The organism is Mycoplasma sp. 1012 (assembly GCF_054343455.1).
The window spans coordinates 1-45983 of the sequence record NZ_JBTGVG010000005.1; the positions used below are offsets into that span (position 1 = coordinate 1).

33 protein-coding genes are annotated in these 45983 nt (G+C 25.7%); 23 read left to right on the top strand and 10 right to left on the bottom strand.

The genetic code is table 4. From position 1 onward, the window contains the following. The coding region (locus ACXX89_RS01155) for a restriction endonuclease subunit S (protein ID WP_458557352.1) at positions 1-613 on the top strand (613 nt) is incomplete at its 5' end. Next, on the top strand, positions 613-3831 hold the full coding sequence (locus ACXX89_RS01160) for a DEAD/DEAH box helicase family protein (protein WP_458557353.1): 3219 nt from the start codon (positions 613-615) through the stop codon (positions 3829-3831). The genes ACXX89_RS01155 and ACXX89_RS01160, both read left to right, overlap by 1 nt. A 44-nt stretch (positions 3832-3875) precedes the next feature. Here the strand turns inward: ACXX89_RS01160 and ACXX89_RS01165 are convergent, their stop codons facing one another. After that, on the bottom strand, positions 3876-4799 hold the full coding sequence (locus ACXX89_RS01165) for a site-specific integrase (protein WP_458557354.1): 924 nt from the start codon (positions 4797-4799) through the stop codon (positions 3876-3878). A gap of 116 nt (positions 4800-4915) precedes the next feature. After that, positions 4916-6034, bottom strand: a complete 1119-nt coding sequence (locus ACXX89_RS01170; RefSeq protein ID WP_458557376.1) for a restriction endonuclease subunit S — start codon at positions 6032-6034, stop codon at positions 4916-4918. 253 nt (positions 6035-6287) lie between these two features. Between ACXX89_RS01170 and ACXX89_RS01175 the strand changes: the two genes are divergently transcribed. The 15 genes from ACXX89_RS01175 to ACXX89_RS01245 all read left to right on the top strand — a co-directional run bounded on the left by ACXX89_RS01175 (position 6288) and on the right by ACXX89_RS01245 (position 31685). After that, the gene (locus tag ACXX89_RS01175; protein ID WP_458557355.1) at positions 6288-9818 is read left to right on the top strand and encodes a hypothetical protein; all 3531 of its coding nucleotides are present in this window, start codon (positions 6288-6290) and stop codon (positions 9816-9818) included. An 82-nt stretch (positions 9819-9900) separates the two neighbouring features. Continuing rightward, a complete protein-coding gene (locus tag ACXX89_RS01180) occupies positions 9901-11091 on the top strand; it encodes a hypothetical protein (protein ID WP_458557356.1) in 1191 nt (396 codons plus the stop codon). 325 nt (positions 11092-11416) lie between these two features. Then, on the top strand, positions 11417-12841 hold the full coding sequence (gene pyk / locus ACXX89_RS01185) for a pyruvate kinase (RefSeq protein WP_436358388.1): 1425 nt from the start codon (positions 11417-11419) through the stop codon (positions 12839-12841). A 169-nt stretch (positions 12842-13010) separates the two neighbouring features. Continuing rightward, a complete protein-coding gene (locus ACXX89_RS01190) occupies positions 13011-15548 on the top strand; it encodes a putative immunoglobulin-blocking virulence protein (protein ID WP_458557357.1) in 2538 nt (845 codons plus the stop codon). Positions 15549-15562: 14 nt separating this feature from the next. Continuing rightward, positions 15563-17854: an Ig-specific serine endopeptidase MIP gene (gene mip / locus ACXX89_RS01195; RefSeq protein WP_458557358.1), complete on the top strand. Its 2292-nt coding sequence runs from the start codon at positions 15563-15565 to the stop codon at positions 17852-17854. Next, the gene (locus ACXX89_RS01200) at positions 17814-19295 is read left to right on the top strand and encodes an MSC_0624 family F1-like ATPase-associated membrane protein (RefSeq protein ID WP_458557359.1); all 1482 of its coding nucleotides are present in this window, start codon (positions 17814-17816) and stop codon (positions 19293-19295) included. The genes mip (ACXX89_RS01195) and ACXX89_RS01200 overlap by 41 nt, the downstream gene beginning before the upstream one ends. Next, positions 19295-19828, top strand: coding sequence for an MSC_0623 family F1-like ATPase-associated protein (locus ACXX89_RS01205; protein WP_436358384.1), 534 nt, complete (start codon positions 19295-19297; stop codon positions 19826-19828). The genes ACXX89_RS01200 and ACXX89_RS01205 overlap by 1 nt, the downstream gene beginning before the upstream one ends. A gap of 1 nt (position 19829) precedes the next feature. Next, positions 19830-20756, top strand: coding sequence for an MSC_0622 family F1-like ATPase gamma subunit (locus ACXX89_RS01210; RefSeq protein ID WP_436358383.1), 927 nt, complete (start codon positions 19830-19832; stop codon positions 20754-20756). Continuing rightward, positions 20746-21216 carry an MSC_0621 family F1-like ATPase epsilon subunit gene (locus tag ACXX89_RS01215; RefSeq protein ID WP_436358382.1) on the top strand — a complete coding sequence of 157 codons (471 nt, stop codon included), beginning with the start codon at positions 20746-20748 and terminating at the stop codon, positions 21214-21216. The genes ACXX89_RS01210 and ACXX89_RS01215 overlap by 11 nt, the downstream gene beginning before the upstream one ends. After that, on the top strand, positions 21203-23383 hold the full coding sequence (locus tag ACXX89_RS01220; protein ID WP_436358381.1) for an MSC_0620 family F1-like ATPase-associated subunit: 2181 nt from the start codon (positions 21203-21205) through the stop codon (positions 23381-23383). Before ACXX89_RS01215 ends, ACXX89_RS01220 begins: the two co-directional genes overlap by 14 nt. A 1-nt stretch (position 23384) precedes the next feature. After that, the gene (locus ACXX89_RS01225; RefSeq protein WP_436358380.1) at positions 23385-24917 is read left to right on the top strand and encodes an MSC_0619 family F1-like ATPase alpha subunit; all 1533 of its coding nucleotides are present in this window, start codon (positions 23385-23387) and stop codon (positions 24915-24917) included. A gap of 2 nt (positions 24918-24919) precedes the next feature. Further along, positions 24920-26302 (top strand): MSC_0618 family F1-like ATPase beta subunit, encoded by a 1383-nt coding sequence (locus tag ACXX89_RS01230; RefSeq protein WP_458557360.1) that lies wholly within the window; start codon positions 24920-24922, stop codon positions 26300-26302. A gap of 23 nt (positions 26303-26325) precedes the next feature. Next, positions 26326-28800 carry a putative immunoglobulin-blocking virulence protein gene (locus ACXX89_RS01235; RefSeq protein WP_458557361.1) on the top strand — a complete coding sequence of 825 codons (2475 nt, stop codon included), beginning with the start codon at positions 26326-26328 and terminating at the stop codon, positions 28798-28800. A gap of 12 nt (positions 28801-28812) precedes the next feature. Beyond that, positions 28813-31137, top strand: a complete 2325-nt coding sequence (mip, locus tag ACXX89_RS01240) for an Ig-specific serine endopeptidase MIP (RefSeq protein ID WP_458557362.1) — start codon at positions 28813-28815, stop codon at positions 31135-31137. 53 nt (positions 31138-31190) lie between these two features. After that, positions 31191-31685 (top strand): hypothetical protein, encoded by a 495-nt coding sequence (locus tag ACXX89_RS01245; RefSeq protein ID WP_458557363.1) that lies wholly within the window; start codon positions 31191-31193, stop codon positions 31683-31685. A 69-nt stretch (positions 31686-31754) separates the two neighbouring features. On the opposite strand, the gene ACXX89_RS01250 is transcribed toward ACXX89_RS01245, so the two are convergent. The 8 genes from ACXX89_RS01250 to ACXX89_RS01285 are packed head-to-tail and all read right to left on the bottom strand — an operon-like array spanning position 31755 to position 38098. Beyond that, a complete protein-coding gene (locus tag ACXX89_RS01250; RefSeq protein WP_458557364.1) occupies positions 31755-32132 on the bottom strand; it encodes a hypothetical protein in 378 nt (125 codons plus the stop codon). A gap of 8 nt (positions 32133-32140) precedes the next feature. Then, entirely contained in the window at positions 32141-33535 is a 1395-nt protein-coding gene (gene atpD, locus ACXX89_RS01255; protein ID WP_458557365.1) for a F0F1 ATP synthase subunit beta, read from the bottom strand. 19 nt (positions 33536-33554) lie between these two features. Then, the gene (gene atpG / locus ACXX89_RS01260) at positions 33555-34409 is read right to left on the bottom strand and encodes an ATP synthase F1 subunit gamma (protein WP_436358373.1); all 855 of its coding nucleotides are present in this window, start codon (positions 34407-34409) and stop codon (positions 33555-33557) included. Positions 34410-34412: 3 nt separating this feature from the next. Further along, positions 34413-35975, bottom strand: coding sequence for a F0F1 ATP synthase subunit alpha (gene atpA, locus ACXX89_RS01265; protein WP_436358372.1), 1563 nt, complete (start codon positions 35973-35975; stop codon positions 34413-34415). Between the two features lies 1 nt (position 35976). Continuing rightward, on the bottom strand, positions 35977-36534 hold the full coding sequence (locus tag ACXX89_RS01270) for a F0F1 ATP synthase subunit delta (RefSeq protein WP_458557366.1): 558 nt from the start codon (positions 36532-36534) through the stop codon (positions 35977-35979). A 2-nt stretch (positions 36535-36536) separates the two neighbouring features. After that, the gene (gene atpF, locus ACXX89_RS01275) at positions 36537-37097 is read right to left on the bottom strand and encodes a F0F1 ATP synthase subunit B (RefSeq protein WP_458557367.1); all 561 of its coding nucleotides are present in this window, start codon (positions 37095-37097) and stop codon (positions 36537-36539) included. Positions 37098-37103: 6 nt separating this feature from the next. Beyond that, complete coding sequence (gene atpE, locus ACXX89_RS01280; RefSeq protein WP_458557368.1) at positions 37104-37388, bottom strand: ATP synthase F0 subunit C; 285 nt, start codon at positions 37386-37388, stop codon at positions 37104-37106. A 23-nt stretch (positions 37389-37411) separates the two neighbouring features. Next, a complete protein-coding gene (locus tag ACXX89_RS01285) occupies positions 37412-38098 on the bottom strand; it encodes a F0F1 ATP synthase subunit A (protein ID WP_458557369.1) in 687 nt (228 codons plus the stop codon). 706 nt (positions 38099-38804) lie between these two features. On the opposite strand from ACXX89_RS01285, the gene mraZ reads away from it, so the two are divergent. From mraZ to ACXX89_RS01315, 6 genes are all read left to right on the top strand, one after another. Then, positions 38805-39245, top strand: a complete 441-nt coding sequence (mraZ, locus tag ACXX89_RS01290; protein WP_458557370.1) for a division/cell wall cluster transcriptional repressor MraZ — start codon at positions 38805-38807, stop codon at positions 39243-39245. Continuing rightward, positions 39245-40147, top strand: a complete 903-nt coding sequence (gene rsmH / locus ACXX89_RS01295) for a 16S rRNA (cytosine(1402)-N(4))-methyltransferase RsmH (protein ID WP_458557371.1) — start codon at positions 39245-39247, stop codon at positions 40145-40147. Before mraZ ends, rsmH begins: the two co-directional genes overlap by 1 nt. Positions 40148-40150: 3 nt before the next feature. Further along, a complete protein-coding gene (locus ACXX89_RS01300; protein ID WP_458557372.1) occupies positions 40151-41377 on the top strand; it encodes a hypothetical protein in 1227 nt (408 codons plus the stop codon). Beyond that, on the top strand, positions 41370-42539 hold the full coding sequence (locus ACXX89_RS01305; RefSeq protein WP_458557373.1) for a cell division protein FtsZ: 1170 nt from the start codon (positions 41370-41372) through the stop codon (positions 42537-42539). Before ACXX89_RS01300 ends, ACXX89_RS01305 begins: the two co-directional genes overlap by 8 nt. Positions 42540-42653: 114 nt before the next feature. Next, positions 42654-43733 carry a nicotinate-nucleotide adenylyltransferase gene (locus ACXX89_RS01310; RefSeq protein WP_458557374.1) on the top strand — a complete coding sequence of 360 codons (1080 nt, stop codon included), beginning with the start codon at positions 42654-42656 and terminating at the stop codon, positions 43731-43733. After that, complete coding sequence (locus tag ACXX89_RS01315) at positions 43708-44388, top strand: phosphorylase family protein (RefSeq protein WP_458557375.1); 681 nt, start codon at positions 43708-43710, stop codon at positions 44386-44388. The genes ACXX89_RS01310 and ACXX89_RS01315 overlap by 26 nt, the downstream gene beginning before the upstream one ends. Positions 44389-45983: the final 1595 nt, after the last annotated feature.

Here is a 45983-nt window from a genome sequence, read left to right on the forward strand (position 1 = left end):
AAACATTCCAAGTATAAGATTCAAAGAATTTACTCACGCTTGAGAACAGGACATTTTGGAGAATTTATATACTTTTGGAAAGACAGGAGGAACTCCTTTAACTACAAATAAAAAATTTTATAATGGTAAAATTCCTTTTTTAACTATTAAAGATATAACAAATTCTGAAAAATATTTAACTGAAACAGAAAAACATATTTCTGAAGATGGTATTAATAACTCAAGTGCATGATTAGTTCCTAAAGATTCTTTAAACTTATCAATTTATGCGTCTATAGGTAAAATCACTATAAATAAAGTAAATTTAGCAACTAGTCAAGCAATTTTTAGTATTATTTTAAAAGAAAAAGATTTATTAGATTTTTACTTCTATAATTTAACTTATAAAAATTTCAAAAAACATTGAAATAAAGTTTTATCTACCGGAACACAGCCTAATTTAAGTTCAGAAATTGTTAATTCAGAAATAATTTTTAAATCAAAAGAAAATAAAGAAAATATTTTAGTAGGTAAACTTTTTACTTTAATAGACTCTCTCCTTTCACTTCACAAGCGTAAGTTAACAGCATTAGAAAAAATAAAAGAAAAACTCTTAGAAAGGATGTTTGTTTAATGGAACACAAAGAATTAGAATTTGAAAAATCTTTATTAATTAAGTTAAAAAACTATGGTTGAAAAAATCAAAGTATTGAAAATTCACAGATAAGCGATACACTTGATGGAATTAGTGAAAAAGAATTAGAACAAAACTGAAGAAATATTCTTTTTGAACTTAATAAAGCAACTCTTAATAATGTGCCTTTAGATGATGAAGAATTTGAAGAAATTAAAGCAAAAATCTTTAATTCAGCAAATAAAGTTGTTGAAATTCATAGTTTACTTCAAGGTGAGTCAATCCCTTTTCAAAGAACAAATCCAAATTTAAGTGCAGAAGATAAAAAAGGTTTGATTTATTTAAAAATATTTAGTAATACAGAAATAAAAGCAGGAAATACTATTTATCAAACAGCAAGACAAGTTTCTGTTTCTGCTCAAAGAGAAAGAAGAATTGATGTTTTACTATTAATAAATGGTTTACCACTATTTTGTTTAGAGTTAAAAACAGCAAATATTGGTATTGAAGATGCTAAAAAGCAATTAATTCAATACGGGAAAAATGGGGTATTTTCCACAGGATTACTTAAATTTGTACAAGTGCTTGTAGCACTAACTCCAAATAATATGGAATATACTTCAATTGTTGATGATTTTAGCAATTTCAACATTAAAGACTTTAGATATTGAAAAAATAAAGATAATCAAATAGTTAATGATATTGATAAAATAATTAACTTATTTTTCAAAATCCCAGAAGCACATAACTTAATTTCTAACGGAACAATAATTAAAGACAATAAATTATTAATCACTAGAAGTTATCAATTTTATGCTATTAAAGCAATTCTTGATAAGATCAATGAAATTAAATACAAAAACGAAAATAAATGTGGATTTATTTGACATACAACAGGTTCTGGTAAAACTTTAACAAGTTTTCAAACAGCAAGTCTACTTTTAAAAAGAGAAATGGTTTCTACTGTTGTTTTTGTAGTTGATAGAATCGATTTAAATGAACAGAGTTTTACAGAGTTTAGTGAATTTTCAAAAACAAATAAAGATAAAATCAAAATTATAAATACTTATGGAATTAAAGATCTAGAAGAAAAATTAAAAGAAACAGCAAGAAACAGCGGTTTATTTAAAACAATTTTTATTACTTCTATTCAAAAACTATCTCAATTAAGAAAAAATTACTTCAAGCCAGAAGAAAAAATTGCTTTAATTTTTGATGAAGCACATAGAAGTAGCTATGGTCAAATGATGAATAAGATTCAAAGTCAATTTGAAAATGCTATTTTCATTGGATTTACAGGAACTCCAATTCACTGAGTTAATCAAAAAAATGAATTAACTACCGAACAAGTATTTGGACCATTACTTCATAAATACACCATTATTAATGGTTTAGAAGATGGAAATGTTTTAAGATTTAGTAATAATTATATAAATTTTGAAAATATGCTTTTAGAATATTTTTATAAAATTCAATGTAATCATTATGGTGAAGAAATTGAAGTTGATAGTACAAAAATAAAATATAAACTTTCTACTTGGGCAAATCAAGGAAGATTCAACTCAAGTGATTTAGAAATTTATAATTTATTAAATCAAAAAAATAATTTAAGTATTCCAGAAGATATTATTAAAATTGAAAGATGATTAAAAAACAACGATTACTACGATAATGATAATTTTAAAAAAGTAGTAGTTAAAGATATTTTGGAACACTGAATTAGTACAAGTAATAACAGAAGATATAGTGCGATTTTAGCTACTAAAAAAATCGATGACGCTATCAAATATTTTAAATTATTCCAAGAAGCTAAAAAATCAGTTCCGGAATTAGCAAACTTTAATGTAACTGCTTTATTTGACAAAAATATCGATGCTGTTTCAGAAGAAGAAGCAAAAAACTTTTCTAAACTAGAAGAAATTAAAAATATTTATGATACTTTTGAACAAGATTTTAAAGATAATCCAAAAGTAACCACTGCTAATCTTGATGAAAACTTCAAAAGTGTAATTTCTAAAATTTTTAAAGAAAGACAAATTATAGAAGGAAATAAATATCCAACAGTAATTCTTGATTTATTGATTGTTGTAAATCAAATGCTAACAGGATATGATTCCAAGTATATTAACACCGTTTTTTTCGATAAAATACAGGAAAATGAACATTTAATTCAATCAATGTCTAGAACAAATAGACTAGAAAATGCAAATGATAAACCATTTGGTTCTATCTATTTTTACAGAGAACCTGGAACCATGAAATCTAATCTTCAAAGAGCGCTTGAGATTTATTCAGGAGTTAATAATGTTGATATTGAAGCAGATTCAAGTAAAATACTAATAAGTAATGCTCAAAAATATTATCAAGAAATTGAAGTTATCTTTAATAACTGAAATTATCCAAACTTTGAAGAAGTGCCAAAATATGATCCTAAATCTGAAAACCACATTCTTAAGGAACAACAAAAAAGATTTGTTGGTAATTTTACTAAACTAGAAAAAACACTTACTTCTTTATCACTTTTAAGAAAAGAACCTTATAAAGAACTTTCAAATGTCTTTAATGAAGAAGATATTAATAAACTTAAATTAAGATTTAAGGAAATCGATTTAAATGCTCTTAGAGACAATAAAGAAAAAGACGAAATAGATGAAACAATAAGTGATTTTGATTTAGATTGAATGTCAGAAAGAACTTTAAACACTCAGATGATTGACATTCATTTCTTTGAAGTTCACTTTACATATAAAGGGAAAGTTGCAGAATTAAAAGCACCTATAAACGAGTGAAGTGAAAAAGAATTTCATCAAAAACTGGCACAAGTTGATGCAGATACAAGAAAACTTCTTCTGCAAATTGATGCAGATATTAGTGATGGTAAAACTATAATTGAAGAAATTTACTCACAATTTGGTGGTTTAAAACAATATTTAAATTTCTTAAAAAATAAAGAACTTAATGATGATAAATCTAAATTTAAAGCAACCTATCTTATTGATCAAGATGAAAACATTAGCAAAGTCTTTGATGAACTTTGAGATTTAGAAGAAAGTCGTTGAAAAGAAAATGGAAGAATCGATACTATAGAAAAGTATCTAAAAATCATAAAAGATGAACAGTCTTTAAAAGAATACATTCTTTCTAAAAATAAAGACTGTAAATTGTATATAATCTACAAACAATTTAAAGAAGATCTCAAAAACAAAAAAATAAATTAAAACACCCAAAAAAATGGGTGTTTTTTGCGTGGGTGAACTTATGTTTAAATTAAGCTAGATATTGATCTCATTACTAAGTCAATATCTTTATTTTCTAATTCATTAATTATGTGTAAATATATTCTTTCAGTTGTATTCATACTTGCATGCCCTAATCTTCTTGCTACGGAAGCGATAGATACTCCAGCATACAATAAAATTGATGCATGGGTATGTCTTAAGGCATGAACTGTAATTGGAGGCACATTAGCTTTTTTGCACCTTCTTATTAAAATATCATTTATTGTTGAGTTATAAATTTTTTCTTTAAATATAAAAATTGGTTTATCTGGATCTAAATCTTTAATAATTCCAGCAAATTGTGAAGTAGTCATTCAATCAAGTTGTACTTTTCTAATTGAAGACTTATTTTTGGTTGGTAAAAAGCCACCATGTTCTTTGTAATTTCAAGTTTTAGAAACATTTAATGTTTGTTTAACAAAATCAAAATCTTTAGGCGTAACCGCAATAGCTTCAGAAAATCTTAAACCTGTTTTAGCGATTAATAATATTAATCAATCCATGTTTAATTTAGAGTCTAATTTAAGTGTTTTTAAAAGCAATTGCAATTGAAATTGATTTAAATATTTTTGTCTTTTTTCTCTAGGTGCTTTTCCTTTAATAACTACTTTTCTAGTTGGATCTGTTTCTAAATAACCATCATCCAATGCATCAAGTAAGCAACTTTTAAGATGATGATGGAAATCCATTGTTGTTTGTTTTTCATGAGTTAAAGCATATTCGTTTAATAATTTTTGATATTCATATCTATCTAATTCATTTAACTTTAAATTTGGAACTAACTTTATGATTCAATCTAATGTTAACTCATATTTTTTAAAACTCACTTTTCTAATTGAATCCTTTTTATATACATATATTCAATTTTGAAAGTATTTATAAAGTAAAATATCTGATTTTTTCTTCATTTTTCCCCTTTTTCACCCACGCCTGAAAGAAAATTAGTATTTTACTTTATAAAATTATTTTACTTTTGCTTTTTATAAAAATAAAAAATTAGCTTAAAATAAAAATTTTTTCATTTCTAAAACTTACGCTTGTGAAGTGAAAGGACAGAATCGATGGTTTCTAACAAATTTGCTATTTTTGTTTGCTCACTTAAAGAAGGAAAAACAATAATTTGTCTATTTAATTCCTTAATATCTAAAGAATTCATCATAATTCCTGATTTTGAAGAATTTTTTAAAGCTTTTAACATTATAGAATTATTATTTATTGCATATTTCCAGTATTCTAAATCATATTTTGTTTTTGGTCTAAAAACACTAAATATATTTGAAATTATTCCGTTTCCTACTGTATTTTCAACAAATCTACCAAAAGGATATTTTGAATTAGTATGACCTTCAAAAGCAATATCACCTTTTCTAAAAACATTGTAATTAGAAATAGTTTGTAAATTATCAATTTTAATATCTGTTTTATAAGTGCTTGACGCAACGGAAATAAAATGACTTAAACCAAACTTTAAATTATTTTTTTCTGAAGATTTTTCGTATAAATTCTCAAAAACTTCCTGTTCTCAAGCGTGAGTCACTTTTTCAAATTTTAAAGGGAAAATTATAGAATTTTGAGATGGAAACATCTTATCCAGTAATGATTGTATAATGTTTTCTAATAAAATAAACTTACGCTTGTGAAGTGAAAGGATCATTTCCAAAGAACTAAATAAATTAGCTATTTTCGTTTGTTCTTTTAATTGATTTGGAAATTCAATAACAATGTTTTTTAAACTGTTTTTACTTATGTTAAATCTTGAAATTCCTTGAGCAAGAGTTAATGATTTATTTCTAAAATTTTTACTTCTAAAAAAATAAGCAAGAAATTCAAAAGAAAATCGATTTTTTTCATTCAATCTAAAACCGGTACAAAAACTGTTTAAATAGGTTTTTTCTGTATTTTCATTCAAAACTGATGACATAGCTACTTCTTCTGGTATTTCAGATGAAATAGTAAAAAATATATCACCTTTTTGTACTAAATTTTGCTTGTCATCTTTTTTTATTTTCTTTAATTCAGATAAATCTACAAACGTATTATTAAATATATTTAAATAATCAATATATTTATAATCACCAATCCCAAAATCTTCTTTAGTTTTTCCATTTAATCCTGAATAAAAGAATCCTAAATTTCCTAATAAGTCCTGTTCTCAAGTGTTAGGATAATTAAGAAATTTGCTGTCATTTTAAGCATTTTAAAAAAATAAGTTAATTTTAAAAAATAATTACATATATTTTTGTAGTTTTGAATAGTTAATATAGAAAAATTTTCAAACAATAATTTTTAATATTTAATTAGTTATCTTAATAAAAATTAATGATCCAAATAAAATTGTTTTATAATAATAAAGTAAGAATTAAAAATTTAAATTTTAAGTATTTAGAAAGGTGTTTATGAAAAATAAAAAGATACAAAAAATTTTAATAATATTAGGTGGTGCTGCTACAGTAGTAACAGCAACTTCATTAGGACTTATTTTTGGTTTAAAAAAATCAAATAACTTATCAAATATACAGAAAAATACAGAAAATGTAACTATTTCATTACTAGAATTAAATGAAACAAATGCTAAAATTCAAGCAACAATAAATTCTAATGATTCTAAATTTGTTAATAAAGAAAAATTTAAAATCATTTTTAATGATATAGATTTTGTTGCTTCAAATTTAGAAAAAAAAGATAATAAAACTATTATAACTTTTGAACTTTGAAATTTAAGTTCTCAAACTTTATATAAATTTTATAATATCAAATTCAATGATGAAATACTTGAAACTGTTAATAGAGATTTTAATTTTACAACTAAAAAAGCAGCAGAACAGAAAATTTATGAAGTAGAAACTTTAGAAGCAACTAACATTTCAAACAATAGTTTAGATATTTCTTTTAATTTAAATAATAATGAAAATATTGAACTTTCTCTTTTTAATGTTGAAGTAAGTGATTATAATAAATCAATTTTAGTTACTTTTAATTCCCAAACAAATTCCTATAATTTTCATTTAGATAATTTAAATCCAAATACTGTATATACTATTAATAAAATTAAATATAATAATAAAGATTTAAACATTAAGTCAACTAATAGAAGCTTTAGAACTACAACAAATGAATTAATGCTAGAAAGTGTTAAATTAGTTTCGAAAAGTAAAAATTTTGCAGTTCTTGAGTTAACTTTAAATAAAGAGTTAACTAATGAAGAATTAAGTCATTTATCTGCAAAATTTTTAGTAAATTCCACAACAACAATAGCAACATCAAATTTCAAACATTTAGCAAATAATCATTTATTATTAACTCTTGAAAATCTAAATCCACAAACAAATTATAAATTAAATGAACTTATTTTAAATAATGAAAATGCCATTTTAAATGAAGAAAATAAAATAAGTTTTAATACATCAAAAGATGTTAGTGAAGATACTTTTACAGTAAGTAATGTAATATTTAAAAATATAACTGAAACATCAGCAACTATTAGAATTGAATTTAGTGAACATGAGTTAGTAGATTCTAATCATCATGAATTTGACTTAGAATTTATTAATGGAAATTCAACTAAATCAAATGATTATAATCTAGATAATAATTTTGTGGAAATTAATGTAGACAATTTAGATTTTCATACAACATATACACTTTCTAATGTTATGTTAAATGGGCATGCATTAACTTTACCTTCTAGAAATAATGAATATAACTTTACAACGAAAGAGTGAACAAGACCTGTAATTTTAAATAATCTTGATTATAAAATTGAAGATAAAATTAATGAAAATCTTTCAGATATACTTTCATTAAATTTTGGAATAACTGATATGTTTCCACTTAAAAGACAACAATATTTTTTTGTTGCAACTTTAAGAGATCAAGAAACAAACGAAGATACAAAACTTTATTTTACATCTACATTTAAAGACAATAGTAAAACTCAATTAACTCTTGATAATGTTAGAATTCCATTAAGTGAAGATCCAGAATCTGATGGTGATTCATTATATTATGAATTACGTCCTAATAAAAATTATTTATTAAAGTCTTTTCAATTAGTAAAAGAAGTTGAAAGTGATAACTATGGTACTGTAGATTTTACTTTAAAAGAAGGAAAAGAATTTACAATTGATACACACATTAATAGGATTAAATATCAAAATGTTAATTTAAATAGTAGTAATAATAATTTAAATATATCATTAGATTTAACAGAGCAAAGCAATGAAAATGTTCAAGCAACAATAGAAAGTGATTATGGTGGTTTATGAGTTTTACCTTTAACTAAAACTAATAATAATTATGCTGGAACATTAAATTTAGCTCAAATGCCAAGCGGACATTTTAAAGTTTCTAAAGTTACTTTAAATAATAAACCTATTTTTATTTCTGCTGCCAATAAAGGTACAAATGAAGTGCAAGTAGAAATTGAAAAAAATAAAAATAATATAATTAATTCTATAAATTATTTATTTGATAAACATAGCTATGAACATAAAATCAGTTTATCTTTAAATACTGATAATAAAGAAAATTCCTTTATTTTTAAACAAAATCCTATTGTTGTGGTAGAAAAAAATGGTTCAACAAATAGTTATATAAATTTACAAAGTCAATGAAATAAGCAAACAAATCAATTAGATGTTTTTAGCTCTAATTTAGATTTTGGAGCATCATATAAAATATTAGGAATAGGAAATATTCACATTAATCAAGTTGATAACAACTCTTTTAGAACAATTGAAACAAAATTAAATAAAAATCAATTAACTAGTGATCAATTAAATAGTTTTTTCGATCAAATTCGAAATCTAGAGTTAAAAAAACATTGATGAGCTTCTGGTATTAAAGCAGAATTATTAAAAGAAAAAAATTTATTTAAATTCTTTGATTTATCAAATCTTTCTATCAATAAATTCGATGATAATATCACTTTTGAGTTTGATGAAAATAGTTTTAGTAACCAAGATGAATTAAATGGAACTTTAACCTTAACTTTTAAATTAGTAAGTGGTACAGAACAGTCAAAATCCAAAACATTAAATATAAGTAATTTATATTCACAAACTTGAATTAATAAAAATAAAACTAATACAAACTTATTTGATTCTTTAGTATCAATTTCAAAAGAAGGTTCAAGAAAATCAACCAAAGAATTTGATGAAGCATTTAGCGATCCTAAATATAATAATAGAGATGATTTAGATTCTTCATTTGGTAAACCTTCAATTATTATTGAACTAAATGACCAAAAATTAGCTGAATTTTTAGATATTGATAAAGTACTTACAAGTTATGATACAAATAAATTTAAAGTATATTTTGTAAAGTATAAAGATGATGAAGATGTTTATCAACCACACAAAACTACTGGTTATGCACCACTTGGGATGATGCAATATAAGTTAATGTTTTGATTTAATCAACATTCACCAGAAGATAAATATACAAATCAAGTAACCCCATTATGAGTTTCTGGTTATAATCAATATACAAATAAAAATTCTAAAGATTTATTTGCTTATTTATCATTGCAATCACAATTATTTTCTTCAAGTGAATATAAAAATATGAATGCAAGATATGGAATAAAATCCACAACACAAGAAACTGCTGATCAAATGCTAGAAGAAATTAATCAAAAAAGCAGTTCCAAAGAAAAATTACTTTATTTAGAGCAAAAAACTAATTTAATTAGATTTTTAAATGATAGCTATAATATTTTAAAAGATACTTATAATCCTCTTGTAACAAGAGATTATTTTGAATATGAAATTGTAAATGTGAAGAAAATATCTTATGGTCTTAATAATTTTTTAGATATAGCACTAGGTATCAAACCAATTTATTTAGGTGCAAACTCTAATAATGAAATTAAAAATGAAGTAATTAATAAAAATACAATTCATATTAAACTTTTAAATAATAATTAATTCTAAATATAAATATTATTTTTATCAGAAGTTTATGCTTCTGATTTTTAATAAACAAATTTAAAAGTAATATAATTAAATTATGAATGAAACAAATAGAAAAGTATTTTTAACTTTCTACCAACAAGTTCAAAGGTTAAAAAAAGAAAAGAAAATGCAAATTGAAGATGAAACGGCAGCTGAAGAGTATTTAAAAAGTAATAATTATATTCAATTTATAACACCTTATAAAATTGCTTTTGCAAAGAAAACAGAAGATTTTAATTTAAATGAATGAAAAGAAAATTTATCTATAAATAAAATTAGTAAAAACAATATTTTTAAACAATTATTTATTAATTCAAAAATGAAAAAACATATATATTATGAAGATTTTTCATTTAATTTATTAAAAGAAATTAATGAAAATAATAAAAAAATTTCTATTTTATTATTTAAAAAAATTCTTGAAATAGAAGGAAAATTGAAAAGTCAAATTAGCAATTATATAGCAATGTGTATGAAGATATATAAAGATGAAAAAAAATTAAAAGTTGACGAAAATTGAAAAATATTTTTGCAAAATTATAAGCCAAAAGAAAATTTTGAATTTATTATAAGTGAAAACGAAAGAAAAAAAATTTATTTTAAATATCACACTAAAACAAATAAATTTTTATATTTTATTGATGGTAAAAATGAAATATTTGAACTTAATTATAAATGTTTAAATAATAATATATGTATAAACAATATATTACATAAATTAAATCTACAAAAAAAAGAAAAGAAAAATTTATTATATAAACTACAACAAAAAGCATTTGAAATAAAGGAATTTAAATTTTTAATGGAAAAAATAAAAAAATATAAAGATTGCAATTATATTTGAAGAGATATAGAAAAATTTGAATTAGGAACTTTAATTTCTTTATTTAAAATAGTAAGCGAATTTGGAAAAAATAATAATTTTATAAATTTAATTTTTCCTAAAAATTGATCAATGGCAAAAATAACTGCATTTTTTAATTTTTTGCAAAAATTAAGAAACCATATTGCTCACCAAAAAAATTTACAATATTTTTATTTATTAGAACTAGAAGATGAATTTTTAAAAAATTTTAAAAAAATAAATAAAATCATTTTTTATTCTGATTTAAAATATTTACTTAAAATAAAAAATTTATTCGGTTTACCATATAGATTTGATATTTTTATTACCAAAAATGGTCTTCAAACTACTTTTAATAGTTTATTTGATAAAAAAATAAAACAAATTTTAAATTTTTTGTAAAAATATGTTACAATTATTATGTATTGGAAAAAGCCGCCAAGGTGCGGGTATTTAGAGATATTTAAAAATTCTCTATCTAAGCGAAGAAACCGCTTTAAAAAGCGGTTTTTTTGCACTTTTTTCATTAAAACAGACTTAAATTAAAAAAATATAAAAAATCAAAAAACAGAAATTTTTCAATTCTTTTTTAACTTTTTTAATTTAAATGATCATTTTTCTTTAATTTCTATTGAAATTTACAACGAATAAAAAAGTTTATTTTTTATAAAAATAATAAAAAAATAGTAAAATGTAGAAGATGTTTTAATTTAATCAAGGGAGAAAAATGAGTATTACAGATAAAAGATCAAAATTGATCGCTACAATCGGTCCTTCTACTCAGGACTATAAATTATTAAAAAAACTTGTTGAAAATGGAGTTACTACAATTAGAGCAAACTTTTCACATGGTGATTTTGAAGAACAAAATGCAAAATTTGAAAATGCTAAAAAAATAACTAAAGAGTTAAACATTCCAGTTTCTATTTTACTTGATACAAAAGGTCCAGAAATTAGAGTTGGAAAAATGAAAGATGGAGCTCAAGTTATTGAGGCGAATTCAGAAGTAACAATTTTAACAAATGCAAATGATTTTAAAAACTTTGAAGGAACTGCAAAACAATTTTCTGTTTCATATGAAATGGATAAAGATTTAAAAGCAGGTGACAGAGTTCTATTTGATGATGGTAAACTGCAATCAGTTGTTAAAACTGTTAAACCAGGAAGAGTTGTTGTTAAAATGGTTAACACTCACAAATTAAAATCAAATAAAAGAATTAATTTACCAGGTGTTGAATTTTCATTACCATTCTTAGCTGAAAAAGATATAAATGATGTTAAATTTGGTATTGAAAAAGGTGTAAACTACATAGCAGCATCTTTTGTTAACTCAGCAGCAAACGTACAAGAATTGAGAAAATTATTAAATGATAATGGTGGTTCTCACATTCAAATTATTTCAAAAATTGAATCACACGTAGGTATTGAAAGAATTGATGAAATCATTGCTGAATCAGATGGAATTATGATTGCTAGAGGAGATTTAGGTTTAGAAATTCCTTATCAAGATGTTCCATATCACGAAAAAAATATTATTAGAAAATGTAGATTAGCTGGTAAACCAGTTATTGTTGCTACACAAATGTTAGATTCAATGGAAAATTCACCACAACCTACAAGAGCAGAAGTAACAGACGTTTATTGAGCAACTGAACTTGGAGCTGATGCTACTATGTTATCAGGGGAATCAGCACAAGGTAACTACCCATTAGAATCAGTTCAAGTTATGTCAACTATTAATAAAAGAGCTGAAAAAGAATTTTATAATAAATTATTCTATAGAGTTCAATTAGCTACTATTGCTAAAGCTTCTTCAGGTAAAAGAGCAGAAATTGCTCATAAACTTGCACATTTAACAGCAGAAAAAGACATTAGATATGCAATTGTTTTATCAAGAACAGGGGAACTATTAAAAATGGTTGCTAAATTTAGACCAAATACAGCAATTATTGGTATTTTAGATAATGAAAAAATGATTGGTGGATTTGGAGTTACTTCTTCAGTGTTTACATCATTAGATTCAATTAAATTATTTAAAGAAATCAAAAATAACCCATCTAAAGCAAAAGAAGCTTTAAAACCATATGGTGCAAATAAAGGAGATAAATTCGTAATTGTTGAAAACGACAAGATTACTGAATTTACATATTAATAATACAAAATCTTTCTTTTTATAGGAAAGATTTTTGTTTTTCGAAAAGATTTAAAAAGTTATAAAAAAAGGAATTTTTGTTTATTTTTATCTTTTTTAACAAAAAAAAAAAAATAGGAGTATAATCAAAATATAAAATTAAAACATTTTTCATATTTAGGGGGTAAAAATGAGAAATTTTTTAAAACAAAGCAAAGTTAAAAAAACAATTGCTATTTTAACCACTTCTATTACAATACCTGTTACAGGAGCGGGTATCTATTTTGCAGCAACTACTGATTCTGCAAATTCAACCGAAAGATCTAAATTATTAAAAGACAACATTATTTCTATTAATACAGGAACCAATTTAGATTTTAAAGATGGTTTATTTTCTCATAGAGATAACAACCAAAAAGTCAAACAAATAAAAAAACCGGAGAAAAAACCAGAAATAACTATTAGTGAAAATCCAAAAGAACCAGAAGAACCTTTAAAACCACCCGCAAGCGAAAAACCGGAAGAAAAAATTTTGGTTTCACCACCAAAACAAACTCCACCTCCACCCCCAGAAAAAGAACCTGAACCAGAACCTGAACCAATAACCCCAGATGATCCTGAACCGGAAAATCCAAAGATAATTGATATCAACGTTGATAATAAGGTTACTCCTGAAACACCAAAAGAGGAACCACAAAAACCGCCTGCAATTGTTCCTGAAGAACCAAAACAGCCAGAACAACCTGTAGAACCCCCAAAACCCGAACCTGTTCAACCGGTAGTAATTGAAGAACCAGTTGTGCAACCAAAACCAGTGGAAAAACCCGTAGAAACACCACAACCGGAGCCAGTTCAACCAAAACCACAGGATAAAAATATTGAAATTCTTCATTTTGAGAATACTGATATTGTTGCTCACGTTACGAGACCAAGAGAAAGAATTCTTCATTCTGATGATGTTGCTAAAAAAATTACTAATAGAGTTCCTTATGTTGCTAATATAACCCCCAAAATTAATTCAATAGAAGTTACAGATGAAATAAGAGCAGCAAATACTAAAAGTGCAATTAAAGCATTAACAAGAACTTTTAATCAAGAAGAAAGAGATTCACTTAGAACTCCAAACTCTGATATGTTTAGCATTTCAAGGTATATAGAGTTAAATGAAGACTATTATAAAGTGCTTTTTGATAAGTTTTCAAGATTAATTGAAAATGGTGATAAAGTTAGGGAGTTTTTAACAGATGAAGGAAAACAAAAATACCCAGAATTAAAAGCTTTAAAAGATAAAAACGAAAGATATGCAAGAATAATTTCTTACATTGATCCAAACAAATTCACCAAAACATCACAAGCAGTAGAAACAATGCTTGGAAAAGGATATGTTATTGAACCAGAAAATAGAAATGTTTATATCGATGCAAATGGTGAAATAAATTCATACTCTTTTGAACCTTTAATAAATGGAGTGGTTGCAACAAGAAAAAGAGATAATTCAGAGAAAAGAGTATTTGGTTATTCTAGTCAATGAAGTAGATCTCCAGAAGATGTACAAAAAGGAGTTTATCCAGGATGAACTAAAAGAGATGTTACATCAGACTATCGATTCACAAGTTATAACGTTTCAAGAAGTGATGGTTTTACAATTAGTGAACTCACCAGAGATGAACCTATTCAAGGAAAAAGAAATAAAGGTTTAGTAGTAGAAATCGATGCATCCAACAACAAAGGTTATGCTAAAACTCTTGGATTTATAAGACAAGCAAAAGAAAACGGTTTAGAAATAACATCTTATAAAATTAAAAATATCGGAACAAAAGATGCAAACCAAAGATTTTATGATATTTTTAAAGCATTGCCAGATAACTTGCCACAACTTGAGTTATATTTTGAAACAAATAACACATCAGCACTTATTGCTTTAGAAAATAAAAAAATTGATGAATTATCTTTATACACAACTAAAAATGTGCATTCAGATTCATGAAGTATTAATCCTTTAGCTTTAAGAAATGTTGCTTTTGTTAATACTTTAGATTATAATGTAAGTAGAGAATATGGTTATGGAGTAAAAGTATTTTCTAGAATCGTATTTGATACACTATCTTTTGAAGAATCTGATTTAGGAAGTAATCCAACAGTTTATAAAGACTTAACAAGAATTAATGATGGTTTAAGAATGGCATATTTTGTAAGAAATAATGAAGGGATTTTCCAAGGAAGTTTTGGTCCAGGATTTGATGCTGATCACAATGAAGGTGGTAACAGTTATCCTCTTGGTTTAGATTTTAGTAGAGAACCATCAATTAAATCATTGCGTGGAATGCGCTTCTATGATATTCACAACTCTTCTAATGGAGTTAGAAAACTCAAAAGAATTAAGTTTTTTAACAATAGTGATACTTTTGAAATTGATGCTGATGAATTGAATAATGCACAATGAGCTGACATTTTAGATCAAACATTACCACAAATGCCAAGAAGCAAAATTGGTTTTTCTAACGGAAGTCAGACATCTAAAATCAAAATTGTTTCTAAAAATGGAGTAAATTCATTAACACCAGAAGGAGTAAGAAACCTTAATACTCTTTTAGATTGAAGCGATGGAAACTTTAATAGCAATACAACAATTTATGTTGGAGAACATGACACAATGCTTTATAAACAAATGCAAAATATCGGAAAAAGAGTAGCATATTCAAGTTCAGAAAACTTTGAATTTAACTAAGAAAGAAGGACAAAATGAAAAAAAGAAAAATTTTTATGCCTTTATTATTAATAGGAATAAGTTCTTTTGCATTCATTTCATGTAATGACACAAGCAAACCAAATCCTGGCGATAATAACGGAGGAAATGATAATTTACCATTAGATACAGAAGAAAGAAAAAATACTTTTTTAAAATCAGTAGCTGATTCTGTTAATATACAATATACATCTTTTACACAAAATCCCCCAAAAACTGACAGAAAAAATGTATATTTTACAGATTTACACGATTTTCTTGAAGATGTTAAATTCACAATAAGTGGAAAAGATTCTGATAAAGTATCTGCTTCTATAACTAACTTTAAAGTAGAAAGAGATAAAGAAGGTTTATCTATTTCCAATAGAACTGGTAAAGGAACAATAGTATTTGAATTCACTCTAAAAAGCGACCCTAAAATCAAATATACTAAAGAAGTGGTGGTTGATGGTTTTGCAAGCAATCCTTACAATGCTGGTTCTGATGGTTCAATTCCAACTAACTTACAAAAAACAGATAATGTAACTTTCTTGAAAAAATATGTTACTTCAAATCAAGAAGAAAGATTTAATATTGATAACGAAGAATATGTTAAAACACTAAAATTACAATTAACTCAAGGTGCAGGCAACTTTGATGCTGCGAATTATAGACCAGAGTTAAAAATAACAGAAGAAAAGAAAAAAGAATTTGATGCAAAAGCAAAAGAAGCAAAAATCGATACTTATGACAACTCTTTAATGAAAGGATTTACACTTCCTTCATATGATGATAAAGGTGAATATAAAGGTTTAGATATATATGATAAACCAGAAGTAACTAAAGGTCCTTCATGATTAGATGCAGCAAAAAGAGATCCTTATCAAATAGTAGGTATTCCAAGATACTTACCAAACGAAATGTATAAGAAAATTGCTTTACAAACATTCCATGTAACTTTTAATAATCAAGATGAAAAAGATGCAAAAGTGTTCCATCCAACTTCTGGGACTATGTGAATTATGGACTTTCAGAAAAAAGATGATAACAAATATCCAACAAAATGATATTTTGGAACAAATGTGCACGTTGCAGATGCTTTAACTAATAAAACAGCATCTATTAGTTTTTCTCGTTTAAATCCTGATACAGGAATTCAAACAGTGTTTAAATTACTTGGATTTGATGAAAACTTTACAAGCTTTGGTTTCCCTTTAGATCTTACAAATAAAAATAATTGACCTATTAAAGTAGTATTTTCAGGTAAAGATTTTCTTAAAAAAGATCCTTCTGACTACTTAATAGATGCACAAAAAAATACTTTTAAAGATAAAAAAGAATTTATTGATTTTGCTGTAATTGAATTGGATTTTGAAAAACTACAGCAAACAGTTGGTCAAAACGGTTCTTCTATTACATACGGAAATAAATCATATGATTCAGCAAAAATCAATTCTTTATTTAACGATAAATCAGAATTTGCAAAATTATTTACAAATGACTATGCAGACAAAAAAGAAGATCATATAAAATTCTTAAAAAAATCATATCTAAAAGATTATAAACAAATCGATTTTCCTTTATTAAAACAAGATTTAGAAAAATACAAAGGTGATAGTCTATACATTTTAGGTTATCCATTAGCTCTTCAAGATTTTTACTTAAAAGAATATGAAGATGAAGATCAAATAAAAAGTAGAAAAAGAGATTTTAGTTTATGAGTAAATGCAGATAGTGAATTATTTCCAAAAGGCTCTGTAACAACAAATGACAGTGAAAAAGCAAAAAAAGGAAATTACCTTTCTTATTCAGTTGGATATAGAACATTTACAGATAAACCAGGAGTAGTTGATGAATTCATAAGTGCAACTAGACTTGGAAAAGATTTATACACTGATTCAGAAAAAAAACAATGAGTAGCTTCAGGATTGGCTTATAGTCCAAGACATTATGTTCCTTATGGTGGAGCATCAGGTTCATCTGTTAGAAATGACAAAAATGAACTTGTTGCTGTATTCCACGGAGCAAATAGTGGAGCAAAAACAGGATTAGCAGCAGCTTTTAGATCTGAAGGATATGATTTTAAAGGTGCTTATGGAACAGGGGATAAAGCATATCATTTACCACAATATGACTTAATCTATGGTGGTGGAAAAGATCAACAAAAATCATACAGAGAAGAAATGAAAAAACTTTATGGAAGTGATACAAACTTCAAAACCAACTTGTTCCCACAAGGTTTAGATCACGTAGAGGAGGGATTTACTTTTGATAACAGTTCAACAGCAACAGAATCAGAAAATAATTAATAGATATAAAACAAAACCAAAAAATAATTGATTATTTGATGTTCTGAAATATTCTTTAGTAGGTTCTATTTTTGTTGGATTATTATTAATTTTAATATTCTATAATACAACAATTTTAGGTAGAGCAGAAAGAGCAGATTACTTTTTATCATTTAATTCTTTACAAATTGCAAGACAATATAATTTTTTAATAATATCAAAAGTTTCTTTATTATTCTTTGTCTTGTTCTATTCGATTATAAAAAACTATATAAACTTAGTTTTTCATAAAGAATTGATAAAAATTTATATTCCTTGGTACATTCTTTATTATTTATTTTCAATTGCAGCTTTTGTATTATTTTTTGTTTTTAATCCATATGCAAATTTAGATAAATATGTACCAGATAATAATGTATATCAACATTTTTGATTAACATTTATATTAATTCCACTTACAATTTTAAATATAGCAAATTACTTTTATTTTTACTTTACAAAGAAAAATAAAAACAAAATTGGTAATAATAAACTTTCTTCAATTATTGTTTCCACAATCGCACAAATTTTATTTGTAGCTGGATATATCTCAATTTTTTGATTATTAATCGAAAAGCAACAAAATGATTTACCAGCGCTAATTTTAGATAAAAGTCAAATTTATTTATTTATGGAACAATTGTTTTCAGTTAAAACATCCTTAAATATTATTTATATGATTGCTATTATTTTAACTATAACAATCTTATTAATAGGAATGAACTTTCCAAAAATTCAGTTTTTATTGAAAAGAGAATATAACCATTTATATTTTAAAAGTCAAATTATTCTCTTTTTAAGTTCAGCAGTTGCATTAATAATTTGATTTGTCTTTATCTTAATTACAACACAAAAAAATACTGATGTTATTTCTGCAAGTAAGCAAAATAGTTATATTGCTTTAATTGTACAAATTATCTTTATTTTAATATTTACAAGTCTTTACTTTGCATCTAATTTTGTTTCTTTCTTGAAACCAAAAGGCAAAATTAACCCATCATTTTATTTTGTTGTAGTACAACTTTTAATTTGAATATCGGTTATGATTGCAACAAGATTTTCTACAGAATTACTTATTAATTCAATTATCTTAATAATTTCTGTTGTGATTTCGACAATCATTTCACTTTTTTATTTAATTTACATTAAAAATACAAGTTTTTATATGATTTTATTAACATTTGTTTTTTTAGGAGCAATTAGTTTATTACTTTTTGTTTCATCACTAAACACTATTTTAATTGAAAGACAAAATTACGCTTTATCATCATTTAATATTGATTTTACTATGAATGAAATTCTAATTATCTTTATAATTACCATTTTATCAACATTTTTAATTAGCCTACTTATTGATTCTGGAATCACATTAGTAAAAATCTTAAAACACAATAAATCACCTAAAAAGAAAGGGAGTAAATAATGAAAAAACTATTTAGTAAAAAACCAAAGAACAAATTGAGTAAAGAACAAGAAGCTTTATTATTTCCTTTCTATGATTTAGAACAAAAATACAAAGAAATAGAAGCTTCTGAAAAATTTATTTCATATTCAAGATTGATGTCATCAGTTTTACTTAGCACAGGATTGAGTTTTGAAAGTGATGTTATAAAAGAATATAAATCAATTTATACTAAAGCTTTAGTAAAAAAATATGATTTAGTTTATTTAGATTTTATTATTTCTTTTGGTTTAAACAAAAAATTCAGTCCAAAATTTCTTGTTCCAATATTAGTAAAAGAAATAAGTTCAAACACTGAACACTTTGATTTAAGATATGATGAAAATTTAGTTAAAGAAAACTTTTTAACCAAATTAAACAACGAAATTAATAGCTTAATGGAAAGAAATTTCTATGTTGAAGTTTTACCTGGAATAATAATTTATTTTTCTTCTTATTCTAAAGAGATGAAATTAGTTTTTAAAAAAGATTACACAAATCAAATAGCAAAATAATATGCATTTAAAAAAAATAGTTCAAAAAAAGAACAATTTAGAAAAAATTAATTTAAAAGCTAACAGCGAGAAAAATATTCTATTAATAACCATAGTAAAACTGAATCAAAAACTTAAATTTTATATAGATAATGCCTTTTTAACAAGAGAATCAATCAGACATTTAAATGATAAATATAACATTCAAAATCCTTTTATCATTGATAATGGAAAAAACAAGTTCAAATCAACCATTAAAGGACTTTTTTCAAATACTATAATCAAAGAAAAAGAATTATGAATTTATTTAAAAGAAGAGCAAAAATACTCTACTGACTCTTATTCTAGATATGAAAAAATGATTTTAGCAAATGCTAAAACCAAAAAAATTGATTTTCTTGCTATTGGAAAAAAAGCAGAAGAATTTTTAAAAAGTAATAATCTAAACATTTTAAAAAGTTTTGATCTTGAAGACACAACAAAAATTAGAACAATTTCCACTTTAATTAAATTTCTCTATGAACAAGAAAAATACAAAAAAGTGAATTTTGTTTTAAACTCAAATAAGAATTACAAAAGTTATTTCACAATTTTACCAATTGAAAATTTTGAAATGCATAAGTTAATTAATACAAATGAAAAAAATCTTCCAAAAGATTTATTTGATTTCAATATTTATCCAAATGTTGCTGAATATGTGCAAAATAGTATTGATATTTATATTGAAAATGTAGTGCAATCTTTAATTATCGAATCACTATTTTATAGTGCTAAATTAAACTTAGTAAGAGTTAATAAAATCCTAAAAGATTTAGAAAAAGAAATCAAATTTACAAAAAGAAAAATTATCAAAATCAAAAGAGAAAATGAAATTGAAGAAATTATAATGCTAACTAAAAATAACGGTAATTTCTCTGTATTTAATAAAGGAGAAAGCAATGAAAACTAATTCTAATTTATATAGCATTACTATTAATTTTATTGATAATTCCATTTTGAAAGTTTGAAATAGTTCTTTAGAATTGTATTTTAAAGACGAATTTAAATGAAGTGAAATTGAAAAAAAATCGCTTGCTTGTTTTGAACAAATTCTCATAAAAATAAAGGAAAAATCAAAAGCTGATAAATATCTTTTTTTAAAAAATGCAAATTTCATTATTTTAAAAAATGAAATAATTATTAACTCTTTGAATGAACAAGAAGTTTTCAAATTAGCAACTGCAAAAAATAACGATAATTCCTTAATAAAAGATCTAAAAAAAGAACTAGATTTTACAAAATCAATGAATAAGTTAAGTTTTAATTTAGATAACACAATAAAAGAAAAAGAATTAATATTTACTTTATATAAAGCAGAAGTGATAAAAGAAATAAATTTAAGAAAGGTAAGTGAAAATGAAAAAGAATAATAAAGATAAACACAAATTATTAGCAACTTTTGCCTTACCTTTAGTTATCACTCCAGCTGCTTTTTTTGCAAGTGCTGATCCTGAACCTAATTCAGGAACTTCAAGCACAAATGGCACAGCAAATGATAAAGAAAAACCAGCTGCAAAAAAACAAAAAAGTCCACAATTTGATACTTTTGCTAAAATAGCTAAAGATGCAATTAAAACCGGACTACAAACAGCTGTCGATATCGCTATTAAGAATTTAGCAGATGAGCAAAATAAACTAAAAGTGGATGAAAAAATTTCTTTTGAAGATAAAGCTAAGAAAAACTACTATTTAGAAACTCTTAAAAATTTTCTTGAAGCAAATAAAGAAAAAATGGCTTCTGATCCTAATGGAAATAAGTTAAATGTAACTTTCCCAAATGTTTTTTCACAAAAAGACAATTTTAAACGTGGAACAGTAACTTTTGAAGGAAAAACATATGATAATGTAATTTTTAACGAAACATCAGACAATACAAGTTATACTAAAGCAATAGGAACAAAAGGAAAACAACAAGCTGAAAAAGAAGAATCTAACTTTTACACAAGTACAGAAGTAAATAATTATCTAAAAAAATATAATGATTCTTTAAAAGAAAGAATAACAGATGTCTTTTATAATGAAAAAGACATTCCTGATATTGAATTTACTCCAGAAACTATTTCTAAAGGTGATGGAAGTACAGTAAGTGCTCTTGTTGCAAAACCACCAGAAGGTTTTACAACTTGAGATGATTATTTTAAAAGCAAATACGAAAATAGATTTACTGCTTTTGATTTGGATCAAAATAAAACAGATGATGAACAGCAAGAAGATCAAAAACAAAAAGAACAAACAGATAATTCTATTCCAGAAATCCCAACAATTGACGATGTAGATTCACAACCAAGCGACCAAATTGTAGATGTTAAACCATATAATCCAAAAGAATATATTGAAAAACTCCCAATTCTTGGTCCTGAAGTGTTAACTAAAAATTTAGATAAAACTGCAGAAGAGATATCATCAGAATTTGAAGCAGAACCAATTAGTGAAAATTACTTCTTCTTCAATAATCCAATCAATACTCGTTTTGAATATAAAGTTATTGCAATAGAAAAAGATACTAATAGTGATAATTATATTGCAACGATTAGAATTCAAGACTTAGTAAAACCAGAATACATAAGGTTATATAAAACCTTTATTACAATACCTAAAAATAAAGGTTTTCAAAAAATTTATGAAGAATATGTTAAATCAGTAAGAAATATATTTGTTAATCTTTATAAATCACTACAATTAGATGAAAAAATTGATGTAGATGCCCTAGAAAGTAATCAATTAAAAACAAGGTTACTCACAATGATTAATGTTGTTACACAAGAGTTATATTACAATAAAACTTTTGTTGATAAACAATCACAAATCCTTTCACCAATTAGTGTTGAGTTAAATAAAAGTAACAATTTAAATAATGCTTCAGTAATTGAAGATGGACTTAATTTACTAGATGTACAATTAATTTCTTCACTTAAAACTTCAAGAATTCAGTTTAGAGAATTTTATTCAATTCTTCCTGAAGGTTACGAAAAAGAGTTATTAAGATACGAACAGTTATTAAAAAATCAACCAGAACTACTAAAAAAAGTTAATGATAAATTCCAAAAATATCACGCCAATACAGATATTATCAATAAACTTTTTGAAAATATGAGAAAAGACATTTCTGTTATTAAAAAACACGCAGGAGCTAAAACTTTTAATACCATTAAGTGATATGAAGAATATTTAGCTTTACTAAGTAAAATAGCAAAACAATTTAACATCGTCAAAAGTTTCTTAAAAGACGAAAAACCAGAAACAGATGAGAAAAATAAAGAAGAAAACTCTAAAAACTTTAATAGCGAATATACAAATGCTAACAAATTATTACAACAAGAATTTAAATCACAAAACTTATTTTTAACAGTAATAGGAACTATTTTAGGTACAGCAGGATTAGGAGCAGTTGCTCTTGCAAGTGCAAACCAATTAAATTCAAAAACTAAAGGTAATAAATCAACTTTAAAAGCAAATATTGCAATAATTATTTTATCAACTATTGTTATCGTATTTGCTCTTGCATTAATTTTATTTGGAACTATAGGAGGAATATAACATGCAAAAGAAAAACCCAATAATTACAGCTATTTTTGATTATATAGTTGAAGTAACTGGTGATTATGAATATAAACAAAGACAAAATTTTACAACAGAAGAATTTCCAGAAGCAAGAATGATGGTTGTAAGTGCTACAGATACTAGAGCATTTTTATTAGTTGATAATAATGTTTTAGAAAAACTTAAAATAGGTCAAGAAATTGTAGAAGTAAAAATTGAAAACGAAATCGAAACTTCTTATTCTCATTTTGGAAAAATTTTAGATATTCACGGAAACGAAATTTTTCCTTCCAAAAGAAAAATTGAAGGAAACTCTTTTTCAAGAAAGAGCAAAATTTTTGGTGATGCCCATAATTTAATGACAGTAAAAACTTTAAATGAACAACTTTATACTGGAATTATTTCTGTCGATTTACTTATTCCAATTGGAAAAGGACAAAGACAATTAATTATTGGAGATCGTCAAACAGGAAAAACCCATCTTGTTGTTAATACAATGATTAACCAAGCAAAAAACAATGTTAAATGTGTTTATGTTGCCATTGGACAAAAAAGAGAAGATATTTCTAGACTTTATGAAACTTTAAAAGAATATGATGCTTTAGACAACACTATTATTATTGATGCACCTTCAACAAGTGCTTATCAACAATATTTAGCACCTTACATTGGAATGGCTCACGCTGAAAACATTTCACAATATGATGATGTTTTAATTGTCTTTGATGATTTAACAAAACATGCTAATATCATTAGAGAAATTGCTTTATTAACTGATAAACCAGTTGGAAAAGAAGCGATGCCAGGAGATATTTTCTTTGCTCACTCATCATTACTCGAAAGAGCAGGTTCTTTTGTTGGACGTCAAACAATTACAGCATTACCTATTTTAAAAACAGTAGATGGAGATATTACAAGTTTAATTTCATCTAATGTAATTTCCATCACTGATGGTCAATTAGTAACAAGTGCAGATTTATTTAGTAGTGGTAGATTACCAGCTATTGATATTGATTTATCTGTATCCAGAACAGGTAGTTCAGTGCAATCAAGAACAATTACAAAAGTAGCAGGAGAAATAGGTAAGATTTTCCGTGCTTATAAAAGACATTTAAAATTAGCAATGCTTGATTATGAATTTAATAAAGAAACCACAAACCTTTTATATAAAGGAAAAATGATTGATAAAATGTTTATGCAAAGAGGTTATTCACTTTATTCACACAGATTTGTTCTATTAATGTCCAAACTAATTTTATGAGGAACTCTTAAAGGAATTAAAGAAGAACAAAAAGCAATGACCTTCTTAAACGTGCTAATTGATGCTAATCCAGATGCAAAAGAAATTTTTGAAAAAATTATTAACAACGAACCTTATGATGAAAATATTACCAAAAGTTACTTCTCATATGCTTTATTACAATATGCTAAAAAATTAAAATTAAATTGAGAAATAGAAGTAGAGCATAAATTTATTGACTTTAGCGAACAAGAAATGAATACACTTTTAGAATTAACAGGAGATAGATAATTATGAATGGAAAAATAATTAAATTTTGAACAGATGTAGTAGAAATTGAATTTTTAGAAGGTAATCTACCAACTTTAAACACAATTTTAACTTTACACGATGGCAAAACATATTTATTAGTTAAAAGACTTGTTAATAATAAAGTAGTAAGAGCAATTATCATTTATTTATCTAAAGAAATTTCCCTTGGAGAAACTGTTGTTAATACAGGAAAAAGTTTTATGGTTCCAGTTAGTTCTTTGGCTCAAAACAACATTTATAGTTTTGATGGAAAACCTTTATTAACTGACCGTGAAACAAATCCTTTATATGTAGAAATGAATTCAACTATTAATAAAGAAAGGGTGCTTGATTCCAAAATTGAAATCATTGAAACAGGAATTAAAGCTATCGACTTCTTTATGCCAATTATTAAAGGTTATAAACTTGGGATTTTTGGTGGAGCTGGAGTTGGAAAAACAGTTTTAATGAAAGAAATCATTTTTAATGTTAATAAAAATAGTGAATCAACTTCCAACATTTTCATCGGTTCTGGAGAACGTTCTAGAGAAGCAATTGAGTTATTTAACGAACTAGAAAGTTCCAATTTAATGCAAAATTCATCAATGTATATTTCTAAGATGAATGAATCTCCAGGTGCAAGGATGTCAATTGTGCCAATTGGAATAACAGCTGCAGAATACTTAAGAGATGTAGAGAAAAAAGATGTTTTATTATTTATAGATAACATTTATCGTTTTGTGCAAGCAGAAAACGAAGTTAGTGCTTCACTTGGGAAAAAACCATCAGTTGGTGGTTACCAATCTACTCTTGAAAGTGATGTTGCTCACGTTCAAGAACGTTTATTTAAAAATGAAAATGCAGGGATTACATCATTTCAAACAGTATTCTTACCAATGGATGATATAAGTGATCCTTCTGCTGTTGCTGTATTTAACCACTTAGATGGTAATTTAGTGCTTTCGAGAGCACAAACAGCAAAAAACATCTTCCCTGCTTTTGATCCACTTGCTAGTTCATCAAATTCAGTTGATGCTAAAATTATAGGAGAAGCTCACTTTAATGCAATAGTAGAAGCAAAAAGAATTTTAAAAACCTATAAAGATTTAGAAGATGTTATTTTAATTTTAGGATTTGATGAACTTGATGACGAAAGTAAGAAAATTGTTAAAAAAGCATTACAATTAGAAAACTTCTTTTCACAAAACTTCTTTATGACTGAACACTTTACAAAAGAACCTGGAGCATATGTTCCTTTAGCAGATACAGTCAATTCAGTTATAAGAATAATTAATGGTGAATATTTAAACCAAAGTCCTGAAATATTTAGTTATGTTGGTTCAAATTTAAATATTCCAACTGACAAAGAACTTGGACTTAAATAAAAGAAACAAATAAAGGAGGAATCATGGGAACAAATTTTTTTAAAAGTACTAAAAATAAAAAAATTATAGCAATAAGTTCCGTGTCTATAGTTACACCTATTACTGTAGGTGCTCTTTTCTATGTTTCAACTACTGATAAAGCAAATTCAGCTGATCGTTCTAAATTATTAAATGATAACGTTACTTCCATCAACACTGGAAATAACTTAAATTTTAAAAATGGTTTTAACTCTCACAGAGATAATAACCAAGAACCTAAAAAAGTGCAACCTAAAAAAGAAGAACCGGTTCCAGAAGAACCAAAAAAAGAAGAACCTTTAAATAAACCAATTTCTGAAACCCCACCACCACCTGCAAATCCGCCAGAACCCGATCCAGAACCTGTAGAACCAGATAAACCTAAAGATCCGGAAAAACCCCTTATTATTGATCAACCAAAGGAACCAGAACCCCAACCAGAGCAACCAGCTCCAAAGGAAAAACCTGTTATTATCGACATAATAAAACCGGAACCTGCTCCTGAGTCTAAAGTTCCAGATCCTGTAATTACACAACCTGTTGAAAATCCAAAACCTTTACCAACCCCTACTGTTAAAACACCACCAAGTCCAGATCCAGTTCGTGATAAAAACACAGAAATAACAGTGGATTTCTATGGTGAAAAAATTAGGGTAAACATCGAAAAACCACAAGCAAGAAAAATCGATCAAAGAGATATTGCAGCAGGTAATGCAAACAGAGTAGAATACATTAATCAAATTACTCCTAAATTATTAGGTATTAAAGTTACTGATAAAATCATTGAAGCAAATAAAAGAAGTAGTTTAAGAGCTTTAGCTAAGGATGTTCCTTTAAATCAGGCAGATTTTCCTGAAATTCGTTCAGGACAGTTAACTAATGATCAAATTAAAGAGGCTTTAGACACCGATTATAGATCAACTGGTTATTATAGAAAAATTATTGATAAATTTTGAAAATTAATTGCAAATGGTGATAAAGTTGTTAACTTTTTAACTGAAGAAGGAAAAAAAGCATATTACAAAGAACTTAAAGCTCACAAAAATGAAGATTGAGCTAAATTAAAAATAATTTCCTTTTTAGATATGACTAAATTTACGAAATTATCATCTAATGCTATTAAAAATTTAGGTGAAGGTATGGTTATTTATGATGATAATTCAAATGTTTATATAAATGATGATGGAGAAATTGATTCATATGCTGTTTCACCACTAATTAACTCAGTAACAGCAAGAATAACAAGAGATAATTCTAAAAAACGGGTATTTGGTTACAACGATTGACGTGCAAGATATCCTGATGAAATTAGAAATGGAACTTATCCAGGGTGAACAAAATCAGATGTTACAAACACTTATTCTTCTAAATATAACTTCACTCCTGGTCAAGGAATCAAATTTGAAAAATTAACAAGAGAAGAACCAGAAGCAGATGCAAGAAATGAAGGAATTGTTGTAACAATTGATGTTGCTAATCCTAATGCTTTAGAAAAAACCAAAAAATTAATTGAAGATTTAACTAAAGCAAACGAACAAATAACTTCATACAGAATTATCAACATTGGTAAAAAAGGTTCTTCAAACTATGATTTCTTTAGTATTTTCCAAGCACTACCAAATAAATTACCACAATTAGAATTATTCTTTGAAAATTACAATACAAGTGCACTTTTAGCAATTAAAGATAAAGAAATAGATGAACTTTCTTTATTAACAACAGGAAATTCCCTTGCAGAAGGTTGAGCAATCAACCCTATTGCTCTTAAAAAAGTTGCTTGAATTAACACAGTTGACTATAATGTAAGTTTCAATTATTCTTCAAGACAAACAATTGCAACAAGAATTACCTTTGATACAATTGCTTTCAACGATGTTAATATTGGACCAAATAAAGACTTAACAGAAATCAATAATGCTTTAAGAATGGTTTATTATGTTAGAAATAATGAACCATTCTTCCAAGGAAGTTTTGGACCAGGAAAAGATCCAGATCACAATGAAGGGGAAAACAGTTATCCAACAGGACTTGATTTATCAGGTGCAAAACAATTAAAATCATTAAAAGGTTTAATTTTTTCAGATACAATCAAACCTTCAAATAAACCAAGAAAACTAAAAAGAATTATTTTACATAATGAAGGTGATACTTTTGAAATTAGTGCTTCTGAAATGAATGGAGCACAATTTGCAACAGTATTAGCAACAGAAGGAATGCAACAACCAAAAAGTAAAATAGTTTTTGATAATGGAAAAGTAACTAAAAAAATCAGAATTTTAGCTGATTCATCTGCACACACATTAAATTCAGAAGGAATTGCAAACTTAAATACTTTAATTAATTTTAGTGATCATACTTTTGGATCTGATACTCATTTTGAAGTTTATAACTATGACACAGCACTTATTAATCAACTAAGAGGTCTTGGAAAAATTGTGGATGTTGTTAATAAAGACGATCCAAAATTTGACTTTAGTTAGAATGGAGAAAAAATGAAAAAAACAAAAAAACTTTTATTATTACCTTTAATTTCATCTTCATTAATTGTGTTTTCTTCTTGTCAAACACAATTAAATCCTTCTGACTCACAACCTGGTAAAACAGATCCTAAAGATCCAAATAAACCCGGAAATGCAGTAATTTCCGGTCCAATTACACAAGAAAGATGAAATAATCTTGTAAAAAATATTAATGTTGATTATAAAGGTTATGATGAATTCAATCGTCCTAAAGAATCAGTAACTTTTGCTAAATTTGCTCAAAATATTTCTAGTTTAAAACCTGAAGTAGTAGGTATTAATGAAAAGGATGTAAAAGTTAATGTACTAGCTGCAATTCCAGATAGAGATGCAAATGGAACTGACATCTCTAGTATAACTGGACAAGGTAGAGTTTTATTTGAATTTGTTTCTAAAAAAGATCCAAAAATAAAAGCAGAAAAAACAATTCAAATTTCTGGTTTTAGTAGCACACCTGTTTTAACAGATGGTGATGGTTATATTAAACAAAATTTAACACAACTTCCTAAAACAGAACAACAAAAATATTTAACAGAATGATCTCAAGATCAAAGATATCAAAAAGATAATGCTGAATATTTAACTGTTCTTATAAGACAACCAGGTTATGATGAATCAACATTTAGAAAAGATGTACACATAACACAAGAAGAAAAAACTAAATTTGATGCTAAAGCAAAAGAAGCAGGAATTGATACTTTTGATAGTGCTTTAGCTAAAGGATTTACAGTTCCTTCTTATAATGAAGATGGTACTTATGATGGATTAAAAATATATGATGCTCCTGAGTTGGGTAAAGGACCTTCTTGAGTAGATTCAGCAGGAAGAAATCCAGCTAGAGTTGATGGTATTGCAAGATATTTAACAAATGATCATTATAAAACTGCTGCACTACAAACTTTCCATGTGCAATTTAACAATCCAGATCCAGAACATCCAGGAGAGCCAAAATATTCTATAGCAACTTCTGGAACAATGTGAATTTTAGACTATGAGAAAACAACAGATGGAAGTTATCCAACCAAATGATATTTTGGTACTAACTTACACGTTGCAGAAGCACTTAATGATAAAACCGTTGGTTTTGGACTAACAAGATTAAACAGAGATGCTGCTGTTAGAACCAAATTCAAAATTTTATCTCACGATGAAAATTTCACTGGTTTTGGATTCCAAATGAAACCAAAAGCTGGACAATCTGAAAAACCAGTAAAAGTAGTTTATAGTGGAGAAGATTTTTTAAACTCTAAACCTTCTGATTTTCTTGCTAAAGATCAAAAAGCAAAATTTGAAAATACAGAAGAATTTGCGGATTTTGCAGTTATTGAAATTGATTTTACAAAAATCGATGCTTCAAATGTAGGTATTTCAGCAGGAATAAAAGGTGGTTCAGTTTCTTTTAATCAAGAAGCATTTAGAAGCAACCCTGCAGAAATGGCAAAAATCATTACAAATGAATATGCAAATCATGCAAGTGAACAAATTAAATTCAAAACTGAATCATATTTAAAAAAATATGCTGCAATTAATAAAAACTTAAATTATGCAAATCCAGAACCAAATATTGATAATTTATACATTGTAGGTTATCCTTCTGCTAGAAATGATTACTTTTTAATAAGATATGAAGAAGACGATCAAATAAAAGATGCTCCTTATTCCTTTAGTTTATGAACAAATGCGGAAACCAAATACTTTGATGGTATTAATTATGATCAAGTAACAGGTAAATGAAATTATACTGATGAACAAATCAATAGGGGAAATTATTTATCTTACGAAATAGGATACCGTTCTTTTGTTGATAAACCCGGTGTTCTTGATGCGTTTATTTCTGCTACAAGAACAGGAAAAGATTTACATGTTGCTAAGTTAGATCATAATAAACAATTGATAGCGGCTGGTTTATCTTATTTACCAAAACACTATGTTCCAATTGGTGGAGCTTCTGGTTCTTCAATTAGAAATCAGAATAACGAATTAGTTGCTATATATCATACATCCAATAATAGTGCAAAAACAGGAGTTGCTTCAGCATTTAGATCTGAAGGATACGATTATAAAGGAATTTATGGTGGTTCTAGTTCAAATGCATATCACTTACCACAATATGATTTAATCTATGGTGGTGGTAAAGATCAAAAAAACTCTTATAGACAAGCACTTCAAAAATTATATGGTGATAATTATAAAACTAATTTATTTGATAATATTACACAAATTCCAGAAAAATTCCAATTTAAAAACGCAGCAATTGAAACAGCTGCTGAAACTAATACAACCACAGGTAAAAAATAGGGTAAAACCTATTTTTTTGTTTATAATTTATAGCATAGGGAAAGGTGGTATACTTGCAAAAGAAAATTGAAATAAAGTTCTTTGTACCAAGAAGTTTTTATCGGTTAATTTTACCATTATATGGATTATTTTTTGTGATGTTAGTAAGAACTCTTTTACAAGATTTATACTTTAATACGCATTATGTTGTTTTTGCTGTTTCTCTTCTTGGTGCTATTACTATTTTAAGTGTTGCTATTTTTTATACTGTTATGTGAATTAAAATTAATAAAAGCAATATTACTATAGAAGCAGGAAGGTTAAAAGGAGAAAGTTGTGCTAATTTAATAGAACATCCTAAAAATTTTGATTGATTTAAAATTGAAAAAATCGATATTAATGTTAGAGAAATTCTTCAAGTAGAACATTTTTATGAAAAAGGGAGAGATAGTATTAAAGTTATTACTAAAAATCAAACTTACTATTTACATTATGTTTTTAATTACCAAAAAACAATCTTAGAATTAAATGCTTTGATTGAAATTATGAAAGAAGAAAGATGGCATTAATTACTTTTGTAAAGGGAAAACCCTGTATAAAGGGAAAAAATCAAGATCAAAAAATAGTCCTTAATTGGACTATTTTTGTGCTTTTTCTATCTCTTTTTTAATTTGAATTTCTTTTTGTACATCTTCTATTGAACTTTTAGCTTTGGTATCATGAGTTTTATTGGATTCATCATTAATGTCAATGATATTTGAATCATATGATACCGAATCACTAATAATGGTTATTAATTCTTTTTGAGCATATACAATTGCAGATTTAATATAAATTATTTCTTCTTTGTTTTCGCTTTTGATAAAAGTTTTGGATGGAACTATTGATGCAACAAATGGTTGAATTCCATATTGCAATCCTTTATATCCTTCAGTGGTTTTTAAAGTAATAATTTCGATATTTTTTTCTAAAAATACCCCATTAGGAGTAATTATTTTTAGTTTAGTTATTTTCATAATTAATATTAAAGTTTTTTAGCTTTTTCAATTGCTTCTTCAATTGAACCAACATATAAAAATGCTTCTTCTGGTAATGAATCGTGTTTACCTTCAATGATTTCTTTGAAACTTCTAATTGTATCTTCTAATGGTAAAAATTTACCTGAAATACCTGAGAATTTTTCAGCAACAAAGAAAGGTTGAGATAAGAAGTTTCTAAGTCTTCTTGCTCTTGAAACAGTTCTTTTATCTTCTTCAGAAAGTTCATCCATACCAAGGATAGCGATAATATCTTGTAATTCTTTAAATTTTTGTAAAATTTCTAAAACTTTTCTAGCAACACTATAGTGTTCTTCACCAATTACAAGCGGATCAAGCATTCTTGAACCTGAAGCAAGTGGATCAACTGCTGGATAAATACCAAGAGCAGCAATGTTTCTATCTAGAACTGTTTTAGCATCTAGGTGAGCAAATGTTGTTGCAGGTGCAGGGTCAGTTAAGTCATCTGCAGGCACATAAACTGCTTGTACTGAAGTTATAGAACCATTTCTTGTAGAAGTAATTCTTTCTTGCAATTGTCCCATTTCTGTAGCAAGAGTTGGTTGGTAACCAACCGCTGAAGGGATTCTTCCAAGTAATGTAGATACTTCGGAACCTGCTTGAGTAAATCTAAAGATATTATCAATAAATAAAAGAACGTCTTGATTTAGTTTATCTCTAAAGTATTCAGCCATTGTTAGTCCTGTTAAAGCAACTCTCATTCTAGCTCCGGGAGGTTCATTCATTTGACCAAAAACAAGTGCTGTTTTGTCTAAAACTCCTGCAGCTTTCATTTCGTGATAGAGATCATTACCTTCTCTTGAACGTTCTCCAACTCCTGCAAAAACAGAGAGACCACCATGTTGAGTAGCTATGTTGTTAATAAGTTCTTGCACAAGAACTGTTTTTCCAACTCCAGCTCCACCAAATAAACCGATTTTTCCACCTTTAACATAAGGAATTAATAAGTCGATAACCTTAATTCCTGTAACCAAAATTTCAGAAGTTGATTTTTGATCTTCGTAAGTTGGTGGAGTAGCGTGGATAGGCATTTTTAGTTTTGCATCCACTGAACCTAATTCATCAATAGGTTCACCAAGCACATTGAACATTCTAGAAAGAATTTCTTTTCCTACAGGTACTTGAATTGGTTTTCCTGTATCTACAACTTCAAGTCCTTTAGAAAGTCCATAAGTCATTTCCATGGCGATAGTTCTAACTACATCATCACCAATGTGTTGTTCAACTTCAAGGATAATTTTTTTGTTTGCATTAAGATTAACTTCTAAAGCATTAAGTAAAGCTGGAAGTCTACCTGATTCAAATTTTACGTCAATAACAGGACCTAAAATTTGAACAATTTTACCTATATTTTTTTCCATAGTTTCCTTCCTTTCTTTATTATTTTGTTGTTGTTCCACCTATTATCTCAGTTATTTCTTGAGTAATAGAAGATTGTCTTGCTCTATTAAAGACAATTTGTAAATTGTTAATAATTTCATCTGCATTATTTGATGCATTTTCCATAGCTGTTCTTCTTGAAGACATTTCGGAAATTTTAGATTCAGCTAAAGCATTGTAAATTGTAGAACCCATATATAAAGGGATAAGATTTTTTAAAATAATTTCTGGATTAGGTTCAAATTCTACTAAGACATTATTTTCATTGTCGCTAATATTAAAATCACTTTTTTGATCGTTATTTAGTGGTAACAATTTTTTAATTAGTGGTTCATAAAGCACACTATTAATAAATTTGGTATAAACTAAATTTACTTCTGAAACTGATTTAGATTCTAAAAGTTCTTTTATTTTGTTGATAACATTATTTACTAGTGAATAGTTTAAGTCATCTCCATAGTTAGAATGTTTTTGAATAACTTGAGTTTCAAAGTCTTTAAAAAGGGAAATTCCTTTATTTCCGAAAATTATTAGTTTATCATTTTTACCAATTTCCTTTTTAGTTAATTTGTAGATATTGCTGTTATATCCACCACATAATCCTAAATCGGAAGTAATGATAATAAATAATTTTGGTGCTTCTTTATTTAAAGTAAAAATTTCGCTAATGTTTTTAGTTTTTTGTGCTAATGAACTTAAAATGCTTTTGATAGAATTTGAATATTCTTGAATAGAAAGGAAATTATTTTTCATTCTTCTTAATTTAGCACTGGAGAGTAATTCCATTGCTTTAGTTATTTTTCTTGTATTTGAAATTAAATTAATTCTAGTTTTTATTTTTTGATTAGAAGCCATTTTCTATAACTCCGGCATTGCAGGATATAAAGAAGCATCATAGTTAGGAATTTTGTTGATAAATTCTAAAATAAAACTTCTTATTAATTTTTTAAATTCAACTAATAATTCGTCGTTAAATGCTCTTTCTTTAATCAATTCAGCCTTTAATTCTAAGGCTTTAGTATCGCTGTTTATAAAGTTAACTAATTCATCTCTATATTGTAAAATGTATTCTTTTGGAATTGGATTAATTAGTTTATCTTTAACAGAAAGTAAAATAATGGCTTGATCGTTTTGGTCAAAATGAATATATTGTCATTGTTTTAACAATTCATAAACTTTAGAACCGTGATCTAAAATTCTTCTTGTTGTTTCATCTAAATCTGAACCAAATTGAGCAAATGATTTTAATTCATTATATTGAGCTAATTGTAATTTCAATGAAGAAGAAACAAATTTCATAGCTTTAGTTTGAGCACTTGAACCAACCCTAGAAACAGAGAAACCAACATCAACAGCAGGTTTTTGTCCAGAGTTAAATAAAGCCTCTTTCATAAAGATTTGACCATCTGTTATAGAAATAACGTTTGTAGGAATATATGCTGAAATATCCCCTGCTTGTGTTTCTATAATAGGTAGTGCTGTAATTGAACCACCACCATTTTCTTGATTAAGTTTAGCAGCTCTTTCAAGTAAATATGAGTGTTGGTAGAAGATATCTCCAGGATATGCTTCTCTACCAGGTGGTCTTCTTAAAAGAAGTGAAAGTGTACGGTAAGCAACTGCGTGTTTTGATAAGTCATCATAAACAATTAGCACGTTTTTCCCTTTATACATTCACTCTTCAGCAATAGTTACCCCTGAGTAAGGAGCAATATATTGTAAAGGAGCAAGCTCAGAAGCTCCAGCAACAACAACTGTTGTATATTCCATTGCACCACTGTTTTGAAGTTTATTAACAATTTGTGCAACAGTTGAATTTTTTTGTCCTATAGCAACATAAACACAATTAACATTTTGTCCTTTTTGGTTTAAAATTGCATCAATAGCAACAGCAGTTTTTCCTGTTTGACGGTCACCGATAATTAATTCACGTTGACCTTTTCCAATTGGAACCATTGAGTCAATAGCTAATATACCTGTTTTTAAAGGTTCATTAACTTCTTTTCTTTTCATTACTCCAGGAGCTTCAACAAATATTTCTCTTCTTTTGTTAAAATCAATTGCCCCTTTTCCGTCAATAGGTTCACCAAGAGCATTAATAACTCTTCCAACCATTTGTTCTCCGACAGGAACAGAAATGATTTTTTTAGTTCTTTTAACTAAATCGCCTTCAACAACTTGGTTTTCTTTACCCATGATAACAACTCCGACAAAGTCGCTTTCTATGTTTAAAGCCATACCATAAATGTTATTAGGAAATTCAACTAGTTCCCCAAGACCAACCTTTTCTAGTCCGGATACAAGAGCGATTCCGTCACCAACTGAAATTACTTTTCCAACTTCGTCAGAAATGATTTTTTTGCCATATGACTTAATTTGTGCTTTTATTAATGCTGAAATATCACTTGTTTTTAATGGCATATTATTTTTCTCTCTTTCCTTTAAGTATATGATCTTTTATTTGATTTAATTGAGAATTGATTGAATTTTCAAAAATTAAATCATCTATAATAATTTTGATACCAGCAATTAGTTTTTTATCAATTTCATTTTTTAAAATTACTTTTTTATTGATTTTTGTTTCAATAAAATCAATAATTTTGTCCATATATTCTTTATTCAACTTATGACTTGAATAAACAACACCTTTTTTTTGTTTTAAATAGTCAAGAGCATATTTTTCAAATTTATTAAAAATATAATTAATTGAACTTATAAAGTGATTTTGAACTAAAAGTTTAATCATATTTACAAGTTCTGCTTGATAAGTTTTTGCAAAAGAAGCATCAATTAATTCTTCTTTTAGTTCAAATTCAATCTCAAAACTTTTTAAATATGGAAGTAAATCTTCTTCTTTTTTAAAGATTTCACTTAATTTTTCTGTTTGTTTGTAAAAAACATCAACTTTTTTTTGTTCTAATGCAATTTGAAAAATAGCTTGTGCATAACCATTAATTCTTTCACTACTTATTGTATTCATAATTATTCATAAACCTCATTAAGTAATTTATCAATAAGTTCTTTTTCTTCGTAGTGACTTACGTGTTTTTCTAAAATTTTTGATGCTAATTTAGTTGCAACTGTAATAATTTCTTCTCTAGATTCCTCTTCAAATTTCTTTTGTTGTTGTGAAATATTTTTGTGTCCATCTTCAATAATTCTTTTTGCTTCTCTTTTAGCATTAGTAATATATTGATTTGCTATTTTTTCAGACTCAATTTTAGCTTGGTTAATGATACCAGCTGCTGCAATTCTTGCTTCTCAAAGCTCTGTATTTCTTTTTTCTTCTAAAACTATGGATTTTTCTTTATTTTTGACACTTTCATCGATGTTATCTTGAATGAATTGTCTTCTTTCTTCAATTACCTTTTTAATAGGTTTATGAACAAAGAAAAATAAAGAAAAGAATACAATTAAGAAGGCGATAACAGTTGCAAGAATTACTCAAGGGTTTGGAAAAATATTTTTAAATAGATTGGAAATATCTTCACTTGCATCAACTTTTCCATCTGAACTGAATTGTTTTAAAATTAATTGATCCATTTTAATCTAATAAACAAAAATTAAAAGTATTGCAATAACAAGTGCATAAATTGAAGAAGTTTCAGCAATAGCAGCACCAATAATCATTAATTTGTTGATTTTTTTCTCTGCTTCTGGGTTTCTCCCTACAGCTTCAGCAGCTTTACCTGCTGCAAATCCTTGACCAGCTCCAACACCAAGAGCTCCAACCATAGCTAGACCTGCTCCAATTGCAACAAGACCAATCCCTGTAGAATTTGCTGAAACTTTAGGATCTAATTTTGAAGCAATTTCGATAATTTCATTTGTCATTTTAAAATCTCCTTATTTTATTATTATTCAACTTCAGCATTTGTACTTCAATAAGTTGTAGTTAGTAAAGTGAAGACATATGCTTGAATTACTACACCAAAAATATCAAAATAGAATATTAGTGGCGCAAAGAATATTGCTGCTGGCAAGTTAAAAACGCTAAATCCAGCTATTGGCAATAATGATCATACAAATTGTGTACCTGCATAAAATAAAATCAAAATAGTTGAACCACCAATTATATTACCAAACATCCTGAATGATAAAGAAATTAATGGTGCAGGAATTGAAATTATTTCAAGTGGATTAAGAAATTTTTTGAAAAATCTCCATTTTTGCATAGTAATACCTATGACATAAATTCCACTTCAGGATACAAAAGCCAATGTGAATGTTACGGAATATGTACTTCCTATTGGTTCTAATCCAAATAAAGAAAGTAGATTTCCAAAAAGTAAAAAGGTAAATAAAGTAAATATATAAGGTTTAATATTTGTTGACAATTTACCTTTAACACCACTTTCATCTACAATTGATTCAACAATACCAAAATATTGTTCAGTTATATAAACAACCGTTGTAGGTGCTTTATCTTTTTTTGTTTTTTTAATTTGAAAGTATAAAATCAATGATGTTACAACAACTAAAAAAACTAATATAAAAAGAGTAAAAAGTTGTGGTTGATTTCAATTTTCTAATCATTTATCCATTCTTTTTATCCTTTATTTTTTTAATAATTAAATTAATTACAACAACTGGTAAAACAAGTGAATTTCCAATAATATAAGTTATTAAATTTATAGGAAATAAAATAACTTGTATGTCATTTGTATTTGTAAATGCTTTATTAATAAAGACAATAGCAATAATTAATAATGCATGAAATATTAATGAAAATAAACTAATGACTATTCCAATTGTGTAAAAAAAATTCTTTTTTTTGCTATTTGTATTAATATTAACCTTTTTTAGTAACTCTAAAGTAAAAATTTTACTAAAAAAAGTTATATTCACAGAAATAAATGAAAAAATTCATCCTAATAGCAGAGAATAATTTCAAATAGAAAAAATAACAAAAACTATAAAAACTATTAAATATATAAAAATATATAAAAATATCAAGTTCGAAAATTCTTTTATTTTTTCTTTCAATATAACTCCATTTTGACAAGATTTCTCAAGTCCTTATAATTTTATTCTTTTTTGCAAAAAAGCATATATTTTTTAGCAAATTATATGAAAAAGAAAAAAAAATAACAAAAAAACACTGTAAAGTGTGTTTTTTGCTAAAAAAAGTTTTTCCAAATCATTTCAAAACTATTTTGGCAAAAATAAAATATGAAAAAAAATTATCTTTTTTTATAAAAAAGTTCCAAAAAAGTATTATAATGTGGTAGATAGTGGTAAGGAGTGGTAATGTTTGGAAGTCATTTAAAAACTATTGACGAAAAGAACAGAATCATAATCCCTTCTAATTTCAGAGAAAAATTAGGCGATTATGTTTATGTTTCAATCGGTTTAGATAAAGTCATTGAAATTCGTTCTAAAGAAGAATTTGACTTAATCAAAGAAAAACTTAAAAAAAATAACTCTTTAAATAAAGCAGTTAGGGAATTTGCAAGATTTTTCTTTGGAAATACAACTGATGTTACTATCGACAAAGTTGGAAGAATTGTCTTACCAAAAACATTATTAAAAACTTGCTCTATCGAAAAAGAAGCGTATTTAATTGGGGTTGGAGAAAAATTAGAACTTTGGCCAAAAGAAAAATACGAAAAACAGCAATCTAAATTCCTTGATGATGAAGAGATGGAAGAACTCCAAAAAACTTTATTTGAAAGTGGAGTTGAATTATAATGGAACATTTTCCAGTTTTATTAAAAGAAGTAATTGAAAAATTAGAAATTAATGAAAATGGTATATATCTAGATTTAACGCTCGGAAGAGCGGGACACTCATCTAAGATTTTAGAAAAACTTAAAAATGGTCATCTATATGCATTTGATAAGGATATTGAAGCAATTAAGAAAAGTGAACAAAAACTCAGCTCAATATCTAAGAATTTCACTTTAATTCATAGTGATTTTAAAAATATCAAAAGCGAATTAGAAAAACTTAATATAAATAAAGTAGATGGCATATTAGTAGATTTAGGAGTTTCATCACCACAATTAGATGAAACTTCCAGAGGTTTTTCTTATAATAAGGATTATCGTCTAGATATGAGAATGGACCAAAGTCAAACTTTGGATGCTCATTATATTGTCAATAATTTTTCAGAAAGTGAATTAGTAGAAATATTTAAACAAAACGCTGATGTAATGCTCCCACAAAGAGTTGCGAAAGCTATAGTTCAACGCAGACCCATTAATACAACTTTAGAGTTGGTAGAAGTAATCAGGAAATCGTTACCTGCTAAGGTTGTAAGAATGAAAAATCCTGCAAAAGCCGTATTTCAAGCTATTAGAATTGCTGTTAATAACGAATTAGAATCTCTAAATACTTTATTAGAAAATGCTATTGATTTTCTTAAAGTTAATGGAAAATTACTCATAATTTCCTTTCATTCAATCGAAGATCGAATAGTAAAGAAATTTTTTAAACAATTAATATCAGAAAATGAAGTTGATTATCGGATTCCGATAATGCAAGAAAAAAAATGAATTGCAAAATCAATTTTACCTTCTGATGAGGAAATAAAACAAAACAAAAGAAGTAGAAGTGCAAAATTACGTATTTTAACAAGATTAGTGGAGTAAAAAATGAAAAGAAATATAAAGGTTGTTGCTAAAATTGACACATCATTACAAGAATGTGCAATCTTAGCTTTTGAAGAAATAAAAAACGAAAAAGTTTTAATCTTTAATGAAAAAAACTTATTACAAAAAGAAGTTTTTGATTTTTATAGAGATGCAATGCAGTCTCTGAATAAAAAAATCAAAACAAATGTTAAAAAAATTTTTATTTCTTTGAGCGACAATTTTCTTTTTAAAACTAATCTTTATTCAGTTAAAACCGAAATTTTAAACCATAAAAAAACAATCACAAGTGAAGAAATAAATAGAAATTTAACCAAAGCAAAACAAAACAATTTAATTTCTAATCATACCTTTATTTCTATCATTCCACAAGAATACAAAATATATAAAAACAATATATTATTTTATGAAGGCAATGAAAAACCTTTATTAAAAAATGCTGATTCTATTGAAATTAAGTATTCATTTACTTTTTTAGAAAACAATTTATATCAAGAAATAAATAATTTATTTTCACAATTAAATTTAGAAATTGAATCATTTTTCACTGAATTAATATCATTAGATAGACTTATTAATCTAGATTTAAATAATCAAGATTCTAAAAAAATAATAATTAATTTAAATAGTTCTAATACTAAAATTTCAGTTATAGAACAAGGGCATATTAAACAAATTAAAGATATTCCTTCTTCTTTTGCAGATATTAATAAAATAGTTGCAAAAGAATTAAATTTAGAAAAAAACCAAGTAGATGAACTAGTTAATATATATGGAGATAGCTTATCCATAATCAAACCCTCTACTAGTTTAATTAAAAATAAATTAACTGTTTTAGAATTTAAAACTGTGTTAGAAAAACATTATAACAAAATTGCTGAACTTGTTGTAAGTGAAATCAAAAACATAGAAAATTACAGTGAATTTGCAATTTTTCTAAATAAAAAAGAAGAACAAAATACTATATTTTTATCTTTAATTGAACAAAAAATTAACAAAAAAATTATTATTTTTAACTCTAAATTCCACCCTTTAATTTCTAAAGATGCAAAAGAAATTTTAGAAGGAATAAAATACATCGAAAAATCATATAATAATATTGATTTAAGTAAAAGTGAACACTTTTTAATTAATACTCAACCTTATTCAACAGATGAATTAATTTTCAAAGGTAATAAATTCTTAAATTTTTTAAACAAATTATTAACAAAAAGGATAAAACATGCATAATACTTTTAAAAACAACATAAAAATAAAAGTTTTAGGTATTGGTGGTTGTGGAAACAACTCCATAAAAACATTAATGGAATACAACTTACCCAATGTTGAATATATAGCATTAAATACAGATGCACAATCCTTGAGTTATTTTGATGAAAATAAAGTAATTTACCTTGGTGATTACGAAAAAAGAAAAGGATTTGGTGCAGGAAGTAACCCTAAAATTGGTTTTGAATGTGCCTTAGAAAGTCAACAAGAAATTGAAGATAGAATCAAAGATGCAGATATTGTTATTATAGCTGCTGGAATGGGAAAAGGAACAGGAACTGGAGCATCTAAAGTTGTTGCAGAAATTGCTAAAAAAACCGCTTCTTTAGTTATTGCTGTAGTTACAACCCCTTTTGAACATGAAGGTGAAAGAATTAAAAATAATGCTCTTCAAGGAATTGAAGAGCTCAAAAAAATAGTTGATGGACTAATTATTGTCTCTAATCAAAAACTACTTGCTAATTATGGTTCAGTTTCTAATGAACATTCACTTAAATTTTCTAATACAATATTAGAAAAAACATTAAACATTATTAATGAAATAATTAATGAAGTTGGTGTTCAAAATGTCGATTTTGCCGATTTATTATTTGTAACTAAAAACAAAGGTGAAATAATAATGAATGATGCAAGCGCATCAGGTAAAGACAGAGCAGAAAAAGCAGCTCAAAAAGTTATTTTTTCCAACATTTTAGAACATGAAATTACAGGATGTACAGATGTTATCGTTAATATTAGCGGTTCAGCTGTAACTTTCCAAGAAATTAGTTTAATTATTGATTTAATTAAAAATGCAACAGGAGAAAATGTTAATATTATTCAAGGATTAATTTCTAAAAATAATAGTGATAAATCACTGAAAATTTCCTTAGTTGCTTCTGGTTTAGAAAGAAGTTCTAACTATTATAAAAATTTAGATTTGATTAATAATACTACTTCTATGTCAACTTTAGATTCTCAAAACACAAACACTTATAGTGATTCTACATATAACAATAATGAAAGTTTTAATAGTTCATTATTTCAAAATAATAGTATTTTGGAAAATTCAACAACTTTTAATGAAGAGGAAGAAGATAATTCAGAATTATCACTCCCTAGTTTTTTAAAGAACAACTTGTAAAACGATGTCTTAGAAGTTTGCAACGTTAACTTTAAAAACCTTTAAAAGCAAGTTTAAACTGGTTAAATTGAAGTTTTTCGCTTCAATTTTTCTTTTTTTTATTATAATTAAAAAATGAAAATTGGTATATTTGGAGGATCGTTTGATCCTATTCATAAAGGACATATAAAGGTAGCAGAACAATCACTAGAAATTTTATCTCTAGATAAATTCTTTTTTGTTCCAGCTTTTAAAAGTCCATTTAAAACAAAAAGTAAATATGAAGATTGAAATGATCGTGTAAAAATGATCAATGATGTTAAACCAGAAAATACGGAAATTTCTTTATTTGAGATAAATCGTAAAGGAGTAAGTTACACTATTGACACTGTTAATTATTTTAAAAATAAATTTCCAAATGATGAATTATTTTTAATCTTAGGTTCAGATAATTTGGATAAATTGCACAAATGAAAAGAGATAGAAAAAATCAGTTCATTAGTGAAAATTGTTATTTTTAAAAGGGAAAATAAACTAAATAAGGAAAATTTAAAAAAATTTAATTGTATTTTATTAAATAACGAAATTTTTCCTGCTTCTTCAACAGAAGTTAAATTAGGGGATTTTAGTAATTTATTTAACCAAACAATTGAATATATCGGAAAGAATTTTCTTTATATTTTAGAAATTTTAAATAACACTACAGATGCCAAATTAAATAAACATTGTAGAGCAACAGCATCGCTTGCTGCAGAGTATGCAAAAAGTTTAAATTATAATGCAAAAATAGCTTGATTTTCTGGACTAGTTCATGATTTAACAAAAAGATGAACAATAGAAACGCATAGAGATTTTTTAGTAAAAAATGATATTGATGAAAAGCAAATTCCTGACTATAAATTACACCAAACTACAGCTTCTTTATGATTAGATAAATATTATAAAGTGCAAAATTCAGAAATAGTTAGAGCTATTTCTGTACACACTTCTATTGATTATGAAATGTCAACTTTAGATAAGATTGTTTTTATGGCAGATAAATTATGTCAAGGTAGAAAATGAGATGGAATCCAAACTATTAGAAGTTTAGCTTTTAGCAATTTCGATTTAGCTTTTAAAAAAGTAGTAGAGCACATTAAGCATTTTAATTTAAACAAAACCACAGTTTCAAAAGAACAATTAGATATTTATGATTACTGACTTAATAAAAATTAAAAACGCATTAATAATTGCTGATCCAGAAGAAGAGCATTTGCTTATTCAAGAAGGATGAAACTTAAAAAAGACTATTAAAAAACTAAATAAAAAATTTTTAGTTTTTGAAAAAAATAATAATTTTCTAGTAGTTTTATATTCTGGTATTGGATTAATTAATGCTGCAAGTAGTACTACTTTATTGCTTTCCGTTTTTAATAACATTGAAAATGTTTATAATTTTGGTGCAGTTGGTTCAATATCTAAAAAACATGATATTTTTGAGATAGTCATTCCAAAAAAATTTTTTAATATTGATACGCAAACTCCTTGATACAATTTTGGACAAACACCAGGGGAAAAACAGTATTTTTTAAATAAAATAAAAACAACAGAAAAAGTAAAATACAGCAATATTTGTTCTTCAAATTCATTTATTGATTCCAAAGAAAAAGCTCTAGAATTCTACAAAAAAACAAAATGTGAAATTTTCGATATGGAAAGTTTTGCTATCGCTCAAGTTTGTTCTCAAAATAAAATTAATTTTTTTAGTGTAAAAGCAATTTCCGACAAAATTTCGCAAGATGTAGATAATAAACTAGATATTAATTTTAGAATAAAAGAATCATCAAAAAAAGCCTTTTTATTTTTAATTAGCAATATAATTGAAAATTAATTTTTCTTAATAATATTTATGTATTAAGAAAAGCGTATTATAATAATAATGTAAAAACAATTTTTCACAACCAAGTTTAATTTAAATAAATTAAGTTAAACGAAAACTCCATTACTACCAACAGTGGAGTTTTTTAATAAAATTAATATTTATCATCATTTTTACTTTAAATAAAATAATTTTTATTATTTTCTATTATTGAATAAACTAATCATTTTTAATATTAGCACAGAATTTATTTTGTAGCAAAACTAGAAAAAGCGGGATTTTTGGTCGATTTTTCTAAAATTTCCTAAAATGGATAGGAAAATGTATTTGTTAAAGAAATTAACTATAAATTATTACTAAAGTGGACATTTTGATTAATAATTTGCAAAAATTTTATAAACATTTTAGAAAAAGTGTTATAATAATAATGTAAAAACAATTTTTCACAACCAAGTTTAATTTAAATAAATTAGATTAAACGAAAACTCCATTGCTGTCTACGATGGAGTTTTTTTATATTTCATTCTGAAAAATAATTTTATTTTTTAAATTTTATTTAATTATAAATAAAAGTATTTATTCCAAGTTTCCTAGTTAATAGAAAAAAAATAAAATCAACTATTTTTTTATTGTTATTGTTTTCATTTGTTTTATAATTTAAAATTTCTACTTTAAATATTTCACCTAAATTTAGTTATAACGCTGTTTGATAGTTACTTGCTCCAATTTATTTCCATTATTGCTAAATATTTAGAAATTTTTCTAGTTTTTTATCACTACTCAGTTAACTACTTTTTTAATACTTTTTTTGTTTTTTAAATATTTTACAATAGTTGTATATTTAAAATTCCCATTATTATAAATATTTATAAAAGGATTTTCATATTCATATTGAATTATAATAGAAAAATATTCAAAAAAAATTTTTTTATCTAGAGTATTGAAATTTTAAAAAAGTATTAAAAAACCCGTCAATTAAGAAAGATGGGACTCCATTACTGTCTACAATGGAGTTTTTATATCAGGTCGTGAAAAATTAATTTTATTTTTAAACTTTTACTTAATTATAAATAAAATGATTATTAATAAAATTAATATATTTTCCATGATTATTCTTTGAAATAAAAACAATTTCTCACCCCTTTCTGTGACATAAAAACTTAGTCACATTTTAATATTACCACAGAATTTATTTTGTTCCGAAAATACGGAAAAAATTGGGATTTTTGGTTCATTTTTCCCAAAATCAGTGTTAAAAAATCTTTCAATTATTTTAAAAATAAAGAATAATTTATAACTTGTTTGATTAGTTTTACAAAGGAAAATTATTTAAAATTTTTATTTTTGATATTTTTTTCAAATATAAAGGAAAAAGTCTTTATATTAGGAAAATTTATGCAATATTTTAGTTTTTTATATAAAAAATTGAAGATTTTTGAGAATTTTTAAGCTAAAAATTGTGCATCAGTTTTTAAAATTGTTTTTTTTTTTTTTTGATTGTAATATAATTTATGAATAAAAACAAAATAAAAAGTATTTTATAAAATATACAAAAAGGAAAATTATGAAACGTTTATTATGCCAATTTAATAGAGACTTTGATAAAA